The sequence below is a fragment of the Rhizorhabdus sp. GW822-FHT03C02 genome (genome assembly GCF_058801765.1).
In genome coordinates this window covers 224,847-281,418 of the sequence record NZ_JBXANN010000005.1, presented here as the reverse complement: position 1 = coordinate 281,418, position 56,572 = coordinate 224,847, and the positions used below count along the sequence as shown (strand labels likewise).

Below are 56,572 nucleotides of genomic sequence, written 5' to 3'. Positions count from 1 at the left end.
TACGAATTCCTGCGCTGGGGATCGAAGGCGCTCAACAATTTCAAGGTCGTCCCCCCGGGCACCGGCATCTGCCACCAGGTCAATCTCGAGAATCTCGCCCAGTCGGTGTGGAGCTCGGCCGACGGTTCGGGCACGCTGGTCGCCTATCCCGACACCTGCGTCGGCACCGACAGCCACACGACGATGGTCAACGGCCTGGGCGTGCTCGGCTGGGGCGTCGGCGGCATCGAGGCCGAGGCGGCGATGCTCGGCCAGCCGGTGTCGATGCTGATCCCCGAAGTGGTCGGCTTCAAGCTGTCGGGCACCCTCACCGAGGGCATCACCGCGACCGATCTGGTGCTGACCGTCACCCAGATGCTGCGCGCCAAGGGCGTGGTCGGCCGCTTCGTCGAGTTTTACGGCCCCGGCCTCGACGCGCTGTCGCTGGCCGACCGCGCGACGATCGCCAACATGGCGCCCGAATATGGCGCGACCTGCGGCTTCTTCCCGGTCGACGACGCCACCCTGGTCTATATGCGGCTGACCGGCCGCTCGGCCGAGACGATCGAGCTGGTCGAGGCCTATGCCAAGGAGCAGGGCTTCTGGCGCGACGCGACCGCGCCCGATCCGGTGTTCACCGACACGCTCCACCTCGACATGTCGACGGTCCAGCCGTCGCTCGCCGGGCCGAAGCGCCCGCAGGACCGCGTCCTGCTCAAGTCGGTCGACGAAGGCTTCAACAACGAGCTGGCGTCGGGCTACAAGAAGGGCGACGAAGGCGACAAGCGCGTCCCCGTCGAGGGCGAGGATTTCGACCTCGGCCATGGCGACGTCGTCATCGCCGCGATCACCAGCTGCACCAACACGTCGAACCCGTCGGTGATGGTCTCCGCCGGGCTGGTCGCGCGCAAGGCCAATGCCTTCGGGCTGAAGGCCAAGCCGTGGGTCAAGACCTCGCTCGCCCCGGGCAGCCAGGTGGTCACCGACTATCTCGCGCGCGCGGGCCTGAACAAGGATCTCGACGCGATCGGCTTCAACCTGGTCGGCTATGGCTGCACCACCTGCATCGGCAATTCGGGCCCGCTCGCCGACCCGATCAGCAAGGCGATCAACGGCAACGACCTCGTCGCCTCGGCGGTGCTGTCGGGCAACCGCAATTTCGAAGGCCGCGTCTCGCCCGACGTGCGCGCCAACTATCTGGCGTCGCCGCCGCTGGTGGTCGCCTATTCGATCTTCGGCACCACCGCCAAGGACATCACCGAGGAGCCGATCGGCACCTCGACCGACGGCAAGCCGGTCTATCTGAAGGACATCTGGCCGACCACCGCCGAGGTCGCCAACACGGTGGCCGCCGCGATCGACAGCGAGATGTTCGCGAGCCGCTACGCCAATGTCTTCCAGGGCGACAAGAACTGGCAGGCGATCGAGGTCGAGGGTTCGGACACCTACACCTGGCGCGCCGGGTCGACCTATGTCGCCAACCCGCCGTATTTCGAGGGCATGTCGATGACCCCGGCGCCGGTTGCCGACATCATCGAGGCGCGGCCGCTGGCGATCTTCGCCGACTCGATCACCACCGACCACATCTCGCCGGCCGGATCGATCAAGGTCGACAGCCCGGCGGGCCGCTACCTCAACGAGCATCAGGTGTCGAAGGCCGACTTCAACAGCTATGGCGCGCGCCGCGGCAACCATGAGGTGATGATGCGCGGCACCTTCGCCAATATCCGCATCAAGAACCAGATGATCCCCGGCATCGAAGGCGGCATGACCAAGCACATCCCCTCGGGCGAGGTGATGGCGATCTACGACGCCGCGGTGAAATATCGCGAGGAGGGCACCCCGCTCGTCGTGGTCGCCGGCAAGGAATATGGCACCGGATCGTCGCGCGACTGGGCGGCGAAGGGCACCAACCTGCTCGGCGTGCGCGCGGTGATCACCGAGAGCTTCGAACGCATCCATCGTTCGAACCTGGTCGGTATGGGCGTGCTGCCGCTGCAGTTCGCCGAGGGGATCGACCGTTCGACCCTCAAGCTCGACGGCACCGAGCTGTTCACGATCGAGAATGTCGCCGGGCTGCGCCCGCGCCAGACGGTCGAGGTCAAGCTGACCCGCGCCGACGGATCGACCGAGACCTTCGAGACCAAGTGCCGGATCGATACCGTCAACGAGCTCGAATATTTCCTCAACGGCGGCATCCTCCAATACGTGCTGCGCAAGCTCGCCGCCTGAGGATCACGCCTGACATGAAAGGGCCCGCCCGCAGCGATGCGTGGCGGGCCTTTTCTTTTAGGCATCGGTGATGACGCGGAAAAGCGGGCCGATCAGGCCTCTTCGGACGCCGACAGCGCCGGCGCCATCCAGTCGGGGATCAGCGCGTCGCCGATCCGGTCGACCCCGCGCCGCTCGACCCCGCCTTCTCGGGTCACCACCAGCCGGCGGTTGACCTTGGCGCGCCAGTTCATCCGCGCGGTATTCTCCTGGCCTACATAGCAGCCCTTGGTGAAGCTCACCCCGCCGAGCAGATCGGCATTGCATTCGAGCCAGAGATTCTTGTCACTGCCGAGTTCCTCGACCCCCTCGGCGACGCCGAGCGCAAGCCGATGCTCGCGCCAGCCGGTGGCGGGCGCGCCGGCAGGAGCAAGCCAGCGATAGCCGAGCGCGGGCAGCCGCGGATCGGGGACGCCCTGCTCCCCCTGCGGCGCCCAGTGCACCGCCAGACCGGGGTCGATCGCGATCGTGATCGGCCGGCGCAGCCGGTAGAGCGACAGCCGACGGACCAGCGCCTCGGCCTGGCTCGCCTCGCAGTCGATCAGCAGGTCGCCGTCGGCACTGCCGCCATGACCGGCGGGATCCGCCCAGACGATGAAGTCGAACAACGCCTTGCCCTGCGGCGTCAGCAACCCGGCCCAGACCGGCAGGTCGCCGAGCACGTCGTTGGTGACGAGCCCCTGCACGAAGCCGCGGACTTCGATGCCGGACAATCGGATGACCGCGCGGTCGGTGAGGGTGGTAGCTGCCATCATGCCGCGAAGGTAGGAAGCGGCACGGTAAAAGGAAAGCGTCAACGCGCCCGCTTCGCGAGGCGATTCGCCGATCATGGAGACGGCCGATGGCGGCTGCGGCACGCTTCGCCTGCAGCGGACCGACGGCATTTGCCGGCCTCGCCTGTGGATAAATCGGCATCCATCGTGCGATGAAAACAGTTCACCGCAACGCAGCATCTCATTAACTAATCGGTCTTCCCTCCTCCCGCATGTGATGCCTATCACAGGATCAAGGGATCGGGTGGGGACTACCAGATGACCAGAACGATGCGCGCGATTGTTGGTTCCATGCTGCTTGCCAGCATGGCTGTTGCGCCGGCTTCGGCCAATGCCGCCGGTCTCCAGTGCGCGCCCTTCGCCCGCATGTTCTCCGGCATCCAGCTGTTCGGCGCCGCCGCCTCGTGGTGGAATCAGGCGGTCGGCAAATATATCCGCGGATCGACCCCGGCGGTCGGATCGGTGCTGGTGTTCAAGGCGATCGGTTCGATGCGTTCGGGCCATGTCGCCACCGTCACCCAGGTGATCAGCGACCGCGTCATCAAGATCACTCACGCCAACTGGTCGATCATCGGCGGCCATCGCGGCCAGGTCGAACGCGACGTCACCGTCGTCGACGCCTCGGCCAATGGCGACTGGAGCTCGGTCAAGGTGTGGTTCGCACCGATCGGCAAGGTCGGCAACAAGGCCTATCCGGTCAACGGCTTCATCTACGGCGACAAGTCGGCCTCGATCGCGAGCAGCGACCAGCAGGGCTGAGGCCTTCTGCAGGCTGCACGGCCTGCCATTTTCAACGCTCTCCAGCCGTCATCCTGAACCTGTTTCGGGATCCATTCCTCCGCTTCCGCGCATTCCCCCGCGACACGGTGGATGCTGAAACAAGTTCGGCATGACAGGTGGGGGAAGACCTCCCACCTTCCCCCTCAGAACCCCCAGTCGAGGATCGGCCAGCCGCGCGCCAGCGCGAGCCGCTTGAGCTGCAGATGCGCGTTGACCGCGAACGGCTTGTCCGCCCAGGCGAGCACCGGCGCATCGGAGGCATGGTCCGAATAGAAACGGATCTGGCACTGGGCACGGTCGAGGCCTTCGGCCGCCATCCATGCCTCGATCATCCTGAGCTTGGCGGGGCCGTAGCAATTCTCGCCGTCGACCCGCGCGCTGACGACATCGTCGAGGCCCTTGATGCTGTTGGTGGCGATCACGTCGTCGAATCGCAGCCGGGCGGCGATCGGTTCGACCCAGAGCCGCGACGAGGCGGTGGCGAGCACCAGCCGGCGGCCGGCGGCGCGATCCTTTTCGATATTCTCGAGCGCGCCCTTGTGGACATTGTAGCGCAGGGTGCGATCGGCGAAGCTTTCGGCGATCGGGCGCAGCCGCGACATGCGATAGTTCCGGCCGAGCATCAGTGACTGGTTGATCTCCTTGAGCCGCTTGCGATCGAACAGCCGGGCCGCGTAGAGCAGCATCATCAGCAGGCATAACGGCACCAGCGCCAGCCGCCAGGGGGCGAGCTGGTGCGCGGCATGGATCATGAACGGGGTGAAGGTTCCCGTCCGGGTGATCGTGCGGTCCATGTCGTAAATCGCAAGCTCGGTCATCATTGTCCTTCGGATCGGGCCGGGAGGCAGCCGCGACGCGGGTTAGCCCAAGATTCGCGCATACGGAACATAAGCCGCCATGGAACATAAGGCCGAATGGGGATTTTCATTTCGGATGCTTGCCGATCGCATATTCCTGCTACAGTTCTGCCAGATATGAACGCACCCGCCGATTTTCAGTTCGATGATGGCAAGCTCCGCTTCACCGGCGATCTCACGCTGGCGAAGATCGGCGACCTGCCGTCACGGCTCGACGCGGTCGACGGAGCGCAGTCGATCGACCTCAGCGGGATCGAGCGAATCGACACGGTTGGCGCCTGGCTGGTCCACCGGATCGTCCGCGACCAGGGCGCGACCGTCGAGGGCGCCAACGAAGGCACCGCCAACCTGCTCGAGCAGGTCGCCGCCGCCGACCAGCCGATCAAGATTCGCCCCGACGCGACCCCGAGCTTCCTGCGCGTGCTCGACGAGATCGGCGTCGCGACGATCGCCGCCGGCCGCTCGCTGCTCGGCCTGGTCGGCTTCTTCGGCGCGACCGTGATCGGGCTGGCCGGGCTTGTCCGCCACCCGACCCGCTTCCGCTACAATGCGATGGCGCGCCAGTTCGAGGTGGTCGGCGTCCAGGCGCTGGCGATCATCGGACTGATGAGCTTCCTGATCGGCATCGTCATCGCCCAGCAGGGCGCGGTCCAGCTCCGCCAGTTCGGCGCCGAGGTGTTCGCGATCAACCTGATCGGCCGCATCACCATCCGCGAACTCGGCGTGCTGATGACCGCGATCATGGTCGCCGGGCGATCGGGATCGGCGTTCGCCGCCCAGCTCGGATCGATGAAGCTCGCCGAAGAGGTCGACGCGATGCGGATCATCGGCGTGTCGCCAATGGAGGCGCTGGTGCTGCCGCGGGTGATCTCGACGGTGACGCTGATGCCTTTGCTGGGCTTCTATGCGGCGATGGTCGCGATCGTCGGCGGCGGCATCTTCTGCTGGATCGACCTCGACATCCCGCCGATCACCTTCGTCCAGCGCATCCGCGAGGTGGTGCCGATCACCGACGTCTGGGTCGGGCTGATCAAGGCGCCGGTGTTCGGGCTGATCATCGCGATCTCGGGCTGTTTCCAGGGTATGCAGGTCAAGGGCAATGCCGAGGAAGTCGGCCTGCGCACCACCGCCTCGGTGGTCCAGGCGATCTTCCTGGTGATCGTGCTCGACGCGGTGTTCGCGGTCTTCTTCAGTTCGATCGGGTGGATATGAACGAAGAGCTGCTGATCAAGGTCCGCGGGCTGAAGAACAGCTTCGGCGAGCAGGTGATCCACGAGGATCTCGACCTCGATCTCCACCGCGGCGAGATATTGGGGGTGGTCGGCGGATCGGGCACCGGCAAGTCGGTGCTGATGCGGTCGATCATCGGCCTGCAGGTCCCCGATGCCGGATCGGTCGAAGTGTTCGGCGAATCGATGATCGACCGCGACGAGCATGAGGCGCTGCAGGTCCGCAAGCGCTGGGGGGTGCTGTTCCAGAATGGCGCATTGTTCTCGACGCTGACCGTCGCCGAGAACGTCGAAGTGCCGTTGCGCGAATATTATCCGCAACTCGGCGTCCAGCTGCTCGACGAGATCGCCGCCTACAAGGTGGCGATGACCGGGCTGCCGACCGAGGCGGGCCCCAAATATCCGTCCGAGCTGTCCGGCGGCATGCGCAAGCGTGCCGGGCTTGCCCGTGCGCTCGCGCTTGACCCGCAATTGCTGTTCCTCGACGAACCGACCGCCGGCCTCGATCCGATCGCGGCGGCCGCGTTCGACGAGCTGATCGCGTCGCTGCGCGGGACGCTGGGCCTCACCGTCTTCCTGATCACCCATGATCTCGATACGCTCCACGCGATCTGCGATCGCGTCGCGGTGCTTGCCGACCGCAAGGTGATCGCGGTCGGAACGATCCCGGAACTATTGGCGTTGGACCATCCGTGGATTCAGGAATATTTCAACGGGCCGCGCGGACGCGTCGCGGCCGAAGCGGCGGACCGGGCGCAGGCCCATGAGCAACAGGGCGTGAAGAGCTGATGGAAACCCGGTCCAACCATATCCTCGTCGGCGGCGTCGTGCTCGGACTGCTGCTTGCCTTGCTGGTGTTCCTGGTCTGGCTCGCGGGCTTCACCTCGACCACCGAGAAATCCTACGACATCTTCTTCAAGACCTCGGTCGACGGCCTCGCCAAGGGATCGGCGGTGACCTTCGCCGGCGTTCCGGTCGGCAAGGTCGAGCGCATCCAGCTCCAGCCCAACAGCCCCGAATTCGTCCGGGTGCGGATCAGCGTCCAGAACGAGACCCCGATCCTGCAGGGCACCACCGCGACGATCGCCGGGGTCGGCTTCACCGGGGTCAGCCAGATCAACCTCGATGGCGCGATCAAGGGCGCCCCGCCGATCACCGACGACGGGCCTTATGGTGTCCCCGTGATCCCGACCAAGCCCGGCGCGCTCGGCGAGCTGCTGAGTTCGGCCCCCGAACTGCTCCAGCATCTGTCCGAGCTTACCGAACGGCTGACGCTGCTGCTCAACGACAAGAACCAGACGTCGATCACCGGCATCCTCGCCAATGTCGACCGGCTGTCGGGCAGCCTCGCCGATCGCGGGCCCGAGATCGCCCAGGCGCTCGCCCAGACCAAGGCGACGCTGGTCCAGGTCGGCGCGGCGTCGGAGGAGATCGGCCGGCTCGCCGCCACCACCAACGGGGTGATGTCCGAGGATGTGAAACCGGCGATGGCGAACCTCAACAAGGCCACCCAGTCGGCGCAGCGGACGATGGCGACGCTCGACGGCGCGATCACCGATGCCCGGCCGGCGCTCAAATCCTTCTCGAGCCGCACCGTGCCCGAGATCAACCAGCTCGTCCGCAACCTCGGCGAGATGACCGAATCGCTGGGCGTGATCTCGAGCAAGCTCGACCGCGGCGGCGCCGGCGCCGTGCTCGGCGGATCGAAGCTTCCCGACTATAAACCGCGCAACTGAGGGTGATCATGAACCGCCATCTGCCCATCATCGCCGCGCTCGCGCTGGTTGCTCCGCTTTCGGGCTGCATCAGCTTCGGCGAGAAGCCGCCCGCCCAGCTGATGAGCCTGTCGTCCGACGCCAAACTGACCGGCGGCGATACCCATGTCGCCACCGACAAGCAGGCGATCAGCGTCGCGGTACCGGTATCGGTGTCGGCGCTGCGCAACCAGCGGATCGCGGTGCTCACCGGCGGCACCGCTTATGCCTATCTGCCCAAGGCGCTCTGGTCCGACGTGCCGGCCGCGCTACTGCGCAACGTGCTGGCCGAGACGATCGAGGCGAAGACCGGACGCTTCGTCCCCGACCAGCGCAACGCGAACATCACCCCCGACACCCGTCTCGGCGGAACGCTGGTCGCGTTCCAGCTGATCGGCGGCGAAGGCAAGGTGCAGGTGATCTATGACGCGACGCTCGCCAAGGCGGGCAGCGACGAGATCCGCACCCGCCGCTTCGAGGCGACGGCGCCCGCCGGGTCGGAAAAGCCCGATGCGGTCGCCGCCGCGCTGAACCGCGCCGCCAACCAGGTCGCGACCGACGTCGCCGGCTGGGTCGCCGGCTGAACGATCAGCGGGCGCAGCGCCGGGCGACCTGGCGCCCGACGAATATCGCCAGGCAGAGCGTGGTGACAGCGAGGCTAGAATAGAGTTCGCTCGCAAGCCCCGGGGTCACCGCCATCGCCAGGAGGATCACCCCGATCCCGGCAACGGTGGCGAAACTGAGCCAGGGGAACAGCCACATGCGCAGGGTGAGGCTCGCCGGATCCTCCGCCTCGAGCCGGCGGCGCAACCGGATCTGCGACGCGCCGATCAGCAGATAGACGATCAGCATCAGCGCACCCGACGCGTTGACGAGAAAGCTGAACACCAGCTCGGGCGACACCACCGAGGCGAACAGCGCGGCATAGCTGAACAGGCTGCCGAACAGGATCGCCCGTGCGGGCACCTTCCGGCTATTGACCTGGACCAGCGCCTTCGGCGCATCGCCGCGGGCGGCGAGCACGAACAGCACGCGCGAGGTCACATAGAGCCCCGAGTTGAGGCAGGAGAGCACCGCGACGAGGACGATGATCGTCATCGCGGTCGCAGCCCCGCCGATGCCGATCGCGCCGAGCGCCTGGGCGAAGGGCGACTTCCCGGGAACGACGAGGTTCCACGGCACGATCGCGACGATCAGCAGCATCGACAATATGTAGAAGGCGAGGATCCTGAGCGCGACGCTGCTGGTCAAGCGGGCGACGATCCGCGCCGGCTCGGCCGATTCGGCGGCGGCGATCGTCGCGATCTCGGCGCCGACCAGCGCAAAGACGGTGCTCGTCACCCCCGCGAGCACCGATCCCCAGCCGAACGGCATGAAGCCGCCATGCGCGGTGAGGTTGACGAGACCCGGGCCCGGCGCGGTGATGCCGCAGACATAGAAGCCGGCGACCAGGATGAAGACGAGGATCGCCGCGACCTTGACCGACGAGAACCAGAATTCGAACTCGCCATAAGCCCGCGCCGAGCTGAGATTGACGAGGGTCAGCACCGCCATCAGCGCGACCCCGATCTGCCAGACCGCGAACATCGGCAGCCAGGCCTGGATGATCGTCGCCCCGGCAATCGCCTCGATCGCGACCACCACCACCCAGAAATACCAATAGAGCCAGCCGCACAGGAAGCCCGCCCAGTCGCCGAGCGCGTGCCGCGCGAATTCGGGGAAGGAGCGGACGCCGGGGACCGCCACCGCCATCTCGCTGAGCATCCGCATCACCAGCATCACCAGGATGCCGGCGATCGCATAGCTGAGGATCACCGCGGGACCGACCGAGGCGATCGCGGCGCTGCTGCCGACGAACAGCCCGGCGCCGATGATGCCGCCGATCGCGATCATCGTCACATGGCGGGTGGCGAGCGCACTGGCGAGGCCGGGCGCCTCCCCCGCCGGGGGAACCGCCGCCGGGCTGGCGAGGCCGCTCAATCGATCGCCTTCAGGTTGCGGCCGATGGTCTCGGCGATCTGGCCGATCTGCGCCTCGGTGATCGGGAAGGGCGGCGACAGCACGATCATGTCGCCGGTCGCGCGGATCAGCACGCCCTGTTCGTAGCAGCGCTTGTAGAGATCGAAGGCGCGGACGGTGGGCTGGCCGGGGCGCGGGGCCAGCTCGATCGCGCCGAGCAGGCCGAGATTGCGGATATCGACGACGTGAGGATGATCGGCGAGCCCGTGCAGCGCCGCCTCCCACACCGGCGCCAGCGCCGCCACCCGATCGAACAGCCGGTCCTCGGCATAGACGTCGAGCGTCGCCAGCGCCGCCGCGCAGGCGAGCGGATGGCCCGAATAGGTATAGCCATGCGCGAACTCGACCATGCCGGCCGCCGCCGCCTCGACGATGGTTTCGTAGATTTCCGACCGGGTCAGCACCGCCCCCATCGGCACGGTACCGCTGGTAATGCCCTTGGCGGTGGTGATGATGTCGGGCACCAGATCGAAATATTGCGCGGCGAAATTGGTGCCGAGCCGGCCGAAACCGGTGATCACCTCGTCGAAGATCAGCAGCAGGCCATGCTTGTCGCAGATCGCCCGGATCCGTTCGAGATAGCCCTGCGGCGGCACCAGCACCCCGGCGGCGCCCGCGACCGGCTCGACGATCACCGCCGCGATCGTCGAGGCGTCGTGCAGCGCGACCAGCCGTTCGAGATCGTCCGCCAGTTCGGCGCCGTGGAGGGGCTGCCCGCGCGAGAAGGCGTTGCGCTCGGGATCATGGGTGTGGCGGATATGGTCGACCCCGCCGAGCATGGTGCCGAACATCTTGCGGTTGCCGACGATCCCGCCGACCGAGATGCCGCCGAAGCCGACGCCATGATAGCCGCGCTCGCGGCCGATGAAGCGGGTGCGGGCGCCTTCGCCGCGGGCGCGATGATAAGCGAGCGCCATCTTGAGCGCGGTGTCGACCGATTCGGATCCCGAATTGGTGTAGAAGACCTGACCGAAGCCCGGCGGCGCCAGATCGATCAGCCGCTGGCTGAGCTCGAACGCGGCCGGGTGGCCGATCTGGAAGCTCGGCGCGAAGTCGAGCACCCCGGCCTGGGCGCGGATCGCCTCGACGATGCGCGGGTCGTTATGGCCGGCATTGCAGCACCACAGGCCGGCGACCCCGTCGAGGATCTCACGCCCGTCGTCGGATTTATAATAGAGCCCGTCAGCGCCCACCAGGGTCCGCGGCGCCGCTTTGTACTGGCGGTTCGCGGTAAACGGCATCCAGTAGCTGGCCATGGTGTTGGCGATCGTCATACCGTTGGTTCCCTGTGCACGAGGCGGGCAGTGTGGCGGGCCGGAGCGGGGGCGGGAGGTGCCAACATTGCGCCGGTGGTGCGCGATCGGCACCACCGGCCTCGTCGCGGCGGGTGATCGCGGTCAAAACGAACTTTTCGCTCCGCCGACCGGAAGCAGAAGCAAGCAACCTGACCGTCAGACATTCTTTCCGCGGAAATCCTCGCTTAGGCCGGCCTTGTCCTGCGCACGTCATCGCGTGCGCAGGCGATGGGGGGTCGCAATGTTTCATCTGGGGTGGTTCGTCTACGAAGCGGTGCAGGGCTGGGGCACGCCCGAATATGACCAAGCCTATGGTTGGGCGAATCCGCGGCTGCATCAGGACATGGCGCAGCGGCTGGAGGCGGCAGGGTTCGACTTCATCCTGCTCGAAGATCTGAGCGCCATTCCCGATATCTATGGGGAAAGCCGCGAGGTCTATCTGCGCGAAGCCGTCCATGCCCCCAAATATGATCCGTCGATCGTCGCCACGCTGATGGCGGCGGCGACGTCGCGGATCGGCATCGTGCCGACCCTCACCACCAGCTTCTACCCGCCCTTCCTGCTGGCGCGACAGACCCAGACGCTCGACCTGATGACCGGCGGCCGCGTCGGATGGAACATCGTGACCTCTTCCAGCGATCGCGCGGCGCGCAATTTCGGCATGCCCGGCCTGCCCGAACATGACGAGCGCTACGCCATCGCCGACGAGTATCTCGACCTGTGCAAGCAGCTATGGTCATCGTGGGAGCCCGGTGCGGTCGTCGCCGATATCGCCAGCGGCACATTCGCCGACCATGCCAAGGTCCATGAGATCAATTTCAACGGGCCGAATTACGCGGTCCGCGGTCCGCTCAACGTCCCCGCCTCGCCGCAGGGACGGCCGGTGCTGGCACAGGCAGGCGCTTCGCCCCGGGGTCGGGAATTCGCCGCGAAACATGCCGATATCGTCCTGACCCCGGTCAACTACCCGCCTGCGATCAAGGCGTTTCGCGACGACATCCGGCGGCTGGCGACGGAGGCGGGGCGGGATCCCGACGATGTGAAGGTGATGGCGCTCGCCTTCCCGCAGATCTGCCGCGACGAGGCCGAGGTCGACGCGGTGCGGGCGACCATCGCCGACATGCCCGCCAACCGGCTGGAAGGGTGGATCGCCCAGATCAGCGCGATCACCGGCATCGATCTTGCACAATATGATCCGGACCAGCCATTGCCCGACGAGGTCGATACCGAAGGCAGCCGCGGCACGCTCGACTGGCTGCGCAGCGGCGGCGCGACGATCCGGCAGATGGGCCTGCGGATGGCGCGCCGCACCGCCGACACGCCGATGATCGGCACCGCGGCCCAGGTCGCCGATGAAATGGCCGCGGTGATGGACGAGGTCGGCGGCGACGGCTTCCTGATCGCCGGCCCGCTCACGCCGGCCAATGTCGGCCGCGTGACCGACGCCCTCGTGCCGGCGCTGCAGGCGCGTGGGCTGGTGCGATCCACCTATGCCGGCACCACGCTGCGCGACCATCTGGGGGAGTTTTGATGTCCGTCCGCCGCCTGATCGGCGCCGCGCTCGCCGTTCTCGTTGTAGCCGCCTCGCCATCGCCGGCGGCGGCCGCCAGCGACGACAGCGCCTTCATCATGGGACTGCCCAAGGCGGAACTCCATGTCCATCTCGAAGGCACGATGGAACCCGAACTCTATCTGGACATGGCGCGGCGCAACGGCATCGGCAGTCGCTACGCCTCGCCCGAGGATGTCCGCACCCGGCTGCGCGACGCGCATGATCTGGGCAGCTTCATCCAGATCTACGAGGAACTGGTCGGGGTCATGCGGACCGAGCGCGATTTTCACGACGTCGCGCTGGCCTATTTTCGCAAGGCGCATTCGCAGGGCGTGGTGCATGCGGAGGTCTATGTCGATCCGCAGCTGCATCTGGCGCGGGGCGTCCGCCTTGCGAGCCTCTATGCGGGGCTCGATCGGGCTCGCGCGGAAGCGAAGCGGACATGGGGGCTGGACGCGGCCTTCATCCTGTCCTTCCTGCGCGACCGGCCCGCGGATCAGGCCGCGCAGCTGCTCGAGGACAGCCGGCCATGGCTGGGCTCGCTGATCATCGGGGTCGGCCTCGACAATCCGGAGGTGAAGGATTTTCCCGCCAAGTTCGCGCCGGTCTATGCCCGTGCGCGGGCGCTCGGCCTGCATCTCACATCGCATTGCGACGTCGACCAGCCATATTCGGTCGCCCATCATTGGGGGGTGATCCGCGATCTGGGCGTCGAACGGATCGATCACGGCCTCAACGTGCTCGACGATCCCGCGCTCGTCGAAGAGGTGCGCCGGCGCAAGATCGGCCTGACCGCCGCCCCGACGCTGTTCTACGCCGACATTCCCGGCCGCATGGAGCGCCGCGCCGGCGCCATCGCGAAGCTGCTCGATCTGGGGCTGCTCGTCTCGGTCAATTCGGACGATCCGGGGATGAAGCGCAGCCTGTATGTCGGCGACCTGATGGCGCGGGTGCAACGGACCACGGGCATGGATCGCGCGAAGCTCGTCCTGCTCGCCCGCAACAGCTTCGAGATCGCGTGGATCAGCGCGGCGAAACGCCGGGCCTATCTCCGGGCGCTCGACCGCTATGCCCGGCGCGCCGATGGAGCAGGCGCCTGACGAAATCGCGAGGCGCCCTTCCCGCCCCGCACATTTTTGCGGCTCCGCTTTTGCCGATGGACAGATCGCCGCCACGTCCGCCATGCACGCAACATCCCTCCTCGTGCTCGGCAGGATGCGATATGGATCTGCTCACCCGGCAACATCGCTTCTCCTTTCACGAGGGATATAGCGAGGGGCGCCCCTATACCGCGTGCTACCGCGGCAGCCGGGCCGAGATATCGCTGATATCCGAAGGGTCGGTCGAATTCGTCGTCGACGGCCGGTCGCGCCGCGTCGAGGCGCCGGCGCTGACCTGCCAGAGCTATGATCGCCAGCTCGAGGTCATTCCGCAGGTGGGCCGGCGCACGCGGACGATGTGGTGCTATTTTGCCGCGGACCGGCTGGCCGATGCCGACCGGATATTCCTGCGCGCGCTTCCGCCCGCCATCCCGATCGTCGACAGTCTGGCCGCCATGTTTCGCGGCGCGGTGCCTCTGCTCCGACCGATCGCCGAGGCGGTGGCGGGCATGCCCGCGCCCGACCGCCCCGACGACATGCACATGGTCCGCCAGGCGCTGGGGGCGGCGATCTTCTCCGAATATATAAGATGTGCCTCGTCGGCGCGGGCGGCGAAATCCGACATGCCGCCCGCCGTCCAGCGGGTCAGGCTCGCAATCGACGAGGGCTATGGCGCCCCATGGAATCTCGAGAGCCTTGCCGATGTGGCCCAGCTCAATGCCAAATATCTGGTCACGCTGTTCAAGCGTCATCTCGGCGATACGCCGATGTCCTATCTCTGGCGGGTCCGCGCCGAGGCAGGCTTGGCGATGCTGCGGCAGAGTCGGTTGACAGTCGAGCAGATCGCCTTCGCATGCGGCTTTCAGAGCGCCGCCCATTTTTCGCGTTCGATCAAGCAAAGCTACGGGCGTTCCCCCCGCACCTTCCGAAACCATAGCTGAGAATGACCGGGCGCGGCGGGCTCGTTCTCACCCCGCGCAGGCGAGCGCCTGCGCCGGGGTCCGCTCGATCAGCCAGCGGCGGAAACGGGCGAGCCCGGCCGCGTTCCAGCGATCGCCGCGCGCCATCAGCCGATAGCTGCCGAGCTGGATCGGCGCGAAGGGCCGGTCGGCGGCGTCGAGCCTGACCAGCCGGCCCGCTTCGAGATCGTCGCGGAGCAGCAGTGGGTTGGCGAGCGCGATCCCCTGCCCCTGGCGGGCGGCGTTGAGGGTCAGGTGCGCATGCCACAGCCGCGTGCCCGGCAGGGTTTCGGGCGGCGTCACCGCCTGACCGAAGAACCAGTGGCGCCATTCGGCGTCGCTGTCCTCGTGCAGCAGACTGTGGCCGAGCAGGTCGGCGGCCGTCGCGAGCGGCCCGATCGCCCGCGCCACCGCGGGGGCGGCCACCGGAAAGACCAGCGGGCGCGCCAGTTCGAGGCTGTGGACATGCGCCGGGACGTCGGCCTCTTCCCACAGCCGGATATAGCGGATCGCGCCGTCTATATCCTTGGTGCGGAAATCGGGAATGTCGTCGGCCGGCCGGAAATCGAGATCGATGTCGGGATTGGCCTCGACGAAGGCCCCGAGCCGGTCGGACAGCCACAGGAAGGCAAAGCCCGGAATGCACCAGATCCGCAGCCGCATCCGCTCCTCGACCTGGGTGAGTGCGCCGGTCGCCGCGGCGATCGTCGCCAGCGCGCTTTCGATCTCGCGATGATAGGCACGGCCGGCATCGGTCAGCCGATAGCCGGCGCCCTCGCGCATCAGCAGCGCCTGGCCGACCCAGGCTTCGAGCGCGCGGACATGGCGGCTGACCACCGCATGATCGGTGCCGAGTTCCTTGCCGGCCTTGCGGATGCCGCCGAGGCGCCCGACCGCGTCGAAGGCCCGCAACGCGGCGAGAGGAGGAAACAGCTTGCCGTTGGCCATGGCGGCATCTTCGACGCGAAGCCGGCCGCCGTCCATAGCGCAGATGCGTGCAGCGCCCTCAGTGGCCGCGCTCATAGACGAGCTTGCCGCCGACGAAGGTCATGTCGACCCTGGTCTGGAGCAGCTGTTCGGCGGGAACCGTCAGCGGATCGCGATCGAGGACGATCATGTCGGCAAGCCGGCCGGGTTCGAGCGTCCCTTTGACCTTCTCCTCCCACGATAGAAAAGCGGTGTTGGCGGTGTACATGCGGATCGCCAGCGGGCGGGATATCGCCTCTTCGGCGCCATGGACCCTGCCGCTCGGCCCCTTGCGGGTCACCGCCGCGTATAGGCCGACCATCGGCCCGATCGGCAGATTGTCGCTGGAGAAGGCGATGAAGATGCCATGGGCGAGCGGGGTGGCGACCGAATTATTGTGCGCCAGCCGCTCGTCGTCGAGCCATGCCTCGTAACGGCCTTCGAGATTGTAGAGGAAATTGGGCTGCTGGGCGATCATGATGCCGTCTTCGGCCATCGTCTTCATCGTCGCCTCGGGCGGCATGATCGTGAAATGGTCGAGGAACCAGCGCCGGTCCTTGCCGGTGCGGCCGGGCCCCTGAATCGTGCGCAGCGCATGGCTATAGGCATCGACGGCATGGACGATCGCGGCATCGCCGATCGCGTGGAGCGCCATCTGCCAGCCGTTGCGCGCGCAATCGTCGACCATCGCCTGAAGTTCGGCATCGGTCATCCGCGGCTTGCCGCGGAACCCGGGCATGCCCTTGTAATCCACCAGCATCCACGCCGCCGGGCCGGTGAAGCCGCCGTCGACCGAGGATTCGCCGATGCCGCCGATCCGCACCCTTGTGTCGCCGTCGCCGCTGCGCATCGGAAAGGCGGCAAGCCGCTCGGGCCCCGGATAGGCGATATAGGTCGTCGCGCGCGGCAGATCGGCACCGATCTCGTCATAGATCGCGCGCAATCGCCGATAGGTGAGCCCCGAACCCGGTGCGGCGATGCCGCCTTTGCCGACCGGCTCGTCGTCGATCGTCGTCGTCGCCGAATGGAAGCTGGTGATGCCGAGCGCCAGCAGCCGCTTCATCGCCGCGATATAGGTCGGCCGCAGCGCCTCCCAGCTCTCGGGCGGCACCAGCCGGCTGTAGAGATCGATCCGCTCGCGGATGACGCCATTGGGTTCCCCCGCCGCGTCATGCTCGATCACCCCGCTGTCGGGATCGGGCATCGCCCGGTCGACGCCGGCCAGGCGCAGCGCCATGCTGTTGCCGGTCACGCTATGGCCGCCCGCGCGGACCAGCATCACCGGGTTGGCCGGCGCCGCCTTGTCGAGATCCTGGCGCAGCGGCACCCGCTTCTCGGCGAGTAGCGCCTCGTCCCAGGTGGCGCCGGTGATCCATTCACCCGGCCCCAGCTCGGCCGCCTTCGCCTTGATCCGCGCCTGGAGATCGGCGATCGAGGCGACCCCGGTCATGTCGATCTGGCGATGCGCCATCGGCTGGATATGGACATGGGTGTCGTTGAAGCCCGGCATCAGCACCCGGCCGCCGAGATCGACGGTGCGCGCCGCGCTGTAGCGCCGGGCGATGTCGTCGCCACCGACCGCGACGACCTTGCCGTCCTTCACCGCCACCGCCGACGCGATCGTGAAGGCCGGATCGACCGTCAATATCTTGCCATGGACGAGCAGCAGATCGACCGGCTCAGCCGCGATCGCCGGCGCCGCGACCGCCAGCATCAGCCCCAGAATCATCGCACCGCTCTTGCCGATCATCGCCCCGTCCCCCGCTATCCCCGGAGGGATGCGGAGCGTGAAGCCGGCCGGCAAGGTGTCAATTGAACCCTTCTGGTGCGCAACGCGCACCAGCCAGATCGGGCAAATCTAGCCGAGGCTCTTCGAGACCTGTTCGAACACGTCCTTCGACAGTCCGGGCGTGGCGACGATCCGTTCGAGTTCGGCGCGCATCAGCGAGGCGCGGTCCTCGGCGAAGCGGCGCCAACGGCCGAGCGGCGGCACCAGCTTGGCGGCGGTCTGCGGATTGAGCTTGTCGACCGCGAGCACCATGTCGGCGAGGAAGCGATAGCCGCGCCCCGACGCATCGTTGAACATCAGCTGGTTCGCCGAGAAGGCGCCGACCAGCGACCGCAGCCGGTTCGGGTTGTTCAGGGTGAAGTCGGGGTGGCGGGTGAGCCCCTCGACGAGGTCGAGCGTATCGCCGCGGATCGACAGCGCCTGCGCGGTGAACCATTTGTCGAGGACGAGGCCATTATCCTTGTAGCGCGCGTAGAAAGCCTCGAACGCCTGGTCGCGTTCGGCGGCATGGCTGTTCGACAATATGCCGAGCCCGCCCTGGCGGTCGGTCATGTTGTCGGCGGCATCGAACTGCGCCTTGGCGAGCGCGGGGCCGTCCTCGGCGCCGCTGGCGACGATGAAGCCGAGCGCGATCGAACGCAGCCGGCGCGCGCCCTTCGCCTGGGGGCCATGTTCGAAGCGGTTGGCGCGCGAGCGGTCATAGGCCTCGCGCCAGCTGTCCTCGAGCTCGGTGCCGAGATCGCGGCGCAGCGCCTCGCGCGCGGCGTTGATCGCCACCGGATCGACCACCAGCATCTGGTCGCCGATGAAGCCCTCGGACGGCAGCAGCACCGCCTCGCCGATGAACGCCGAATCGAGCGCGGGATTGGTGAGGGTCTGGCGCACCGCCTCGATCACCGGGCCATGATCGGCGCTGCCGGTCGAGACCGCCGACACCATCGTGTCGACCATCAGCTGCTGCATCGCCTCGTAACGGGCGAAGGGATCGTCGTCATGCGCCGACAGGAAGGCGAGGTCGGCCGCCGAACGGTCGGATTCGATCACCACCGGCGCCGAGAAGCCGCGGTTGATCGACAGCACCGGCCGTTCGCCGATCCCTTCGAAGGCGACGTCCATATGCGCGCTGTCGAGCATCACCAGCCGCTCGGACTCGAACGGCCGGCCGGTCTTCTCGCCGAACAGCGCGATCCGAAGCGGGATCGGCATCGGCGCCTTGTCGGGCTGGCCCGGGGTCGGCGGCACCGTCTGTTCGAGCACGAGATGGGCGCGGCCGGTCGCCGGCTCATGGGTCAGGCTCGCCTTGACCCGCGGGGTACCCGACTGCGCATACCAGAGCCGGAACTGGCCGAGATCGGCGCCGGTCGCGTCCTCCATTGCCAGCACGAAATCCTCGCAGGTCGCGGCGGTGCCGTCATGGCGTTGGAAATAGAGATCGGTGCCGGCGCGGAACTTGCGCGCGCCGAGCATCGTGTGGAGCATCCGGATCACCTCGGCGCCCTTGTTATAGACGGTCGCGGTGTAGAAGTTCGAGATCTCGATATAGGATTCGGGGCGGATCGGGTGGGCAAGCGGCCCGGCATCCTCGGGGAATTGCGCGGCGCGCAGCCCGCGGACATCCTCGATCCGCTTGACCGCGGGCGACCCCTGATCGGCCGAGAAGCTCTGGTCGCGGAAGACGGTGAAGCCTTCCTTGAGCGAAAGCTGGAACCAGTCGCGGCAGGTGACCCGGTTGCCCGACCAGTTGTGGAAATATTCATGCGCGACGACGCCCGCGACCGCGTCGAAATCCTGGTCGGTCGCGGTGTCGGGATCGGCGAGGATGTAGCGCGAGTTGAAGATGTTGAGGCTCTTGTTCTCCATCGCGCCGAAGTTGAAATCGGCGACCGCGACGATGTTGAATTCGCCGAGATCATATTCGCGGCCATAGACCTTTTCGTCCCAAGCCATCGACGCCTTGAGCGCGGCCATCGCATGGCCGGTCTTGGGCAGGTCGGCCTCGGCGACCCAGATCGCCAGCTTGACCTCGCGGCCGCTCATCGTCGTGAAGCTGTCGATATTGGCGACGAGGTCGGCGCCGACCAGCGCGAACAAATAGGTCGGCTTCAGGAAGGGGTCGTTCCAGCGCGCATAATGGCGGCCATCGGGCAGATCGCCGCTTTCGACCAGGTCGCCATTGCACAGCAGCACCGGGAAGCGCGCCTTGTCGCCTTCGAGCCGCACGCTGTAGCGGCTGAGCACGTCGGGGCGGTCGGGGAAGAAAGTGATCCGGCGAAACCCCTCGGGCTCGCACTGGGTGCACAACATCCCCGACGAGGCATAGAGCCCCATCAGCTGGGTGTTGGCCTCGGGGCTGATCACCACCTCGGTCTCGACGACATGCGCCGTGCCGGGCAGGTCGATCAGCAGGTCGGGCCCGGCCATCCGCCAGGCATCGGCGGCGGGCTCGCCGTCGATCCGCACCGAGACCGGGGTCAGGCCGTCGCCGTTGAGGCGGAGCGGGCGGCCATGGTCGCCGCCATTGCGGCGCACCTCGAGCCGGGCCTTCACTATGGTCGCGGCGGCATCGAGGGTGAAGTCGAGCGCAACGTCGGGGACGAGCCAGTCGGGCGCGCGATAATCTTCGCGGTGGATGACGGGCGGGGTGCTGGCGGCGGCCTGAATATCGAGCATGCGACGGGGTCTAACTCCGCCTTATCGAGGAAACAATGGTTAGCGGGGCTGCTCCGGGCTACACCCTAGGGTATGTCTTCGCTGCTGATCTTCGGTCCGGGCTACACCGCCTCGCGCATCGCCGCCGCGCTGGAAGCGCAGGGCTGGCGGGTCGCGCGGATCGATCGGACGACGATCGATGACGAAATGGCAGTTTCCCGCGCGATTGCCGCCGCGACCCATATCCTTTCCTCGGTGCCCCCCGCCGGCGAAGACGATCCGGTGCTCGTCCGCCATACGGCGATGCTCGCGCAGAGCGATGCACGCTGGATCGGCTATCTGTCGTCGACCGGGGTCTATGGCGACACCGGCGGCGCCTGGGTCGACGAGAGCGCGCCGGTCGGCCGCGGGCGCCGAAGCGGGCGCACCGCCGCCGACCTGGCATGGCAGGCGCTCCACCCCGAGTCGCGGATATTCAGGCTGCCCGGAATCTATGGTCCGGGGCGGTCGGCGATCGACCGGGTTCGCGAAGGCCGGGTCCACCGGGTCGACCTGCGCGACCAGGTGTTCAGCCGCGTCCATGTCGACGATATCGTCGGCGGCGTGCTGACGAGCATCGCCCGCGGCCCGGCGGGAATCTACAATCTTGCCGACGACCGACCCAGCAGCCAGAATCAGGTAATCGAGGCCGCCTGCGACCTGCTCGGCCGGCCATGGCCGCCCTTGCTCGATCTCGACGCCGCGGCGCTGTCGCCCGCCGCGCGCGCCTTCTATGCCGAAAATCGCCGGGTCGCGAACGGCAAGGCGCGGCGGCTGCTCGGCTGGACGCCGCGCTTTGCCGACTATCGCGCCGGTTTGCGCAGCCTGATCAGCGCGACCTGATCGCGACGAGCAGGCCGCCGAGCGCCAGCGCCGCGCCGGCAACCGCGCTCGTCGACCAGCGATAATCCTCGACGACGGTCGAGATCGCCATGGCAATGATCGGGATCAGCACCCCGCTATAGGCCGCTTTCGCAGGGCCGATCTGCCGGATCACGAAGAAATAGAGCGGATAGGTCACCGCCGATCCGAACAGCCCGAGATAGAGGGTGCCGAGCAGGAAGGTGGGGCGCGGGTCGATCGTAGGCGGTCCGGCGGTGACGAGCGCGAAGGCCGCGCTGCAGCTCGCGCCGATCAGCATCGCCCAGGCCATCGCCGGCACCGGCGGCAGCTGCCGGCCTCGGACGCTCGCCTGCATGACGTTGGATCCCGACGCCGCCAGCACCCCGAGCAGCGCAAGCCCGATTCCCGCCAGCACCTTCGCATCGCCGAGCGCTGCATCGGCCAGTTCGTGCGAGAAGAGCAGCGCCATCCCCATGATCGAGATCGCGGTGCCGACCAGGAACAGCCGCGAAACCCGGTGGCCCAGCAAGAGCCACGACAGCAGCATGTTGGGCACGATCAGCAGCGCATAGATCATCGCCACCACGCCCGAGGTCACGCTGCGTTCGGCCTGATAGACGCACAGGAAGTTGAGAAAGAACTGCAGCACGCCGACCCCGGCGGCGAAGACCATGCCCTCGCGTCCGATCCGCGCCGAGGCACCCGACCAGCGCGCGAAGGCGAACATCGCCGCCGCGGCAACGAGGAAGCGGTAGCAGACCGCCCAGCCGGTCGGCACGCTGGCGGCCTGGTCGCGCACGACGATCCAGGTCGATCCCCAGATCAGCGTGACGATGACGAAGGGCAGGACGACGCGCGGCGGCACCGCGGCGGGTGCGGTCATGCTTGGCCGGTCAGGGTCACAGCGCGGCGATCGCCGCGCCGAGCGCCACCACCTCCGCCTCGGGCTGGCTCCAGCTCAGCACCAGTCGGATCACCCCCGGGCTCCAGTCGTAGAAGTCGAAGCCCTGTGCCCGCAGGCTTGCCGCCTCGTCGGCGGTCATCCGCACGAAAAGCTCATTCGCCTCGACCGGATGGACCAGCCGATCGCCCGCGGCGGCAGCGATCCGGCGCGCGCCTCCATTGGCGGCACGCGCGTTGCGCCGCCAGACATCGTCGTCGAGCATCGCCAGAATCTGCGCGGCGGCGAAGCGCCCCTTCGACAGGAGATGGCCGGCACGCTTGCGGCGATAGCGGGTCGCCGCGGCCAGTTCGGGATCGAAGAAGATCAGTGCCTCGGCCGACAGCCCGCCATTTTTCACGAAGCCGAAGCTCAATGCGTCGATTCCGGCGCGCCAGGTCAGGTCGCCCGGATCGCAGCCGAGGTTCACCACCGCATTGGCGAAGCGGGCGCCATCCATATGGAAGCCGAGCCCGCGCGCCTTGGCGACCTCGCCCAGTGCTGCGACCTGATCGGGGGTGTAGACCAGCCCATATTCGGTGGCGTTGGTGATCGACAGCGCCGCCGGCTGCATATGATGGACGTCGCCGGTGCGGATCGTAGCAAGCCGCGCGGTCACCGCATCGGGCGTCAGCTTTGCGCCTTCGCCGCCGACCAGCAGCAGCTTGGCCCCGCCGGTGTAGAATTCGGGGGCGCCGCATTCGTCGACCTGGATATGCGCCTCGTCATGGCACAGCACCGCCTGGTGCGACTGCGCCAGCGCGGCGAGCGCGAGCGAATTGGCGGCGGTCCCGCTCGACACCCACAAGGCCGCGACCGGGGTTCCGAACAGATCCGAAAAGGCCCCGTCGAGCCGTTTGCTGAGGGCGTCGCCATCATAAGCGGTGTCGACCTGGTTGGCGGCGGCGATCGCCGTCATCACCTCGGGACAGACGGGGGCGGCGTTGTCGGAGAAGAAGCGCATGACGCTTCGATTGCGGGGCGCCGATGCGCAAGTCAACGGCCGCACCGTGCGCGGCAAGGAAAAAGGGCCGGCAATGCACGCATCGCCGGCCCCCAGATTTCAGACGACGCTATGCTTCGATCCGGATCAGAACTCGACCTGCGCGCGCATCGCGATCGAATTGAAATCATAGTCCTTGTCGAGCGCGAAACCCGGGCTCGGATCGATCGTGGTGGCACGCGGCCCACCGTTGACATGATGCCGGCTATATTCGGCCATCAGCCGGATATAGTCGATCGGGTTCCAGATCAGGCTCGCCTGATATTCGGTCTCGCGGCCGCCATTGACATAGTTGGGCGCCGCCAGCGCCGCACCGCTGCCGGTCGCGTCGTTGAGGTTCACATAGTCGATCCGGCCGTTGATCTGGAACGCGCCCCAGCCCCCCTGATCGACCGGGTGCAGCACCTTGGTGCGGTCCCAGCGACCGCCCTTGTAGCCACGGCTCTCCCCGGTCAGGTAGAAGCCGACCTCGCCATAAGCCGACCAGAAAGACGGGTCGCCGGTGTAGAAGGCGGCGCCGTTGACGCCATTGTTAGCGCCGAAGGTCTTGCCCGGTGCATAGCCGCGCACCCAGATCTTCTGCGCTTCGGCGACCGCATGGATCGGCCCGTGGATCGCCGCGAGCTCGGCCCCCAAAGTGGTGTCGCCGTCGGCGGCGATCAGGCCGGTGTCGACGAAGCGCTGATCGGTGATCTGGGTCGCGGGACGCGCGCGATACTGGACATTCTGGATATCGCGCTTCGCCTTGCGATATTGCGCGTTGACGCCGAGGTGGAGCTGGGTTTCGCCCCATTTCGGACTCCACACGGTGCGGCCCGCAAGCTGCCAGCCGGTGCGGTCGAAGGTTGCCGGATTTTCGTTGATCTCGGTGCTGAAGATACCGGCGGTGACCGACAGGTCGCCGGTCGGATTGACATAGCCGATGGTGGCGCCGAGCCGGCGGTTATAGACGAAGGCGTCGGTGAACTGCGACCGCTCCATCATCGAGCCGAGCCGCGAACTGGTCATCGATTCGAGGCTGGACAGCGGATACATGTTGCCGACGGTGACGATGATCGGCGACCCCGGCTTCTGCCAGCTCAGGGTGATGTCCTCATAATCGACGGCGCCCTGGGCGAGGTTGAACTCGACCTTGTAGGCGAAGCCGCCCGGCATCGTGCCCTCCGCCCCGAACACGAGGCGACGGGCGCGGGTGTTGAAGCCGAGATTATTATAGTTGAGACCACCGACGGTGCCGGCACGGGTCGGCCCCGGGATCGACACATAGCCCGCGTCGAACTGGACGAAGCCCTTCGGCTTGAACGACCAGCCGGCGCCGCTGTCGGCCCATTGCGGCGCGCCTTTCCACGACGGTGCGGCGCCCGCGACCTGTTTCTTGAGCGCTTCGATCTGCGCCTGGAGCGCTTCGACCTGCGCGGCGAGAAAGGCGGTCTGGGCGGCGATGTCCTCGGCGGTCGGCGCCGCCTCTTCGGTGGGCGCTTCGGCAGGTGCAGGCGTATCCTGCGCAAAAGCGGGCGCGGCGACGACGGTCAGCATGCTGGTGGCGAGCAGGCCCGCCACGATCTTGATGATCTTCATGGTTCCCCCTTTCGGGTCGATGTCGTGACTTCGGGCAACGGCCCGCCGGCTCGTACCGTGCGGGCCGTCAATCCCCTGCCGGCCCTATTTCAGGACTGCGAAATCGAGCGGCGTGAGCGTCGCGGCGATCTGGGCCGACTTGGCGCGGACCGCATCGGGCGAGGCGATCAGGCCGCGCTGGGCGAGATAGCCGGTCTTGCTCCAGGTCGCTTCCTTGGTGAATTCGGCCAGATAGGGCTTGATCGCCGGGATCGCGCGGACATGGGCGAGCTTCACATAAACATAGAGCGGACGCGCGCCCGGATATTTGAAGCTGGCGATGCTGTCATAGGTCGGGACGACGCCGTTGATGGCGATACCCTTGATCTGCGAGGCATTTTCTTCGAGATAGCTATAGCCGAACAGGCCGACCGTGCCCGGATTGGCCTCGAGCTTCGAGACGATCAGATTGTCGTTCTCGCCGGCTTCGACATAGCCGCCATCCTCGCGCACCGCGGTGCAGATCGCCTTGAACTTGGCTTCGTCGCTCTTCTTGAGCGCGGCCATCGCGGCATTCTTCTCGCAGGCCGCGGTCATGATCAGCTCGCCGAAGGCGTCGCGGGTGCCCGAGGTCGGCGGCGGCCCGTAGACCTGGATCTTGAGTGCAGGCAGCTTCGGATTGACGTCCTTCCAGGTGACCGCCTTGTTCGGCTTGCCATAAGGGGTCTTCGCGACCGCCTTGTAGATGTCAATGTCGGTCAGGCCCGACAGCGGCGAGGCCTTGGCGGTCGCGACGGCGATACCGTCGAGGCCGACCTGGACTTCGGCGACTTTCGACACCCCGTTCGACGCGCAGGTCTTGGCTTCCGATGCCTTCATCCGGCGCGAGGCATTCTCGATGTCGGGGAATTGCTCGCCGACGCCGGCGCAGAACAGCTTCATGCCACCGCCGGTCCCGGTCGATTCGATGATCGGCGCGCCGAATTTCGGGTTGGCACGGGCGAAGCGCTCGGCGACCGCGGTCGCGAACGGATAGACGGTCGACGATCCGACCGCGCGGATCTGGGTGCGCGCCATCGCCTGCACCGGCAGCATCGCCGCGCCCAGCGCCGCACCGGCGAGAATGAGATTTTGCAGCTTCATGGATTATTTCCCCTCGAGCGCCATTGTTGCTCTGAGGTTGCTGCTATGCCGGGCTGATGCCAAAATAGTGACGTTTATATTACAATTTTATGACATCCTCAGCGCGCACCGGTGCCAAACGCGGCCATTTCCAACACAGCCACCAGCATGAACGGCACCATCGCCCATAAAGCACCCACTTTCCCGGGCCTTGCCACGCAGGCCCGCCAATCGGCGAACGCCACCGCCAGACCGATCATCACCGCCAGCATCGTCCATAAATTATAGCGCAGGTCGCACGAGACGCTGATCGCGGCATAGCCGCCGCCATAGAGCAGCGCCGAAACCGCCATCGCGGTCACGAACCGGCGACTCGGCAGCCCGGGCGCGATCACCAGCAGCCCGATGGCGATCGCCAGCCAGCTGATCGGCCGGCCGAACGGCGACCATGCCATCCACCGCGCCGCCACGCCGACCGCCCTCGTCAGCCCGTTGGGTATGAAGCGGAGCCCCAGGTCATTGGATTCGCTCATGATATAGACCGCGTCGTTGGGGATATCGGCGACGAGGAAGCGCCAGTTCCAGTTGAGATGCGCCAGCCGGTGCGCGGCATAAGGCAGCGGCGCGGCGGTCACCGCCTTCAGCCAGATCGCGATCGCGCCGCGATGATGCCGGTCGGCATAATCCACCAGCGAATCTTCGGCCGGCGCGCAGCCATCGTCGTCGATCTGGCCGTAGAGTCTGGGATTGTAACAATAAGCGGTGAGCCGCGCCGCCTCGGCATTGCCGAGCGAGGGATAGGGATTGCCGCCGCCATGCGCGGCGATGCCGGCAAGATCGAAATTGACGAGCGAGAAGATCGGCCGCGATTTGGTCGGCGCCAGCATCGCATCGTTGATCAGCCAGCCGGTGAACGCCAGCAGTGCCGCCGCACCGATGCCGGCGATCAGCATCCGCGCCGGCGTGCGCACCCAGTGGGCAGGCAGCAGCATGACGATCAGCGGTGCCGCCGCGAACACCGCGTTGAAGCGGGTCGCACTGGCGACGACGATCAGCGGCAGGGCGAGGACAGCGAGCCACCAGCGCCGCGGGCGATCCTCGCGTCGCAGGATCAGCGCCGTCGCCATCACCAGCAGGCAGGCGAGCAGCGAATCCTTGAGGATCGATCCGATCTCACCGAAGCCGATCGGCAACGACGCGAAGACGATAATGGCGGCCGCCGCCGGCATTCCGGCCCGGCGTTGCAGGATCAGCGCGATCGACGCGATCCCGGTCCAGTAGAGCAGGACATCGAACAGCAGGAACGGCGCGCTGCCATGGTGGAGGTGAATCAGCTGGCGCCAGAACCAGGCGGTGACCGGCGGATGCCAGTCGTCATAATGTCCGGTGAGCGCCTGGCCATATTGGACGACGGTGTCGGGGGTGATCACCCCCCAGTGAAAGGCGTAGAGCTGAAGCGCGCACAGCGCCGCCGCGATGGCGGCAAGGATCAGTCGTTGCGCCGGCTCAGCTGTCCGCACCGACGCGGCCGCTGCGTTCGAGCTTGCCCCAGCCGACCTTCGGACCGCGCATCGCCTGGGTGATCGCCTTCAGCACGACATAATACATGATCTGGCGATAGCCGATCCGCTGCGGGATCAGCAACCACAGCAGCCGCCATTTCTCGCGCCGTTCGAGTGCGAAGGCGATGAACGCGGCGAGCAGATCGATCGCGGTGAACACCAGCCAATAGGTCAGCATCTTGTCGATGTCGGTCTGGGTCTGCTCCCAGCCATGCTGGCGCACCGACACCCAGGTCGCGAACAGGCTGATCAGCAGCGCGAGATCGATCACCGGCGAGATCGACGCGAGCAGGATCTGGAAGACGATCGCCTGTGGCAGGCCGATCCGCGCCAGCCCGCGCGGCCGGCCCTCGCGGATCACAGCGCCATGTTTCCACAGGCACTGGAGGGTGCCGTAAGCCCAGCGGAAACGCTGCTTGGCAAGGCCGCGGAAGCTTTCGGGGGCCTCGGTCCAGGCGACCGCATATTGGTCATAGGTGACCTTCCAGCCCTTGCGCTGGATCGCGATCGTCAGGTCCTGGTCCTCGGCGAGGGTGTCGGGCGGATAGCCGCCGACCGAGCGGATCGCCGCGAGCCGCCAGGCACCGACCGCGCCCGGCACCACCGTGATCGCATCGAGCCGCGCCAGCGCGCGCCGCTCGAGATTCTGCGCGGTGATATATTCGAGCGCCTGCCAGCGGGTGACGAGATTGACCCGGTTGCCGACCTTGGCGTTGCCCGCGACCGCGCCGAGCTTCTCGTCGACGAACCAGCGCGCCAGCCGGGCGATCGTCGCGGGTTCGAACTGGGTATCGGCGTCGAGCGCGATCACGATCTCGCCCTGCGCGCGTTCGAGCCCCTTGTTGAGCGCACGCGCCTTGCCGCCATTTTCGAGGGTCAGCAGCCGCACCCGGGGATCGTCGGCGAACAATTCGGTGACGATCGCGCTGGTACGGTCCTTCGATCCATCGTCGATGACGATCACTTCGATCCGCACGTCGCGGCTGTCGAGCACGCGCCGCACCGAGCGTTCGATCACCCTTTCCTCGTTGAAGGCGGGGATCAGCACGGTCACGAAGCGGTCGGGATCGATCGCCGGGAAGATCGTCAGGCTTTCGCGGCGCGCCTGCCACAGCGCGAGCGCCGACAGGGTGACCGCGCGCAAGATGCCGACGCTGATCGCCACCAGGAAAATCCATTTGAGCGCGACCACCATCCCGCCGAGCGAGCTGAACAGCGCCAGATCGGCCTCCGCCGCCAGGCGATCGCTGCTGGAAATCGGCGGATTGACCTGCTGGTGGCTCAGCCCGGCGAGGGTCGAGACCGGAACGAAGCGATAGCCGCGCGCGCGCAGTTCATGGATCAGGATCGGCAGCGCGGCGACCGTCTGCGAGCGGTCGCCGCCCGAATCGTGGAGCAGCACGACCTGCGCGCTGAAGGTCGGGCTGGCGCTTTCGACCCCGTCGATCGTGCGCTGGACGATCTCGTCGACCCCCGGCCGTTTCCAGTCGTCGGGATCGACATGGAGGCCGACCGACAGATAGCCGCGCGCCTGCGCCTCGGCGACCGGCACGATTTCGTCGGCGGTGGTCGGTTCGGCGTCGCCGAAATAGGGTGCGCGGAACAGGCGGAGCGATCGGCCGGTATAGGCCTGGAACAGCCGCTGGTTGGCGTTGAGTTCGAGCGCGGTCTCGCGCACCGTCGCCTCGGCGAGATTGGGATGGGTGTAGGTATGGCTGCCGACCTCATGCCCCTCGCGCACCAGCCGGTCGAGCAACGGGCGCTGGGTCAGCGCATTTTCGCCGACCATGAAGAAGGTCGCCGGCACCTTCTCGGCCTTGAGCACGTCGAGGATCTTCGGCGTCCACACCGGATCGGGACCATCGTCGAAGGTCAGCGCGATCAGCCCCGGGCGATAGCCGGTCCGCTGGATCTGATAGGGCGAGGGCAGCCGGTCGAAGCGGATATCGGTGATCGCCCCTTTGCGGTCGGTGACGACGTGGCGATGGCCGGGCACCGGCACCGCGCCGATCCGCAATATCTCGCCATTGCCTTCGATATCGACATTGGTGCCCGCCGGAATATCCTCGATCGCCGCAGCCGGCGGGATCGACCGGCCGCGGCCGAACATCGTCCAGATCGACGGATCTTCGGTGCCGAGCCGCCACAGCCCGACCGCGTTGAGCCCCATCGCCTTGAGCGCGGTCACCTGTGCGCGCATCGCCGCGGCATCGAGCAGCCAGATGTCGTGGCGCACCCCGCCCTCGCTATAGGCGAAGCGGCTGTTGGCGCTGGCCCGGTCGAAGATCGGGGTCACCCCCGAATCATGCGCGGTCAGCCAGACATCCTCGACCGAATGCGCGATCGTGTCGCCGCCCTTCTGCCAGTCATAGGCATAGGAACCGAGCGCGACGACGACCTGCGCGCGCGGGACCCCGCGGACCGATCGCGCGACCGACGCCGCGAACCAGTTGGTGCTGGCGATCGGGCCCGGATCGCCGGGTTCAGAATGCTCGTCATAGGCCATCAGGAACAGCCGGTCGGCCACCTTGGCATAGGCCGGCAGGTTCCAGTCGTCATTGCCGACCGGCACCGCGATCGCGACGATCAGCCCCTGCGGTGCGAACCGCGCCTTCGCCTCGGCGAGGAAGCGGCGATAATAAGGATGGGCGTCGGCGGGCAGTTCCTCGAAGTCGAAGAACACCCCGCTCGCCTGATTCTGGATCAGCAGCGCGTCCATCCGGTCGAGCACCAGCTTGCGCTGGACGGGGTCCTTGAGCAGCGCGGCGATCCCCTCGCCGTCCCAGCCGCCGTCGAGCGCGTTCTGGACCATCGGCATCAGCTTCGGCCGATGGCGCGCGCTGCTCAGGATCGCCTTGCCGCGCGGATCGGGGAAACTGGTCACCTTGTGATCGGGCCCGGTGATCGAGATCCAGCCCGGGATCACCCAGTCGACATCCTCGACATGCCGCGCGAGCGACGCCGACGAGGCATCGTCCCACGGCGCATGGAAGACATAGCTTTGCGGCACCGTGCCGGGCGCTGTGGGATAGCGGCCGAGCATCCGTTCGACGTTGCGGAAGATATGGCGGATCTGCCGGCCGCCATGGCGGACCAGCGTGTCGTCGGGGGCGGGCTTGAGCGCCGGCCGCTCGACATCGAACGGCAGCGGACTTTGCGGCACCACCGCGATGATCGAACCGACGAAAACCCCGATCGACAGCAGGATCAGCAGGATGAACGCGATCAGTGCCGCACCGAAACGCCGTCGCCTGCGCCCCGACGCATCGAAGAATATGGGCCTGTCGTCCATAACCTAGCGCGTCCACACCTAACTCGGGTCCCCATCATGGACCGCCGCAACTCCGCGGTTAGAGGCGCGTTCGACCATTTTTTCAAGGGGGTCGCACCGCACCGCCGGCCTGTGTAAGAGACGTAATAAAGTTTCAAAGATGGAGAAGGACCCGATGGCCCACGCGCTCGATTTCGCTCTCGGCGAGATGGCGGATGCGATCCGCGAGACCACCGAGCGGTTCGCGCTCGACAAGATCGTGCCGATCGCGGCCGAGATCGACGCAAGCAACGAATTTCCGCGCGCGCTGTGGCCGCAAATGGGTGCGCTCGGCCTGCACGGCATCACCGTCGAGGAGGAGTTTGGCGGCCTCGGCCTCGGCTATCTCGAACATGTCGTGGCGATGGAGGAGGTATCGCGCGCCTCGGCGTCGGTGGGCCTGAGCTATGGCGCGCATTCGAACCTGTGCGTCAACCAGCTCCGCCGCTGGGGTAATGACGAGCAGAAGCACCGCTATCTGCCGAAGCTCATCTCGGGCGAACATGTCGGCAGCCTCGCCATGTCCGAGGCCGGCGCCGGATCGGACGTCGTGTCGATGACGCTCAAGGCCGAGAAGCGCGGCGACCGCTACATCCTCAACGGCACCAAATTCTGGATCACCAACGCGCCGCATGCCGACACCCTGTTCGTCTATGCCCGGACCGGCGAAAAATCGCTGTCGACCTTCATCATCGAGAAGGGCTTCAAGGGTTTTTCGGTCTCCAAGAAGCTCGACAAGATGGGGATGCGTGGCTCCGACACCGCCGAACTGGTGTTCGACGATTGCGAGGTGCCCGAGGAGAATCTGGTTTCCACCGAGGGCCGCGGGGTCAATATCCTGATGTCGGGGCTCGATTATGAGCGCGCAGTGCTCGCCGCCGGGCCGATCGGGATCATGCAGGCCTGTCTCGACGTGGTGCTGCCCTATGTCAGCGAGCGCAAGCAGTTCGGCAAGCCGATCGGATCGTTCCAGCTGATGCAGGGCAAGATCGCCGACATGTATGTCGCGCTCAACTCGGCGCGCGCCTATGTCTACGCGGTCGCGCGCGCCTGCGACGCCGGCCGGACCACCCGGTTCGACGCGGCAGGCGCGATCCTGCTCGCCAGCGAAAATGCGGTGAAGGTCGCGCTCGAGGCGATCCAGGCGCTGGGCGGCGCGGGCTATACCAAGGAGTGGCCGGTCGAGCGGCTGCTGCGCGACGCCAAGCTCTACGACATCGGCGCCGGCACCAACGAGATCCGCCGCTTCCTGATCGGCCGCGAACTGATCGGCGCCGGATCGATGGGGGTATGAGCGATGCCGTCGTCACCGCGCTGCAATGGTATGGCGCGGTGGCAGGGGCGATCGCCGCGCTGATCGTCTCGCTCGATCTCGGCCGTCGCTGGACCGGGATCGGCTTCGTCATCTTCGTGACCTCGTCGATCGCGCTGATCGCCTGGGGTTTCCTGAGCAGCGAAGCCAAGGGGATCGGCACCCAGAACATCATCCTGCTCGTCATCAACCTGATCGGCGTCTATCGCTATCTGGTCCGCAAGAAGGCGCCCGCCTGAGCGCCCGATCGCGGCCGACCAAGGGGAGACGATCGATGGCGATGACGATCCTGCTGCCGTTGCTGGCCGCCGCCGCAGCGGTGCCTGCCGATGCCGCGGCCGAGCGCGCAGCGGTGATGCGCACGGTCGATGCGCTGTTCGCAGGAATCGCCGCGCGCGACGCCGCCGCGATCGCCAAGACCGAATATGCGCCGGGCGGCGGCGCCACCGTCGCGGTCGAGAAGGAGGACGGCAGCCGGACGATCACCCATCGCAGCTGGCCCGAGGTCAATGCGCGCTTCGCGCCCGGGCCCGAACGCTATGCGGAGACGATAACCGATCCGACCGTGCTGATCGACGGCGATATCGCGATGGTGTGGGGTCGCTACAGCTTCTCGATCGACGGTAAGCTCCACCATTGCGGGGTCGACCATTTCGACCTGGTCCGCGAGGCCGGCCAGTGGAAGATCGCCAATCTCAGCTGGACCCAGCGTACCACCGGCTGCGGCGCACGATGATCGGCTCGCGCGCCGATCGGATCATCGTGCACGGAACAGGGCGTTGAGATAGGCGGCAAGACGCAGGCCGCCCTTCGTCAGGCATTGTTCGAGGATCGCCTTGTTCGCAAAGGCATAATCCTTGCCGATGACCGGATCGGCCGGATAGATTTGCCGTCCGAGCGCCGCGCTTTCCGCGATCCACAGCCGGGGATCGGGGTTGCCCAGCCCCGCGACATCGTCTCGTCCCAGTCGCGCGACCAGCCAGGACGCCCATTCGCTGTACGCAAGCTGTTCATGGTCGATCAGGCCATAATCCCAGACCTGATGGAGATTCATCGGCGCACCGAAGATGGTCACCGCGATATCGCCGCCGCAATGATCCCGGCCATTGCAGGCGTGGAGCGGCTGCTGGAGATCGCCGACGATATGGATGACGAAGCGCAGCGCGCGTTGCCGCTCGCCGAGCGGCGCCCTGCTGTCGCGAAGGGTCGCGGCAAATCGGCCGAGGGCGACGAAAGCATCGCCCTCGGCCGGCACGTTCGCACCGTCATAATGGCCGCCTTCGTCCACGACCACCGCGTGGAAGGCGCCGGCGGTTCGCCAATAGGGATCGGGGCTCTGCCGCATGAAATCGGGCCAGGTCGACGCCTCCGCGAGGCTTTCCGGACCCAATATGGCCTTCACCGCCGACCGTGCGTCGCCGCCGAGATAATGTTCGGCGATGGCACCGACAATCCGGTGGCCGGTGTTGCCCCAGGCCAGCGCGGCCGTCGGCGACAAGGCCAGGATCGCCACGAGCGCGATCCCGGCAAAGGGCCCGAACATCCGATCACCCGATGTCATCGGCTCAGAACTTGGCCGTGGCGCCGAGGAAAAAGCCCATCCCCATAGCATCATAGGTGGTGGGATAGGTGTTGGCGCGCGGGTTCGACACGATCGGCGGCGCATGGTTCAGGACATTGTTGATCCCGCCGTTGATCTTGATGCCGGCCGTCGCCTGATAAGCGAAGGCGATGTCGAAATATTGCTGCGCCTTGATCCGCGGGTTGACCAGATCGGCCAGCGCCGGCGCATTGGCGGCGCCCGCGCGCTTCGGCAGCAAATAGGTGTCGATCATGACCGAATCGATGAAGCGGCCGCGGATGCTCAGATCGAGCGGGCCGGTCCGCCATGTCACGCGGGTCACGCCGCGAAATTCGGGGATCGGCTCGCCGCAGGTAGTGCCGAACGCCCCGACGCAGCGATTCTTGATGTTCGGCAGGGCCGCGACCGGGGTCGAGGTGAATGCCCGTGTCCATGTCCAGTTGGTGCTGAAGTCGATCCGGCTGGTCTCTCCCAGGCCCGGAAATCCGAAGTCGAGATCGACGCCGTAACGCGCCGCGACGTCGATGCCGGAGGTCTTGAGCGATCCCGTATTCGCCTGGAGGATCTTGGCGGTGTAGGGATTGCTGATCTCGCCCGTGACCGGGTTTCGCGCGATCGCCTTGCAGAACGGGCTGTCTGCGTCCTGGATGACATTGTAGCAGAGGTTCAGCGTGTTGTTCAGACCGCCGCCGAGCGGCGCGATCGCCCCGTCGAGGGTGATGTCGAAATAATCGACGCTCAGCGACAGTCTCGGGATCGCCTTGGGGGTCAGCACCACGCCCAGCGTGTAGGTGTCGGAACTCTCCACCCCCAGCTGCGGGTTGCCGCCATAAGTGGCGGTGACGAGATTGTTGGGCTGAACCGTCTGGGTGAAGACGAGATTCGCGGGCACTCCGCCCGCGACGCACAGCGCACGCGTCGCCGCAGTCTGCGATGCCAGCGGCTGCCGGCTGGAACAGGGATCGACCGCCGCTTCGCTGCTCTGCCGCAGGCCACCGAACAATTCGCCGACATTGGGCGCCCGCACCGCACGCTGATACTGGCCGCGCAGGGCGATCCCGTCGTCGACGCGCCATTCGACGCCGCCGAGATAGGTCCAGACGCCACCGACGCCCTTCAGATCATAGTCCGAATAACGGAATGCGCCGTTCACCCCGAGCCTGCGGATCAACGGCAGATCCGCGAGCAGCGGCACCTTCACCTCGCCATAGAGTTCGCGGGCGGTGATGCTGCCGCTGGTCGGCAGGCTAGCCGGAAAACCCACGGCGTCGCCCGACGCCAGGAAACTGTCGGGATCGTAGCGGGCCGACGATCTGCGCCATTCGGCGCCGAGCGAGAAGGCCACCGGCCCGGCGGGCATCGCGAAGAGCTGGCCCGAGAGATTGGCCGCCGCGACCTGCTGGCGCGCCCGTGCGCGGTTGGTCGCGTCGCCGATGATCGAATCGACGCCGGCCTGCGACATGTTCTGCCCGAAGATGTTGAGCAGCGGCTGTGCGCCGCCCACCGACAGCAGTCCCGCCTGAAAGCGGGTCCGCGAGATATTGCCGTCCTGCCGGTCGGTCTGGCGGGTCTGGGCGAAGCTGTAATAGATATCGTAGGACAGATCGCTGAGGATATCCGGCGAAACGCTGCCGATATTGCCCCGTAAACCGGCCACGCCCCGCACGACATTGCGCTCGCTGCGGTTGAAACGCGGCCCGACCTCGACCAGGCGGCGGGCGAGCGTCAGTGCCGCCAGGCCGTCCCCCGGCCGGTTGGTCGCGCTGGATGTCCGCTCGGCGAGATCGAGCTGGTTGAGCAGCTGCTGCATCGGCGCGCTGAGATAGGGGTTGTTGGTGTTGACCAGAAAGGTCCCGCTGATGCTGGCGGGCGCCAGCTGCTGGTCGACCTTGTTCCGGCTATAATGGAATTCGCCATAAGCGGTCGCCCGATCGCTGAATTCGAAATGGGTGAAGCCGTTCACCATCCAGCGCTGCTGCGGAACGATCAGATAATTGTCGGGCTGGAGATTGTAATTATCCTCGGGGTCGAGCGCCGGCCGTGCGGTGGTGCCCGCATCGTTGAAGGTGAAACCACGCGCGCCGAGGCCGCCCAGCCCCGCCGCGACCAGCGCCGCGTCGAGCGCGGGGTTCGAGGTCGACGAGCCGACCGTCGGCACGCCGGTGAAGCGACCGTTGGGAATGTCGCCGCTGCCGCTGGCGATCAGCCCCGGTACGCCGCCGGCGGCACGGCAGGTCGATCCGGTCGGCACCTTGAACGGGGTCCCCGCGCCGCGGGGATCGAACGAATCGGGGGTGGCGCAGCCGTCGACCAGCCATTTCGGGGCGAAGCTGCCGCGATCCCGCCGGGTGACGGCGCCGCGATCGAGATAGTTTCCCGACACGGTGATATTGCCGCGGCCATCGGCGAAATTATGGCCGAGCGTAAGGTCCAGGCTGTAGGTCGGCGTGGTGGTGGGGCTGTCGAGATTGAGCTGGCCGCCCAGTTCGATGCCTTGGAAATCGTCGCGCAGGATGAAGTTGATGACGCCGGTGATCGCATCGGATCCGTAGACCGCGGAGGAGCCGCCGGTGACGATTTCGGTCCGCTTGATCAGCGCCGAAGGGATGGTGTTGAGGTCAGTGACCTGTTCGGGACCCGAAATCGTGAAGCGGCGTCCATTGACCAGCACCAGGTTGCGGGTCGCGCCGAAACCACGGAGATTCACGTCGGCGGTACCGCCGGGGACGACATTGCCATAGGCGCCGCCGTTGGTGGACGGCACGAACTGCGTCGAATCGTTGAAGATGTCCTCGACGTTGATCACGCCCGACAGCCGGATGTCCTCGGCGCTGACGACCGCCACCGGCGTCGCGCTATCGCGGATATTCTGCGCGATATGCGACCCGGTGACGACGATGTCGTCGCCCTCCTGCGTTTCCACCGCCCTGGTGTCGGCGATCGGCCGGGCCAGGTCCGCGCCCAGGCTGATCGTCGTCGCGCTGCGGGCGACGGGGCGCAATCCGGTGCCGACGAGCAGGCGCTCGAGCGCAGCGTCGACCGTCATCATGCCCTTGACCGCCATCGTCCGCTTGCCGGCAAGCCCTGCCGCCGGTGCGACGATCTGCACGCCGGCCTGGCGCCCGAACGCCGGAATGCCCTTGACCGCATCCTGTGCGCGCAGGTCGAACGTACGGATCTGCGCGAGCGCCGGATGAGAGCCGCACGCCATCGCCGCGACAATCGCCGCGCCACATCCCGTCATCAATCGCATCTGAAGCCCCTGTAGGTTGCCGGCCCTCGCCGGCCTCGCGGGGTAGATGCGGGCCGCGGCCGCTTCCGCCACCGGCCGCAAAAATTATTGTGCGGCGCGCACCGGCGACAGCCTGACCAGGTCGCCATCGATCTCGGCGCGCGCATTGAGGCTGGGCGCGATCGCCCGCGCGAAACCCTTGGGGTCGTTGGCGGCGAAGAGTCCGGCGATCTTCTCCCGGGCGAGGGCCGGATCGGCGATCTCGAATCGCACCGGCCCATAGCGGTCGAACTGCGCGACCGCGGCGGACAGGGTGATGCCTTCGAAGGAGAGCATGCCGTCGCGCCAGGCCAGCGCGCGTTCGAGCATATCGGGTTCGAGGGTCACCACCCTGACCGCGCCCGGCCCGGCAGACCCGGCCACGTCCAGCCGCATGTTCGCGTCGAGGACCGTCGCGGCCGCCGCCAGGCCCGATACCTGCAGGCGACCATGGCTGACGAGGACCGAGACCGGATCGCCCGCCAGCATGCGAACGCCGAACGCCGTGGCGGCGGCGCGCAGCACCAGGCCTTTCACAAGGACGACGAAGGGCCGCGACGGATCATGCGCGACCTCGAAAAAGGCTTCGCCCGCAAGCACCTCGATCAACCGCTCGCTGGCGCTGAAGGCGCGCCGGATCCGGCTGTCCGCCCCCAGCGTCACCGTCGAGCCGTCCTCCAGCGCGATCCGGCGAACCTCGCCGACGTCGCTCGATACGATCTGCGCGCGCTGGTGCAGCAGCGGGATCAGCGCCACCGAGACCGCGGCCGCGATGCCGCCGGCGATCAGGCGCCGCCGCGTGAAGACCGATGCCGAGCCAGCCGGCGAAGTCTCCGGCGGCATCGCGGCCGGCCGCGGGGGGTGATCGCCCGCGAGCCCATATTCGGCGTGCGACCATATTGCGCGTGCGCGCGCGAGCGCGCCCACCCGGCGGACATCGCCGGACAGCCAATGGTCGAGGTCATCCTGTTCGGGATCGCTGAGGCCGCGATCGAGCTTCGCCGCCCAGTCGGCCGCCGCGTCATCGATGATATTGGCGGTCTCGCGGTCGTTCATCTGGGCCGGCACTTTCCTGCGCGTCTTCCACACCCCCGATCGGGCCGGTATCGAGGGGAGATGCATGGCGTACGCTTTTTCCGCCACGCCCGAACTGCTCCATCAATATCCTTATGCCGCGCGCGATATGTTTTTCCACGGTATTTTCGGAAAGCGCGATGGTCTGGGCGACTTCCCGCTGCGACAGCCCTTCCACCCGGCGCAGCCAGAACACCCGACGCGTCTGGGGCGGCATGTTGCGGATCGCGGCCTCGACCCGCTGGAGATCGTCACGTCCGGCGGCATGCTGATAAGGAGATGGCGCATCCTCGGGGATGTCCAGGTCGGCAAGGTCGGCGGCGGTACTGATCGACACGATCTTCGACCGGCGGACATTCTGCAGGAACAGCGATTTGGCGACCTGGAACGCATAGGCCCGGGGATCGGCGATGCCGTCGACCGAGTCGCGCATCGCCAGCACCGCGTAGGTCTCCTGGACCAGATCGTCGATATCGGGCTCGTCGAGCGCGCTGAATCCGCGCAGCCATCCGCGCATGCTGCTTTCGTGCGGCAGGACGTAGGTCGCCAGCCACCGGCTTCGATCGTTAGGAGAAATCGCCATAGCCAGCGGCCCGTCGCACGAATGTGTGACAGCTTGGCTACCGCTCGCGCCGGGGCGCGGCGCTGTCCGCCGGGGCAAGGCTGCGCATGAAAAGGCCCGCCCGGCGGCTGCCGGACGGGCCCAGTCTCAACCGAAAGCGTCGATCAGACCGCGTGCGCCAGCGCCGCGAGCAGCAGCAGCGCGACGATGTTGGTGATCTTGATCATCGGGTTCACCGCGGGACCCGCGGTGTCCTTGTAGGGATCGCCGACGGTATCGCCGGTCACCGCCGCCTTATGGGCTTCGGATCCCTTGCCGCCATGATTGCCGTCCTCGATATATTTCTTGGCATTGTCCCAGGCGCCGCCACCCGAGGTCATCGACAGCGCGACGAACAGCCCCGAGACGATCACGCCGAGCAGCAGCGCGCCGAGCGCGGCGAAGCCGTTGGCTTGCCCCGCGACCTGGGTGATCAGGAAATAGACGATGATCGGCGCCAGCACCGGCAACAGGCTGGGGATGATCATCTCCTTGATCGCCGCCTTGGTGACCAGATCGACGGTGCGGGCATAGTTCGGGCGGCTGGTGCCGGCCATGATGCCCGGATTTTCGCGGAACTGCGCACGCACCTCCTCGACCACCGCACCCGCCGCCCGGCCGACCGCGGTCATGCCGAACGCCCCGAAGATATAGGGCAGCAGCGCGCCGAGCAGCAGGCCGACGATGACGTACGGATTGCTCAGCGAGAAGTTGACCGCGAGATCAGGGAAATAATGGGTGAGGTCGGTGGTGTAGGCGCCGAACAGCACCAGCGCGGCGAGACCCGCCGATCCGATCGCATAGCCCTTGGTCACCGCCTTGGTGGTGTTGCCGACCGCGTCGAGCGCATCGGTCTTGACCCGAACGCTCTCGTCGAGCCCCGCCATTTCGGCGATGCCGCCGGCATTGTCGGTGACCGGACCATAAGCGTCGAGCGCGACGACCATGCCGGCGAGCGCCAGCATCGCGGTCGCAGCAAAGGCGATGCCGATCAGCCCGGCGAGCTGATAGGCGACGACGATGCCGACGCAGATCACCAGGGTCGGCAGCGCGGTCGCCTCGAGGCTGATCGCGAGGCCCTGGATGACGTTGGTGCCATGGCCGGTTTCGGAGGCCTTGGCGATCGACCGGACCGGGCGATAATTGGTGCCGGTATAATATTCGGTGATCCACACCAGCAACCCGGTCACCGCGAGCCCGACCAGCGCCGCATAGAAGAGGTGCATCGCCGGGAAGCTGATGTCGCCGACGGTGATCGGCGTAGTCATGTCGCCGAGCGTCCAGACGGTGACGCCGTAGATCGCCGGGACCGAGAGGATCGCGGTGGTCCAGAAGCCCTTGTAGAGCGCGCCCATGATCGACTGGTTCGAGCCGAGGCGGACCATATAGGTGCCGATGATCGAGGTGATGATGCAGACCCCGCCGATGATCAGCGGCAGCGACATCAGCTTGCCGATCGACACCACGTCGCCCGCGACGAGCAAAGCGGTCAGCACCATCGTCGCACCGACGGTGACGACATAGGTTTCGAACAGGTCGGCCGCCATGCCGGCGCAGTCGCCGACATTATCGCCGACATTGTCGGCGATCGTCGCCGGGTTGCGGGGATCGTCCTCAGGAATGCCCGCCTCGACCTTGCCGACCAGATCGGCACCGACGTCGGCGGCCTTGGTGAAGATGCCGCCGCCGAGCCGCGCGAAGATCGAGATCAGCGACGCACCGAACGCGAGCGCGACCAGCGCGTCGATGACGGTCCGGTCATTGGGGGCGAGCCCGCGGACATGGGTTAGATAGAGGTAGAAGACCGCGATCGCGAGCAGCGCGAGACCCGCCACCAGCATGCCGGTGACCGCGCCCGCGCGGAAGGCGACGGTCAGGCCGTTCTGCAGCCCGACCCGCGATGCCTCTGCGGTGCGGACATTGGCCCGCACCGAGATGTTCATGCCGATGAAGCCGGTGACACCCGACAGCACCGCACCGATCAGGAAGCCGATCGCCGAAGTAGCGCCAAGGAAATAGAAGACGAGCGCGGCGACGACCACGCCGACGATCGCAATAGTGCGATATTGTCGCCCAAGATAGGCGCTGGCGCCCTCCTGAATCGCTGCGGCGATGTCCTGCATCGTCTGATTGCCGGCCGAAGCGGCGAGCACCTGTCGACTGGTTATGATTCCATATAATATCGCGAGCAGGCCACAACCGATGGCCACTTCCAAGATGAGCATCCTGTCTCCCTTCCTTTTCAGGCGATCGCGCGGCCCCCATTTCGGGGATCTCGTCGTGATGGGAAAGTTATGTCCGGGATGGGACCAGTCTGCAAGCTGTGTTTAGCTACGCAGAATCGCGGAAATCAGCCGCTTTTTCCATGCTCATAGCCGAGACTGGCCGGAAGCGGGACGGCGCCCACGCCATCGTTGAGGTCCAGCCCCTCGCCCGGACCGAAACGCCCGACCGCCGCGATCGTCCGGCGATGGCCGCGTGCAATGGCTTCGATCGCCGCGGCGGCATCGGGCGACGCGGCGAACAGCAGTTGATAATCGTCGCCGGCGGTCGCCGCCGCCAGCCGCGCCGCGCGATCGGTGCCGAAGGCCGCCGCCTCGTCCGACAGCGGCACCGCGTCGAGATCGATCGTCACCGCGAGACCCGAAGCCGCCGCCATCCGCGCGGCGTCGATCAGCAGCCCATCCGAGATATCGGCCATCGCATGGGCGAGCGAGGCGAGCGCCCGCCCCTCGGCGAGCCGCGGCATCGGCAGCCGATAGGCCTTGAGCAACCGGCGCGGCCCCTCGATCTCGCCGCGCGCGATCCTGAGGCCGATCCCGGCATCGCCGATCGGCCCGGTCGCATAGAGGATGTCGCCCGCCTGCGCGCCGCGCCGGTCGGGCGCGCCGCCCGGCGCCACCTGGCCGATCGCGGTGAGCCCGAGCACCCGTGCGTCGCCCGCGGGCTGCGCGACGCTGTCGCCGCCGAGCAGCGCCACCCCGAAATGGTCGAGCGCGCGTCCCAGCCCGTCGACGAAGGCACCATCCCAGTCGGGATCGCCGCTCATGCCATAGCCCATCAGCACCCCGAGCGGATCGGCGCCCTTGGCGGCGAGATCGGACAGGTTGACCGCGAGCAGCTTCCACGCGACGTCCCCGGCGGGATCGGCGGCGAGATAATGAACCCCCTCGACCAGCATGTCGTGGGTGAACACCAGGTCGCGACCGAGCGGTGCCGCCAGCACCGCGGCATCGTCCATCAGCCCACGCGCGCCCGGATGCGGCGCCAGCGCCCGCAGACGGGCGATCAGATCGGACTCGCGGCTCATCGCCCAGCCGTCGCGTCTGGCTCGACCGACGTCAACCGACGATCTGGTGCCAGGCGTCCCACAGCAGCTTGGTGCCGACCAGCACGGTCAGGACATAGATGATCGTGTAGAAGCGCTCGGCGGGCACCCGCCGCACCAGCCAGACCCCGGCGAAGGTCGACGCGGTCGCGACCGGCAGCAGCGCGGCGGCGGCGATCAGATTCGCGCGATCGAACTCGCCGAGCGCGGCATAGGCCGGCACCTTCGCCCAGTTGGTGACCGCGAAGAAGATCGTCGTCGTGCCGACCATGACGTCGCGCGGCAACCGGCGGGGAAGGACGTAGAGCTGGAAAGGCGGGCCGCCGGCATGGGCGATCTGGCTCGACAGGCCCGAACCCGCACCGCACAGAAATCCGGCCCAGTCGGGCAGAAGCTGCGGCGCGACGGCGCGGCCGCCGCGTTCCATCCACAGCCGCTGCAGCCCGAAGCCGACCGAGATCGCGCCGAGCATCGCCAGCACCCAATGCTGCGGCAACGCCGCGGCGAACAGATAGCCGATCGCGATACCGAGCAGCGATCCGGGCAGCATCAGCTTGAGGATGCGCGCGTCCCAGCTCGCACGGAACGACCAGACCCCGACCGCATCCTGGACGATCAGCAGCGGCAGCAGGATCGCCGCCGCCTGAACCGGCGGGACCGCCAGCGCGAGCAGCGGCGTCGCCAGCGTGCCGAAGCCGATGAAGCCGCCCTTGCCGAGGCCCAGCATCACCACCGAGGCGATGCCGAAGACCCAGAACAAGGGCGTGTGGAGCAGACCGTCGGCGGCGCCGATCAACCGCGAACGGCTTTCGCGACTCCGTCGAGCAGGCCGTTGACGAAGCCCTTTTCGCGCTTGTCGTAAAAGGCGTCGGCGACATCGACATATTCGCTGATCACGGTCGCGGTCGGCACGTCGATCCGCGCGATCAGCTCATAGGCGCCGGCCCGCAGGATCTGGCGCATCGGCTTGTCGAGCCGCTCCAGGCTCCAGCCCTCGGCGAGCTTGGCGACGATCGCCGCGTCGATCTCGGCGCGGCGGGCGTCGACGCCCTTGACGAGATCGTCGAAGAAATCGACCTCGGCCTCGGCATATTCGACATCCTCGATCGTCGCACCGAGCCGGTGGCGATGGAATTCGTCGAGCAGCTTGGGCAGCATCGTGCCCTCCATCTCCTGCTGGTACAGCGCCTGGACGGCGGCGAGGCGGGCGGTGCTGCGCGCACGCGAGCGTTCATTGGTCTTCTTGGTCATGATGCGAGTCTCTTGGCGACCGAGGCGGCGTGCGCGGGCAGCCCCTCGGCATGGGCGAGCGCGACAGCCGCCGGACCGATCCGGGCGATCGCGCCCTGATCGAGTGCGATGAAGCTGGTGCGCTTGATGAAATCGAGCACCGACAGGCCCGACGAGAAGCGGGCGCGGCGGCCGGTGGGCAGGACATGGTTGGGGCCCGCGACATAGTCGCCGACCGCCTCGGGGGTGTAGCGGCCGAGGAACACCGAACCGGCATGGCGGATGCGGTCGAAAAGCGCCTGCGGATCGGCGACCGCGAGTTCGAGATGCTCGGGGGCGAGCCGGTCGCTGAGCGCGGGCACCTCGTCGAGCGAGCCGACGACGATGATCGCGCCATTGTCGGTCCAGCTGGTCCGCGCGGTCGCCTCGGTCTGGAGCCGCCCGAGCTGCGCCTCGATCTCGGCGGCGACGGCGTCGCCGAACGCGGCATCGTCGGTCAGCAGGATCGACTGACTGGTCGGATCATGTTCGGCCTGGCTGAGCAGATCGGCGGCGATCCAGGCGGGATCGTTGGCGGCGTCGGCGACGACGACGATCTCCGACGGCCCCGCGACCATGTCGATGCCGACGACGCCGTAGAGCTGGCGCTTGGCTTCGGCGACCCAGGCATTGCCGGGTCCGACGATCACGTCGACCGGGCGGATCCGGGCGGTGCCGTAGGCGAGCGCGGCGATCGCCTGCGCACCGCCGATCCGCCACAGTTCGTCGACCCCGGCCACCGCGGCGGCAGCGAGGACGAGCGGGTTGATCGCACCGCCGGGGGTCGGCGTCACCATCACCAGCCGATCGACCCCGGCGACCTTGGCGGGAATCGCGTTCATCAGCACCGACGACGGATAGGCCGCACGGCCGCCGGGGACATAGAGCCCCGCCGCCTCGACCGCGGTCCAGCGCGCGCCCATGCGCACGCCGGCGGCGTCGACGTTCTCGCTGTCAGCCGGGCGCTGCGCGGCGTGATAAGCGCGGATGCGGGTCGCGGCGAGTATGAGCGCGTCGCGCAGCTCGGGATCGAGCGCCGCCAGCGCGGCATCGCATTCGGCGCGGTCGATCCGCCAGCCCGAGCGCTCGAGATCATGGCCGTCGAAGCGACCGGTATAATCGATCAGCGCGGCATCGCCGCGACGACGGACGTCGGAGACTATCGCGGCGACGTCACGCGACACGTCGCTATCGGCCTCGCGCCGGGCATCGACGAGGTCGGCGAAGGCCGCGGCGAAACCCGGCGCGCGGCTATCAAGCCGAAACGGCATCGGCGTGTTCCCTCGCTCCATGGGCGACAGCCGCACGAAACGCCTCGACCAGCGGGGCGATCTCACCCGCGCGCGTCTTGAACGCGGCGCGGTTGACGATCAGCCGGGACGAGACCTGCGCGATCACTTCGACCTCGGCGAGGCCGTTATCCTTGAGCGTGCGGCCCGACGAGACGAGGTCGACGATCCGGCTCGACAGGCCGAGCACCGGCGCGATCTCCATCGCCCCGTTGAGCTTGACGCATTCGGCCTGGACCCCGCGCGCCTCGAAGAAGGCGCGGGTGATGTTGGGATATTTGGTGGCGACGCGGACATGGCTCCACTCGCGCGGGTCGTCGCCCTCGGCCATCGCCACCGGCTCGGCGACCGAGATGCGGCAATGGCCGATGTCGAGATCGACCGGCGCGTAGAGCTCCGAATAGTCGAACTCCATCAGCACGTCCGATCCGACGATCCCGATCTGCGCGGCGCCATGCGCGACGAAGGTCGCGACGTCGAACGCGCGCACGCGGATCAGGCCGATATGGTCGTGGTTGGTCTTGAAGCGCAGCAGCCGGCTGTCCTCGTCGGAGAAGGCCGCCTCGGGAACGATGCCGACGCGCGCCAGCAATGGCAGCACCTCGACGAGGATGCGCCCCTTCGGAATCGCTATGATGATCGGTTCTGGCATGACGCGGGGGCCATAGAGCGGATTTCGCCGTCGCGAAACCCGCCCCGTCCTTTAGAGCAGCAAGTCAGCCGATCAGATCGCGAATCGCGAGCCCGCCAAGTGCGAGGAAGATGATGGCTGCCGCGATCCGCATATATTTGAGCGGAACATAGCGGGTGATACGATCGCCAAGGAACACCGCAGGGACGTTCGCGATCATCATGCCGATCGTCGTGCCGATCGCGACCAGTTCGACCGCATGATAGCGCGCGCCGAGCGCGACCGTCGCGATCTGGGTCTTGTCGCCCATCTCGGCCATGAAGAAGGCAACGACGGTGGTGATGAACACGCCGTAGCGGGCGAGCTTCGAATCGCCTTCGTCCTCGTCGATCTTGTCGGGCACCAGCGTCCAGATCGCCATCGCGATGAAGCCGATCGCCACCGCGAGCCGGAACCAGAAACTGTCGAGCAGGCCGGCCACTTCGGCGCCGACCCAGGCGGCGAGCGCATGGTTGACGATGGTGGCGGCGAAGATGCCGGCGATGATCGGCAGCGGCTTCTTGAAGCGGGCTGCAAGGATGATCGCGAGCAACATGGTCTTGTCGCCGATCTCGGCGAGCGCGACCAGCAGGGTCGAGGCGAGGATGATGTGCATCGGAAATTCCAGCGCCGGGCGGGTGGTAGACGGACGACACCGACACCCCCGCCCGGCAGGCTGGAGGTCGGTGTCATCGGTCTCGCCGCAGATGCTGCTGTGATCGCACCATGGGGTCTCCCCCAAATATGTTGATGCGATCTCCCGTCCGAAAACGGGCCGGCTACTCCCCGGATGACGGGAGCGGCTTAGGCAGGATGGCGGACGGCGTCAAGTTCGCCGCCTTCCCCGAATCAGACGTTGCGCGACGCTTCGAACAGGAACCAGGCGCGCTCCTCGGCCAAGTCGGTCCATTCGTCGAGGATGCCGCTGGTGGCATTGTCCTTGGCTTCGTCGACGATGTCCTTGGCTTCGCGCAGCTTGGCGACCAGCGCGAGATTGTCGTCGCGCAGTTCGCTGAGCATGTCGGCGGCCGAGACGAATTCGGCGTCATTGTCCTTGATCGACTGGCGGCGACCGATGTCGCCGATAGAGCGCAGCGTGGTGTTGCCGGTCTTGCGGACGCGCTCGGCGATCGCATCGGTGGTGCCGAGGATCTGGGTCGCCTGGTCGTCGAGCATCAGATGATAGTCGCGGAAATGCGGCCCCGACACATGCCAGTGGAAGTTCTTGGTCTTGAAATAGATTGCGTAGGAATCGGCGAGGATGCCGTTGAGCGCGTCGGCGACGGTCATCGCGCTGTTGCTGCCCAGATCGGTCGGGGTCGCGAGCGGGGCTTTGGGCTTCTTGGCCATGGACGTGGATCTCCCTTAAGGGTTTCGATTCGTATGCTTAACGAGCGGTGTGCCAAATGGTGGCGCTGCGGTCGCGCAAAAAACATCGGCCTGAGAGATCGACCGGATCGATCAGTCCTTCTATAACGAAACGATCGCGCCGCGCTTATCGCCTGTCGTGGCTGCTTACTTGACTCTCGCCCCTTTCCGGCGCTAGAGGCCCCTCCGATCAGCGGCGGCAACGCCGCTTTATTTTTTCGCGGGCGACCGCATTCAACAGCTACACAAGGGTTTCGGGTCATGGCCAAGCCGACCACCGTCAAGATCAAGCTCGTCAGCACGGCGGATACGGGCTTCTTCTATGTCACCAAGAAGAATCCGCGCACCCAGACCGAGAAGCTGAGCTTCCGCAAGTACGACCCGGTCGTGCGCAAGCATGTCGCGTTCAAGGAAGCGAAGATCAAGTAAGCCGTTCCGCGCTTCGGCGCGGACCCGCTGAAAGGCCAGGCGCCCGCCATCCGGCGGGCGTTTTCGTGTGTCCGCGACAGGTCGACGCAGACGTTGCTGTCGGGGTTGTCAGGCGATCGCGCGCGGCGCGGCGACGCCCAGCGGACCGATCAGCGCTTCGACCGCCGCGACGAAGCGCATGACGGTGATCGGCTTGGACACATAAGCGTCGGCGCCGGCATCGCGCACCCGCTCCTCGTCGCCCTTGCCGGCATAGGCGGTCACCGCCATCACCGGGATCGTCTTGAGCGCCGGATCGATTCGCATGCCGCGAATCAGGTCGGTGCCGCTGACATGCGGCAGCTGGATGTCCATGATCACCAGATCGGGCAGATAGGCGCGGATCTTGTCGAGCGCGAGGCGCGCGTCCCGCACGCCTTCGGTCTGTGCGCCATGCGCGCGCAACAGATCCTGAAAGAGCCGAAGGTTCAGCTCATTATCCTCGACAATCAGGACTTTCTTCGCCACCGCTGCAATAGCCCTTTTCTACAGACCGACCCTAATCGATGTCTCCGCGCCATACAAACCTTCAAAATCACGGACTTGACAGCGATGGCGCCGCCGCGCTCGCGCTCGGGGCGCTGGGATGGATATTGTCGGACTCCGGCCGGACCGATCGCCTGATCGGATTGACCGGATTGACCCCCGAAGGCCTGCGCGGCGGACTCGGCGATCCGGCGATCCTCGCCGCGGTATTGGGCTTCCTCGAGGCGTATGAACCCGACCTCGTCGCCTGCGCCGAATCGATCGGCGTCGATCCCGCCGCGCTGATCACCGCCAGGAGCCTGCTCGACGCATGAACCGCCCGCTGCTCATCACCGATTGCGACGAAGTGCTGCTGCACATGGTCAGTCCGTTCCGCGCCTGGCTCGACGAGGCGCATGCGATCGACTTCGATCTCGACCGCGAGGATTTCGGCGGCGCGCTGACCCGCCGCAAGACCGGCGAGATCGTCGCCTCCGAACAGGTCTGGCCGCTGCTCGATGGCTTCTTCACCACCGAGATGCACCGGCAGACGCTGGTGCCGCACGCCGCCGAGGCGCTGGCGACGATCGCCGAGGTCGCCGACATCGTCGTGCTCACCAACCTGATCGACGATTTCCAGCAGGGCCGGGTCCGCCAGCTCGAGGCGCATGGCATCCGCCACCGGGTGCAATGCAACCAGGGCGGCAAGGGCACGCCGGTGGCGGCGCTGGTTGCGGAATATCAACCGTCGGTGACCGTGTTCGTCGACGATCTCGGCCAGCATCATGCCTCGGTCGCCAAATATGCGCCCGAGGTCTGGCGGCTCCATATGATCGCCGAACCGAAGGTGGCCGGCCGCCGTCCGGCCCACCCCGACGCGCATGTCCGGATCGACGACTGGGCCGAGGCGCTGCCCTGGATCATCGCGCGCTTCGCCGAGACCGCTTGACGCTCCGCCTGTCGCGGCACAAGAAGCGTCCATGGGTATCGAACAGCGTCTCACCGAACTCGGGATCGAACTGCCGCAGCCGGCGGCGCCGGTCGCGGCCTATGTTCCCGCGGTCGAAGTGAACGGCCTGCTCCATATTTCGGGCCAGTTGCCCTTCCGCGAGGACGGCGTGCTGGTCACCGGGAAGCTCGGCGACACCGTCAGCCTCGAAGAGGGCAATGCCGCGGCCAAGCGCTGCGGCATCATGCTGATCGCGCAGATGAAGGCGGCGCTGGGCGGCGATCTCGACCGGGTGGTGCAGATCGTCAAGCTCGGCGCGTTCGTCGCCTCGACCGGCGATTTCACCGATCAGCCCAAGGTCGCCAACGGCGCCTCCGAATTGATGCAGGCGGTGTTCGGCGATGCCGGCCGCCATGCGCGCAGCGCGGTGAGCGTGCCCGTCCTGCCGCTGGGCGCCGCGGTGGAGATCGACGCGATTGTCGCCGTTCGGCCTGCTTGACGGCTTTCGCTTCGTAAAGCCCAATCCCCGCCGGGTGGGTTTCCTCGCCCGTACGCCTTACGCCCATCGCGGCCTCCACGGCACCCGCCTGGTCGAGAACAGCCGCGCGGCGGTCGAGGCGGCGGTCGAGGCCGGCTATGGGGTCGAGGTCGACGCGCATCTCAGCCTCGACGGCGCCGCCTTCGTGATCCACGACCCGACCCTCGAACGGCTGACCGAGAGCCAGGGCGAGATCCGCCGTTTCGCCAGCCGCGACCTGTCGGCAGTCAGGCTGAAGCGCTGCGACGAGACGCTGCCGCGGCTCGAGGAGATATTGGCGATCGTCAATGGGCGGGTGCCGATCCTGATCGAGCTGAAACCGGTCAAGAATCACGTCCTCCAGCTCTGCGTCGCGGTACGCCACGCGCTGGCGAGCTATCGCGGCCAGGCCGCGGTGATGTCGTTCAACGGCGACGTCTCGCGCTGGTTCGAACATTATGGCGAGCATATTCCGCGCGGGCTGATCATGTCGGGCCAGAAGGATGTCGACGATCCGCGCACCAACGCCTGGCGCGCGCGCGCCGAATTCCTGGCGATCGACATACGCGACCTTCCGCGCGGGACCGCTACCCGCCAGCGCCGGCGGGGCGTTCCGGTGTTGAGCTGGACGGTCCGCAACCCCGAGCAACAGGCGATCGCCGACAAACATGCCGACCAGGTGATCTTCGAGGCGCCCGGATGGTGAGCGAACCCACCGCCCGAATGGCGGAGGGAGTCACCAGCTTCGACCGCGCCGACTGGGATCGGTGCGCCGGCGACGCCAATCCGTTCGTCTCGCATGATTTCCTGTCGGCGCTCGAGCAATCGGGCAGTGCGACCGCCCGCACCGGCTGGCAGCCGCTGCCGATCGCCGTCGACGGCGACGACGGCCGCCCGATCGCGATCCTGCCGGCCTATGGCAAGAGCCACAGCCAGGGCGAATATGTGTTCGACGGCGGCTGGGCCAATGCCTGGGAGCGCGCCGGCGGCGACTATTATCCCAAGCTGCAGATCGCGGTGCCGTTCAGCCCGGTGCCCGGCCCGCGGCTGCTGACCCAGGACGACGCGCTGGCGCCGCTGCTGATCGCCGCGGCCGAGACCGTCGTCCGGCAGCACGGCCTGTCCTCGGCCCACGCGACCTTCGTCGAGCAGGCGCAATTGCCCCTGTTCGAGGAGGCGGGCTGGCTGGTCCGCACCGACCGGCAATTCCACTGGACCAATCGCGGCTATGCCGGCTTCGACGATTTCCTCGCCGAACTCGCCTCGCGCAAGCGCAAGGCGATCCGCAAGGAGCGCGCGGCGGCGGTGGAGGGTCTCGACATCGTCCATCTGAGCGGTGCGGCGATCGAGGAGCGGCACTGGGATGCGTTCTGGCGCTTCTACCAGGACACCGGCGCCCGCAAATGGGGGCGCCCCTATCTCACCCGCGCCTTCTTCACGATGCTCGGCGAACGAATGGCCGACAAGGTGCTGCTGATCCTCGCCTATCGCGGCGACAAGGCGATCGCCGGGGCGCTCAACATGATCGGTGCCGACACCCTCTATGGCCGCTATTGGGGCGCGGTCGAGGAGGTGCCCTTCCTCCATTTCGAACTGTGCTATTATCAGGCGATCGACGCCGCGATCGCGCGCGGCCTGCAGCGGGTCGAGGCCGGGGCACAGGGCGAGCACAAGCTCGCGCGCGGCTATGAGCCGGTGCCGACCTTCTCGGCCCATTATATTCCAGACCCGAATTTCCGCCGCGCCGTCGCGGACTATCTGGCCGCCGAGCGCCATGCGATCGCCGAGAATATCGAGATGCTCGCCGAAATGACGCCGTTTAAGAGAGTGTAGAACCTCTCGAATCCCTGACCCGACTGACATCGAGGTCGGGGTCGGAGCCTGCAAGGCTCCGCAAGGACGCCAAAAGGTCCCAGGCGTCCGCCGCGCCTTATTGGCGCGAAGCCCAGGGACGCGGATGCGTCCCGCCCGGCGTCTGAGGGCGCCCGAGTGAAACTCGGGCAAACAAACTACGCCGCGTGACGGACGTTCATCTGGAGCAGCGCGCGGGCCTGGCGCTGGGCCTCGATGATCTCGCGCGCGGTCATGTCCTCGGCGATCTCGGCCCGACATTCCATCGCGCGGGTATTGCCGCCGAGCGCCGCGATGTTGAACCATTTATGCGCCTCGACCAGATCGAGGTCGCAGCCGTCGGTGCCGGCCGAGAAGGATACGCCGAGCGCGAAGCACGCATCGGCATCGCCGCGCATCGCGTCGCGCAGTCGAGACTCGGTGAAAAGCTGCTGGGTCTGAAAACTATGGGCCATGATGGTCGCTCCGCCTGTCCAGGGAGCGGTCGATCGGGTGAAGTAGAGGTGATCGCCGGTCCCGCAATTGGTTAACGGCGGTAGCGCCCTAAGCTTTAGTTACTTTCGCCATTAACTTTAGCCCAAAGTCTAGGATCGGCGGGCGATATGGCCGCTTGCCCGCTGTTGGCGGCACCGACTCGGGCCCGATTCAGACCGGGGCGATGTCGACCGGCAGATTGTCGATCAGCCGGGTGCGCCCGAGTCTCGCGGCGGCGAGCAGCCGGGCGGGACGGTCGAGCCGATCGATCGGCTCGAGGGTGGCGGCATCGACCAGCGCGACATAATCGATCGGCCCGAAGCCGGCATCGCCGAGCTTGCGGATCGCGGTCTCCAGGCTGGCGGCGACATCGGCGCCGCGCTCGATCGCGCCGACCGCCTCGCCGAGCGCGCGCGGCAGGATGCGCGCGGTCTGACGCTCCTCGGTGCTGAGATAGGCGTTGCGCGACGACAACGCGAGCCCGTCATCCTCGCGCTGGGTGGGCACGCCGACGATCTCGATCCCCTGGTCGAGGTCGATCACCATCCGCCGGATCACCGCGAGCTGCTGATAATCCTTCTCGCCGAAACAGGCGAAGTCGGGGCGGACCTGCTGGAACAGCTTGGTGACCACCGTCGCCACCCCGGCGAAATGGCCGGGGCGCGCCGCACCGTCCCAATGCGCACTCACCCCGCCCACGCCGATGCTGGTGGCGAAGCCGTCGGGATACATCGCCGCGACGTCGGGCGCCCACAGGATCGCCACCCCGGCCGCCTCGAGCAGCGCGGCATCGGCGGCCTCGCGCCGCGGATAGGCGGCGAGATCCTCGTTCGGCCCGAACTGGGTCGGGTTGACGAAGATCGACACCACCACCTGCGCGCCGCGCCGGCGCGCGGCGTCGACCAGAGCGATATGGCCGGCGTGGAGCGCGCCCATCGTCGGCACCAGCCCGATCTCCGCGCGTTCTGCGCGCAACGCCGCCACGGCGGTACGGAGTTCTGCGACGGTACGAATGATTTGCACGGACCTGGAGCCTCGGATAATCGCGGGAACCGTCTTCTTGTGAGACCGGCCGTCATGAATCAAGCGGCCCCGAAGGAAGGATCATAGCGTCTTGGCGAACGGCCATCTGATTGTTTTTGCCAATGAGAAGGGCGGATCGGGCAAGTCGACCACCTCGGTCCATGTCGCGGTCGCGCTCGCGACCGCCGGGAAACAGGTGGGTGCGATCGATCTCGACACCCGCCAGCGGACCTTCGCGCGCTATCTCGAAAATCGCGAGGCGACCGCACGGCGCACCGGCATCACCCTGGCGACGCCCTATTTCGAGACATTCGATCCCGCGCGCGAGCCCGATTTCAACGGCCGACTGACGACACTGCTCGCGCATAACGAGATCGTGATCATCGATACGCCGGGCCGCGACGATGCCTATGCCCGCGCCGCGATCGAACGCGCCGACACGCTGGTCACCCCGATCAACGACAGCTTCGTCGACCTCGACCTGATCGGCCAGGTCGATCCCGAGACGTTCAAGATCCGCCGGCCGAGCTTCTATTCGGAACTGGTGTGGGATGCGCGCAAGGTCCGCGCCCGCACCGATGGCGGTACCGTCGACTGGGTGGTGCTGCGCAACCGGCTCCAGCATCTCGAGGCGCGCAACATGCGCCGCGTCGCCGATGCGCTCACCGACCTGTCGAAGCGGGTCGGCTTCCGCGTGATCTCCGGCCTGTCCGAGCGCGTCATCTACCGCGAGCTCTTCCCCAAGGGCCTGACCCTGCTCGATCTCCACGCGCTGGGCAGCGAGGCCGGACTGTCGCACGTCGCCGCCCGACAGGAGCTGCGCGAGATGATCGCCGGGCTGTCGCTGTCGCAATGGCCCCAGCATCAGGCCGTGGTGCGGTGATCCTGCTGCTGCTCGCCGCGCTCGCGGCAAGCTATTGGGCCTGGCGCAAGGGCCTTCTCGAAGCCAATATCAACACTGCGCTGGGTGCGCTCGCCGGGCTGACAGGGCTGTGGAGCCTCGCCCGCGGCGAATGGCTGGGCGGCGCCATCATGATCGGCGTCGCCGCGAGCTGGACGGTCTTCCGCAAGGCCAGGACGACGCAGGACAGGTCCGGCGGGTCGTCACGCGGCGCCAGACCGCCTTCGGCTTCGACGATGCGGCTCGACGAGGCCTATCGCGTGCTCGACCTGCCCGACGATGCCGATGCCAAGGCGGTCAAGCTGGCGCATCGCCGGCTGGTGCAGAAGGTCCATCCCGACCAGGGCGGAACCGCCGATCTCGCCGCCCGGGTCAACACCGCCCGCGATACGCTGCTCGCCGAACTCGGGAGGCGGCGCTGAGCCATCGCTTCAATCCGACCTCGCTGCGCGAATATGATATTCGCGGGGTGATCGGCCGGACGCTGGGGGTCGAGGATGCCTATGCGATCGGCCGCAGCTTCGCGACCGCGATGCGCCGGTCGGGCGGGACCCGGGTGGCGCTCGGCTGGGACGGCCGGCTGTCGTCGGAAGCCCTGCGCGACGAGCTGATCCGCGGGCTCACCGCCAGCGGCATCGACGTGGTGCGGATCGGCCTCGGGCCGACGCCGATGCTGTATTTCGCCGAAGCGGTGCTCGAGGTCGATGGCGGCATCCAGATCACCGGCAGCCATAATCCGGCCGATTATAACGGTTTCAAGATGGTGCTCCACCACAAGCCCTTCTTCGGCGCCGATATCCAGGCGCTCGGGGCGATGGCGGCAGCCGGCGACTGGGAGGAAGGCGCGGGCGTCGTCAGCGATGTCGATATCGAGGACCGCTATGTCGACCGGATGGTCGAGGATCATCGCGGTGGCGCCTTCCGGATCGGCTGGGACAACGGCAACGGCGCAGGTGGCCGCATCCTCGAAAAGCTGGTCGCGAAGCTGCCCGGCGAACATCATTGCCTCTACACCGAGATCGACGGGCGCTTTCCCCACCACCATCCCGATCCCACCGTCGAGGCGAATCTCGCCGATCTGAAGCGGCTGGTCGCCGACCGCGGGCTCGATTTCGGCATCGCCTTCGACGGCGACGCCGACCGGATCGGCGCGATCGACGGGCTCGGCCGGGTGGTGTGGGGCGACCAGCTGCTGGCGATCCTCGCCGAGCCGGTGCTGCGCGACTGCCCGGGCGCGACGATCGTCGGCGACATCAAGGCGAGCCAGAGCTTGTTCGACCGGATCGCCGAACTGGGCGGCAAGCCGGTGATGTGGAAGAGCGGGCACAGCCTGATGAAGGTCAAGATGGCCGAGACCGACAGCCCGCTCGCCGGCGAGATGTCGGGCCATATCTTCTTCGGGCATCGTTGGTACGGGGTCGACGACGCGCTCTACGCCGCGGTCCGGCTGATCGAGGCGGTGACGCAGCTCGGTGGATCGCTGACCGCGCTCAAGGATGCGATGCCCGCGCCGGTCAACACCCCCGAACTCCGCTTCCAGGTCGACGAGGCCCGCAAGTTCGCGGTCGTCGACGAGGTGCTGGCACGGCTCGAAGACGCCGGCGCCGAGATCGATCGCACCGACGGCGCGCGGGTCAACACGCCCGACGGCTGGTGGCTGCTGCGCGCATCGAACACCCAGGACGTGCTGGTCGCGCGCGCCGAATCGGCCGACCAGGCCGGGCTCGACCGGCTGATGGCGCAGATCGACGGGCAGCTCGCTTTATCGGGGATCGTCCGCGGCCCCCAGGCCGCGCACTGACGCTTCTACGCCCCCACCATCATTTCGGGCGGAAGCCATATCTGGCGAAGATCGCCCTGCCTTCGCGCGACAGCAGATATTTGCGGAACGGCTCGGCTTCGGGGCTGGTCGATGCGGCGAGGGTCGCCACCGGATAGGTGATCGGGGGATGGCTCGATTCGGGGAAATAGCCGACGATCCGCACATTCGGGCTCGACCGCGCGTCGGTCTCATAGACGATCCCGAACGGTGCCGCGCCGCGATCGACCAGCAGCAGCGCCGCGCGGACATTCTCGGCGCGGGCGACGCTCGCCTCGACCGAGGGCCAGACGCCGAGCGCGACGAGCGACGCCTTGCCATATTTTCCGGCCGGCACCGCCTCCGTATCGGCCATGGCGAGCTTGCCGCCCGCGAGCGCCGCGGCGAGCTTCATGTTCCGGCCGACCGTCAGCTTCGCGGTCGAAGTGCGCGGCGCGATCAGCACGAGCCGGTTGGCGAGGAAGGAGACCCGGCTTCCCGCCCGCGTCAGCCCCTTTTTCTCGACATCGTCCATCCACGGCTCGTCGGCCGAGACGAAGAGATCGGCGGGCGCCCCGGCGCCGATCTGCCGCGCGAGCGCGGACGACGCCGCGAAGGACAGGATCGGCTTGGCATGGCCCTTGGCGGCCCAGGCGTTCGCCGCGTCGGTCAGCGATTCCTGGAGGCTGGCCGCGGCGAATATCAGCGGCGCCTTGACCTGGGCCAGCGCGGGCGTGACGACCGCGAACAACAGGCCCAGCATCAGGACAAGGCGGCGGATCATGGTCATCGTCGGCGCTCCGTGGATATATCCGCCCTGATATATCCCGATGGGGATCGCCGTCCATCGTGCCGGCACGTTCATGGTCAGTGCGACAGCGATCCTCAGGCCGGTTCCGGTGCCACCCTGAACAGGCAGAAGGCGACACGATAGGTCGCACATCCACCCAACGCGTCGAATCGCGCCATCACCCGCCGCAGCGTGGGTACCGCGAGCGGGCGATGGCCCGCCGCGGGCACCCCCGCGCCGATCGCCTTCAGGCCATGAAGGAAGGACCGCGCGCCCGCGACCGGCGGGCGATAATCGCCGAGCTCGACCAAGGCCTTCATCGTCGGGGGTGCCAGAGCGAGCAGTTCCGACGCATCTAGATAAGGAGGCGTTCCGGCCGCAACGCCCTCGAACTCATGCGCCAGCCGCCATTCCGCAAAGCTGCCGGCCGCCATCGTCGAAAAGGCGAGCAGGCCGCCCGGCCTGAGATGGCTCGACAGCCGTGCGATCGCCGCGGCAGGGTTGCCGAACCATTGGAAGGCGAGGCTCGAGCAGATCAGGTCGAACCGCGCGCCCCGCAATGCGGGGGCCAGGTCGGGCCGCTCGCCATCCACGACGTGATAGGCGCCAGGCACGCCCCCGGCCCGCGCCCGTGCGACCATCTCCGGCGCGATATCGGTCACCGTCCGGTCGGCGGCACCGATCCGCGCCGCGAGCGCACGGGTGAGGAAGCCGGTTCCGCAACCGATTTCCAGAATCGCCGGTAGCGCGGGCAGCGGCGAATCGGCGATGCGATTCGCGAGCGCCTCAGCCACCTCACGCTGCACATCGGCGTTCGAATCATAGGATGCGGCGCGGCCAAAGGCGCGGGCAACGTCCCGCTTATGCGCGCTATCGACCATCCGCGCGCGCTTAAGCGGTGCCACCGGGGGTCGGCAACTCGATTCGTCGCATCGCTCACAAAGACTATTGATAGTCAGTCGCAATAGCCGTAGATCGAGAATCGCAAGGAGAGGCACCGATGGTCGTTTGCGTTTGTAATGCGATTCGTGAGTCCGATGTCCGTACCGCCGTCCGTAACGGCGCGACCTGTCCCCGTTCGGCTTATGCCAGCCTCGGCCGCCGGCCGCGTTGCGGCCAATGCCTGCCTTTCGCCCGCCAGATCGTCGACAACGAGGGCGTCCCGGCCTGAGGCGCGGCGAATGCGAATGCCTATCGACTGAAACCGACGCTGTTGAGAATGCA

The 56,572-nt window shown here is 67.1% G+C and carries 53 protein-coding genes and 1 riboswitch (1 of these 54 running past the window's edge); of the genes, 23 read left to right on the top strand and 30 right to left on the bottom strand.

The window, feature by feature from the left end:
• Positions 1-2,211, top strand: the 3' portion of a protein-coding gene (acnA, locus tag AC1RM6_RS15605) for an aconitate hydratase AcnA (RefSeq protein ID WP_493102755.1). The gene continues 474 nt to the left of window position 1, outside the view; only the last 2,211 of its 2,685 coding nucleotides appear in the window; its start codon lies beyond the left edge, outside the window; the stop codon is at positions 2,209-2,211.
• A 92-nt stretch (positions 2,212-2,303) separates the two neighbouring features.
• Here the strand turns inward: acnA and ygfZ are convergent, their stop codons facing one another.
• The gene (gene ygfZ, locus AC1RM6_RS15600; protein ID WP_493102753.1) at positions 2,304-3,002 is read right to left on the bottom strand and encodes a CAF17-like 4Fe-4S cluster assembly/insertion protein YgfZ; all 699 of its coding nucleotides are present in this window, start codon (positions 3,000-3,002) and stop codon (positions 2,304-2,306) included.
• A 327-nt stretch (positions 3,003-3,329) separates the two neighbouring features.
• Here ygfZ and AC1RM6_RS15595 point away from each other — a divergent pair, with 327 nt between their 5' ends.
• Positions 3,330-3,782: a CHAP domain-containing protein gene (locus AC1RM6_RS15595; RefSeq protein WP_493102751.1), complete on the top strand. Its 453-nt coding sequence runs from the start codon at positions 3,330-3,332 to the stop codon at positions 3,780-3,782.
• 164 nt (positions 3,783-3,946) lie between these two features.
• Here AC1RM6_RS15595 and AC1RM6_RS15590 read toward each other — a convergent pair whose 3' ends face one another.
• Positions 3,947-4,624, bottom strand: a complete 678-nt coding sequence (locus tag AC1RM6_RS15590) for an HAD family hydrolase (protein WP_493102749.1) — start codon at positions 4,622-4,624, stop codon at positions 3,947-3,949.
• Between the two features lie 153 nt (positions 4,625-4,777).
• Between AC1RM6_RS15590 and AC1RM6_RS15585 the strand changes: the two genes are divergently transcribed.
• From AC1RM6_RS15585 to AC1RM6_RS15570, 4 genes are read left to right on the top strand one after another with little or no spacing between them, the layout of a single operon-like run.
• On the top strand, positions 4,778-5,872 hold the full coding sequence (locus tag AC1RM6_RS15585; protein ID WP_493102748.1) for an ABC transporter permease: 1,095 nt from the start codon (positions 4,778-4,780) through the stop codon (positions 5,870-5,872).
• Positions 5,869-6,678, top strand: a complete 810-nt coding sequence (locus AC1RM6_RS15580) for an ABC transporter ATP-binding protein (protein ID WP_493102747.1) — start codon at positions 5,869-5,871, stop codon at positions 6,676-6,678. The genes AC1RM6_RS15585 and AC1RM6_RS15580 overlap by 4 nt, the downstream gene beginning before the upstream one ends.
• On the top strand, positions 6,678-7,625 hold the full coding sequence (locus tag AC1RM6_RS15575) for an MlaD family protein (protein WP_493102745.1): 948 nt from the start codon (positions 6,678-6,680) through the stop codon (positions 7,623-7,625). The genes AC1RM6_RS15580 and AC1RM6_RS15575 overlap by 1 nt, the downstream gene beginning before the upstream one ends.
• Before the next feature lie 8 nt (positions 7,626-7,633).
• Positions 7,634-8,227, top strand: a complete 594-nt coding sequence (locus AC1RM6_RS15570) for an ABC-type transport auxiliary lipoprotein family protein (protein WP_493102744.1) — start codon at positions 7,634-7,636, stop codon at positions 8,225-8,227.
• 4 nt (positions 8,228-8,231) lie between these two features.
• Here the strand turns inward: AC1RM6_RS15570 and AC1RM6_RS15565 are convergent, their stop codons facing one another.
• Both AC1RM6_RS15565 and aptA read right to left on the bottom strand, forming a co-directional pair.
• Positions 8,232-9,623: an amino acid permease gene (locus AC1RM6_RS15565; RefSeq protein ID WP_493102743.1), complete on the bottom strand. Its 1,392-nt coding sequence runs from the start codon at positions 9,621-9,623 to the stop codon at positions 8,232-8,234.
• Positions 9,620-10,936 (bottom strand): omega-aminotransferase AptA, encoded by a 1,317-nt coding sequence (aptA, locus tag AC1RM6_RS15560; protein WP_493102741.1) that lies wholly within the window; start codon positions 10,934-10,936, stop codon positions 9,620-9,622. The genes AC1RM6_RS15565 and aptA overlap by 4 nt, the downstream gene beginning before the upstream one ends.
• Positions 10,937-11,198: 262 nt before the next feature.
• Between aptA and AC1RM6_RS15555 the strand changes: the two genes are divergently transcribed.
• From AC1RM6_RS15555 to AC1RM6_RS15545, 3 genes are all read left to right on the top strand, one after another.
• Positions 11,199-12,488, top strand: a complete 1,290-nt coding sequence (locus tag AC1RM6_RS15555; protein WP_493102739.1) for an NtaA/DmoA family FMN-dependent monooxygenase — start codon at positions 11,199-11,201, stop codon at positions 12,486-12,488.
• Entirely contained in the window at positions 12,488-13,609 is a 1,122-nt protein-coding gene (gene add, locus AC1RM6_RS15550; protein WP_493102737.1) for an adenosine deaminase, read from the top strand. The genes AC1RM6_RS15555 and add overlap by 1 nt, the downstream gene beginning before the upstream one ends.
• A gap of 122 nt (positions 13,610-13,731) precedes the next feature.
• Complete coding sequence (locus AC1RM6_RS15545) at positions 13,732-14,550, top strand: helix-turn-helix transcriptional regulator (RefSeq protein ID WP_493102735.1); 819 nt, start codon at positions 13,732-13,734, stop codon at positions 14,548-14,550.
• A gap of 27 nt (positions 14,551-14,577) precedes the next feature.
• Here AC1RM6_RS15545 and AC1RM6_RS15540 read toward each other — a convergent pair whose 3' ends face one another.
• The 3 genes from AC1RM6_RS15540 to pepN form a co-directional block, all read right to left on the bottom strand.
• Complete coding sequence (locus tag AC1RM6_RS15540; RefSeq protein ID WP_493102733.1) at positions 14,578-15,516, bottom strand: LysR substrate-binding domain-containing protein; 939 nt, start codon at positions 15,514-15,516, stop codon at positions 14,578-14,580.
• A gap of 58 nt (positions 15,517-15,574) precedes the next feature.
• On the bottom strand, positions 15,575-17,284 hold the full coding sequence (locus tag AC1RM6_RS15535) for an amidohydrolase (protein ID WP_493102731.1): 1,710 nt from the start codon (positions 17,282-17,284) through the stop codon (positions 15,575-15,577).
• A 108-nt stretch (positions 17,285-17,392) separates the two neighbouring features.
• Positions 17,393-19,993: an aminopeptidase N gene (gene pepN / locus AC1RM6_RS15530; protein WP_493102729.1), complete on the bottom strand. Its 2,601-nt coding sequence runs from the start codon at positions 19,991-19,993 to the stop codon at positions 17,393-17,395.
• Between the two features lie 72 nt (positions 19,994-20,065).
• On the opposite strand from pepN, the gene AC1RM6_RS15525 reads away from it, so the two are divergent.
• Positions 20,066-20,854 (top strand): Rossmann-fold NAD(P)-binding domain-containing protein, encoded by a 789-nt coding sequence (locus tag AC1RM6_RS15525; RefSeq protein ID WP_493102727.1) that lies wholly within the window; start codon positions 20,066-20,068, stop codon positions 20,852-20,854.
• Here the strand turns inward: AC1RM6_RS15525 and AC1RM6_RS15520 are convergent.
• The 6 genes from AC1RM6_RS15520 to AC1RM6_RS15495 form a co-directional block, all read right to left on the bottom strand.
• Positions 20,841-21,737 carry a DMT family transporter gene (locus tag AC1RM6_RS15520; protein ID WP_493102725.1) on the bottom strand — a complete coding sequence of 299 codons (897 nt, stop codon included), beginning with the start codon at positions 21,735-21,737 and terminating at the stop codon, positions 20,841-20,843. The genes AC1RM6_RS15525 and AC1RM6_RS15520 overlap by 14 nt on opposite strands.
• A 16-nt stretch (positions 21,738-21,753) precedes the next feature.
• A complete protein-coding gene (locus AC1RM6_RS15515) occupies positions 21,754-22,758 on the bottom strand; it encodes a threonine aldolase family protein (RefSeq protein ID WP_493102723.1) in 1,005 nt (334 codons plus the stop codon).
• Positions 22,759-22,884: 126 nt separating this feature from the next.
• Positions 22,885-24,375 (bottom strand): porin, encoded by a 1,491-nt coding sequence (locus tag AC1RM6_RS15510; RefSeq protein WP_493102721.1) that lies wholly within the window; start codon positions 24,373-24,375, stop codon positions 22,885-22,887.
• Between the two features lie 84 nt (positions 24,376-24,459).
• Entirely contained in the window at positions 24,460-25,497 is a 1,038-nt protein-coding gene (locus tag AC1RM6_RS15505; RefSeq protein WP_493102720.1) for a substrate-binding domain-containing protein, read from the bottom strand.
• Positions 25,498-25,595: 98 nt separating this feature from the next.
• Complete coding sequence (locus AC1RM6_RS15500) at positions 25,596-26,996, bottom strand: glycosyltransferase family 39 protein (RefSeq protein WP_493102718.1); 1,401 nt, start codon at positions 26,994-26,996, stop codon at positions 25,596-25,598.
• Positions 26,983-30,330 (bottom strand): glycosyltransferase, encoded by a 3,348-nt coding sequence (locus AC1RM6_RS15495; protein ID WP_493102716.1) that lies wholly within the window; start codon positions 30,328-30,330, stop codon positions 26,983-26,985. The genes AC1RM6_RS15500 and AC1RM6_RS15495 overlap by 14 nt, the downstream gene beginning before the upstream one ends.
• A 154-nt stretch (positions 30,331-30,484) precedes the next feature.
• Between AC1RM6_RS15495 and AC1RM6_RS15490 the strand changes: the two genes are divergently transcribed.
• Genes AC1RM6_RS15490 through AC1RM6_RS15480 form a run of 3 tightly spaced genes read left to right on the top strand, consistent with a single transcriptional unit; the run spans position 30,485 to position 32,396 of the window.
• The gene (locus AC1RM6_RS15490; protein ID WP_493102714.1) at positions 30,485-31,642 is read left to right on the top strand and encodes an isovaleryl-CoA dehydrogenase; all 1,158 of its coding nucleotides are present in this window, start codon (positions 30,485-30,487) and stop codon (positions 31,640-31,642) included.
• Positions 31,639-31,899: a hypothetical protein gene (locus tag AC1RM6_RS15485; RefSeq protein WP_493102713.1), complete on the top strand. Its 261-nt coding sequence runs from the start codon at positions 31,639-31,641 to the stop codon at positions 31,897-31,899. The genes AC1RM6_RS15490 and AC1RM6_RS15485 overlap by 4 nt, the downstream gene beginning before the upstream one ends.
• Positions 31,900-31,934: 35 nt before the next feature.
• Complete coding sequence (locus AC1RM6_RS15480) at positions 31,935-32,396, top strand: nuclear transport factor 2 family protein (RefSeq protein ID WP_493102711.1); 462 nt, start codon at positions 31,935-31,937, stop codon at positions 32,394-32,396.
• A gap of 21 nt (positions 32,397-32,417) precedes the next feature.
• Here the strand turns inward: AC1RM6_RS15480 and AC1RM6_RS15475 are convergent, their stop codons facing one another.
• The 12 genes from AC1RM6_RS15475 to AC1RM6_RS15420 all read right to left on the bottom strand — a co-directional run bounded on the left by AC1RM6_RS15475 (position 32,418) and on the right by AC1RM6_RS15420 (position 46,094).
• Positions 32,418-33,203, bottom strand: coding sequence for a S1/P1 nuclease (locus tag AC1RM6_RS15475; protein WP_493102709.1), 786 nt, complete (start codon positions 33,201-33,203; stop codon positions 32,418-32,420).
• 22 nt (positions 33,204-33,225) lie between these two features.
• Positions 33,226-36,495: a TonB-dependent receptor domain-containing protein gene (locus AC1RM6_RS15470; RefSeq protein ID WP_493102707.1), complete on the bottom strand. Its 3,270-nt coding sequence runs from the start codon at positions 36,493-36,495 to the stop codon at positions 33,226-33,228.
• An 84-nt stretch (positions 36,496-36,579) separates the two neighbouring features.
• Positions 36,580-37,569, bottom strand: coding sequence for a FecR family protein (locus AC1RM6_RS15465; protein WP_493102705.1), 990 nt, complete (start codon positions 37,567-37,569; stop codon positions 36,580-36,582).
• Positions 37,535-38,248 carry an RNA polymerase sigma factor gene (locus AC1RM6_RS15460; RefSeq protein WP_493102703.1) on the bottom strand — a complete coding sequence of 238 codons (714 nt, stop codon included), beginning with the start codon at positions 38,246-38,248 and terminating at the stop codon, positions 37,535-37,537. The genes AC1RM6_RS15465 and AC1RM6_RS15460 overlap by 35 nt, the downstream gene beginning before the upstream one ends.
• 65 nt (positions 38,249-38,313) lie before the next feature.
• Positions 38,314-40,413 carry a sodium-translocating pyrophosphatase gene (locus AC1RM6_RS15455; protein WP_493102701.1) on the bottom strand — a complete coding sequence of 700 codons (2,100 nt, stop codon included), beginning with the start codon at positions 40,411-40,413 and terminating at the stop codon, positions 38,314-38,316.
• A 125-nt stretch (positions 40,414-40,538) separates the two neighbouring features.
• Complete coding sequence (thiL, locus tag AC1RM6_RS15450; RefSeq protein WP_493102699.1) at positions 40,539-41,498, bottom strand: thiamine-phosphate kinase; 960 nt, start codon at positions 41,496-41,498, stop codon at positions 40,539-40,541.
• 31 nt (positions 41,499-41,529) lie between these two features.
• Positions 41,530-42,243, bottom strand: coding sequence for a sulfite exporter TauE/SafE family protein (locus AC1RM6_RS15445; protein WP_493102947.1), 714 nt, complete (start codon positions 42,241-42,243; stop codon positions 41,530-41,532).
• Positions 42,244-42,308: 65 nt separating this feature from the next.
• Positions 42,309-42,767, bottom strand: coding sequence for a transcription antitermination factor NusB (gene nusB, locus AC1RM6_RS15440; protein WP_493102697.1), 459 nt, complete (start codon positions 42,765-42,767; stop codon positions 42,309-42,311).
• The gene (hisD, locus tag AC1RM6_RS15435) at positions 42,764-44,056 is read right to left on the bottom strand and encodes a histidinol dehydrogenase (protein ID WP_493102695.1); all 1,293 of its coding nucleotides are present in this window, start codon (positions 44,054-44,056) and stop codon (positions 42,764-42,766) included. Before hisD ends, nusB begins: the two co-directional genes overlap by 4 nt.
• Complete coding sequence (gene hisG, locus AC1RM6_RS15430; RefSeq protein WP_493102693.1) at positions 44,040-44,726, bottom strand: ATP phosphoribosyltransferase; 687 nt, start codon at positions 44,724-44,726, stop codon at positions 44,040-44,042. Before hisG ends, hisD begins: the two co-directional genes overlap by 17 nt.
• Before the next feature lie 64 nt (positions 44,727-44,790).
• Entirely contained in the window at positions 44,791-45,360 is a 570-nt protein-coding gene (locus AC1RM6_RS15425; protein WP_493102691.1) for a TMEM165/GDT1 family protein, read from the bottom strand.
• A 9-nt stretch (positions 45,361-45,369) separates the two neighbouring features.
• A riboswitch (yybP-ykoY riboswitch) is annotated at positions 45,370-45,545 on the bottom strand.
• A gap of 48 nt (positions 45,546-45,593) precedes the next feature.
• Complete coding sequence (locus AC1RM6_RS15420) at positions 45,594-46,094, bottom strand: Dps family protein (protein ID WP_493102689.1); 501 nt, start codon at positions 46,092-46,094, stop codon at positions 45,594-45,596.
• A gap of 279 nt (positions 46,095-46,373) precedes the next feature.
• On the opposite strand from AC1RM6_RS15420, the gene rpmG reads away from it, so the two are divergent.
• Positions 46,374-46,541 (top strand): 50S ribosomal protein L33, encoded by a 168-nt coding sequence (gene rpmG / locus AC1RM6_RS15415; RefSeq protein ID WP_493102687.1) that lies wholly within the window; start codon positions 46,374-46,376, stop codon positions 46,539-46,541.
• A gap of 108 nt (positions 46,542-46,649) precedes the next feature.
• Here the strand turns inward: rpmG and AC1RM6_RS15410 are convergent, their stop codons facing one another.
• Positions 46,650-47,048, bottom strand: coding sequence for a response regulator (locus AC1RM6_RS15410; protein WP_493102686.1), 399 nt, complete (start codon positions 47,046-47,048; stop codon positions 46,650-46,652).
• A gap of 38 nt (positions 47,049-47,086) precedes the next feature.
• On the opposite strand from AC1RM6_RS15410, the gene AC1RM6_RS15405 reads away from it, so the two are divergent.
• From AC1RM6_RS15405 to AC1RM6_RS15385, 5 genes are read left to right on the top strand one after another with little or no spacing between them, the layout of a single operon-like run.
• A complete protein-coding gene (locus tag AC1RM6_RS15405; protein ID WP_493102684.1) occupies positions 47,087-47,380 on the top strand; it encodes a DUF3572 family protein in 294 nt (97 codons plus the stop codon).
• Entirely contained in the window at positions 47,377-47,994 is a 618-nt protein-coding gene (locus AC1RM6_RS15400) for an HAD family hydrolase (RefSeq protein WP_493102682.1), read from the top strand. Before AC1RM6_RS15405 ends, AC1RM6_RS15400 begins: the two co-directional genes overlap by 4 nt.
• Before the next feature lie 31 nt (positions 47,995-48,025).
• On the top strand, positions 48,026-48,493 hold the full coding sequence (locus tag AC1RM6_RS15395; RefSeq protein ID WP_493102680.1) for a RidA family protein: 468 nt from the start codon (positions 48,026-48,028) through the stop codon (positions 48,491-48,493).
• Positions 48,471-49,217: a glycerophosphodiester phosphodiesterase family protein gene (locus AC1RM6_RS15390; RefSeq protein ID WP_493102679.1), complete on the top strand. Its 747-nt coding sequence runs from the start codon at positions 48,471-48,473 to the stop codon at positions 49,215-49,217. Before AC1RM6_RS15395 ends, AC1RM6_RS15390 begins: the two co-directional genes overlap by 23 nt.
• Positions 49,211-50,344 (top strand): GNAT family N-acetyltransferase, encoded by a 1,134-nt coding sequence (locus AC1RM6_RS15385; protein ID WP_493102677.1) that lies wholly within the window; start codon positions 49,211-49,213, stop codon positions 50,342-50,344. Before AC1RM6_RS15390 ends, AC1RM6_RS15385 begins: the two co-directional genes overlap by 7 nt.
• A gap of 176 nt (positions 50,345-50,520) precedes the next feature.
• Here AC1RM6_RS15385 and AC1RM6_RS15380 read toward each other — a convergent pair whose 3' ends face one another.
• Together AC1RM6_RS15380 and panC are read right to left on the bottom strand one after the other, a co-directional pair.
• Positions 50,521-50,817: a hypothetical protein gene (locus AC1RM6_RS15380; RefSeq protein WP_493102675.1), complete on the bottom strand. Its 297-nt coding sequence runs from the start codon at positions 50,815-50,817 to the stop codon at positions 50,521-50,523.
• Positions 50,818-51,007: 190 nt separating this feature from the next.
• Positions 51,008-51,859 carry a pantoate--beta-alanine ligase gene (panC, locus tag AC1RM6_RS15375; protein ID WP_493102673.1) on the bottom strand — a complete coding sequence of 284 codons (852 nt, stop codon included), beginning with the start codon at positions 51,857-51,859 and terminating at the stop codon, positions 51,008-51,010.
• A gap of 91 nt (positions 51,860-51,950) precedes the next feature.
• On the opposite strand from panC, the gene AC1RM6_RS15370 reads away from it, so the two are divergent.
• The 3 genes from AC1RM6_RS15370 to pgmG are packed head-to-tail and all read left to right on the top strand — an operon-like array spanning position 51,951 to position 54,561.
• Complete coding sequence (locus tag AC1RM6_RS15370) at positions 51,951-52,742, top strand: division plane positioning ATPase MipZ (RefSeq protein WP_493102671.1); 792 nt, start codon at positions 51,951-51,953, stop codon at positions 52,740-52,742.
• On the top strand, positions 52,739-53,182 hold the full coding sequence (locus AC1RM6_RS15365) for a J domain-containing protein (protein WP_493102945.1): 444 nt from the start codon (positions 52,739-52,741) through the stop codon (positions 53,180-53,182). The genes AC1RM6_RS15370 and AC1RM6_RS15365 overlap by 4 nt, the downstream gene beginning before the upstream one ends.
• Entirely contained in the window at positions 53,179-54,561 is a 1,383-nt protein-coding gene (gene pgmG / locus AC1RM6_RS15360) for a phosphoglucomutase/phosphomannomutase PgmG (RefSeq protein ID WP_493102944.1), read from the top strand. The genes AC1RM6_RS15365 and pgmG overlap by 4 nt, the downstream gene beginning before the upstream one ends.
• A 19-nt stretch (positions 54,562-54,580) precedes the next feature.
• On the opposite strand, the gene modA is transcribed toward pgmG, so the two are convergent.
• Together modA and AC1RM6_RS15350 are read right to left on the bottom strand one after the other, a co-directional pair.
• The gene (modA, locus tag AC1RM6_RS15355; RefSeq protein ID WP_493102942.1) at positions 54,581-55,342 is read right to left on the bottom strand and encodes a molybdate ABC transporter substrate-binding protein; all 762 of its coding nucleotides are present in this window, start codon (positions 55,340-55,342) and stop codon (positions 54,581-54,583) included.
• 101 nt (positions 55,343-55,443) lie between these two features.
• Positions 55,444-56,253 (bottom strand): methyltransferase, encoded by an 810-nt coding sequence (locus AC1RM6_RS15350; protein ID WP_493102669.1) that lies wholly within the window; start codon positions 56,251-56,253, stop codon positions 55,444-55,446.
• A gap of 95 nt (positions 56,254-56,348) precedes the next feature.
• On the opposite strand from AC1RM6_RS15350, the gene AC1RM6_RS15345 reads away from it, so the two are divergent.
• Entirely contained in the window at positions 56,349-56,519 is a 171-nt protein-coding gene (locus AC1RM6_RS15345) for a (2Fe-2S)-binding protein (protein WP_493102668.1), read from the top strand.
• The last annotated feature ends 53 nt before the right edge of the window (positions 56,520-56,572 follow it).

Excerpts from the sequence above, each read along its gene's own strand:
- ygfZ (WP_493102753.1), bottom strand. The coding sequence starts at position 3,002 with ATGGCAGCTACCACCCTCACCGACCGCGCGGTCATCCGATTGTCCGGC.
- AC1RM6_RS15540 (WP_493102733.1), bottom strand. The coding sequence starts at position 15,516 with ATGGCCAACGGCAAGCTGTTTCCTCCTCTCGCCGCGTTGCGGGCCTTC.
- hisD (WP_493102695.1), bottom strand. The coding sequence starts at position 44,056 with ATGCCGTTTCGGCTTGATAGCCGCGCGCCGGGTTTCGCCGCGGCCTTC.
- AC1RM6_RS15400 (WP_493102682.1), top strand. The coding sequence starts at position 47,377 with ATGAACCGCCCGCTGCTCATCACCGATTGCGACGAAGTGCTGCTGCAC.
- AC1RM6_RS15480 (WP_493102711.1), top strand. The coding sequence starts at position 31,935 with ATGGCGATGACGATCCTGCTGCCGTTGCTGGCCGCCGCCGCAGCGGTG.
- AC1RM6_RS15520 (WP_493102725.1), bottom strand. The coding sequence starts at position 21,737 with ATGACCGCACCCGCCGCGGTGCCGCCGCGCGTCGTCCTGCCCTTCGTC.
- rpmG (WP_493102687.1), top strand. The coding sequence starts at position 46,374 with ATGGCCAAGCCGACCACCGTCAAGATCAAGCTCGTCAGCACGGCGGAT.
- AC1RM6_RS15405 (WP_493102684.1), top strand. The coding sequence starts at position 47,087 with ATGTCTCCGCGCCATACAAACCTTCAAAATCACGGACTTGACAGCGAT.
- nusB (WP_493102697.1), bottom strand. The coding sequence starts at position 42,767 with ATGACCAAGAAGACCAATGAACGCTCGCGTGCGCGCAGCACCGCCCGC.
- AC1RM6_RS15495 (WP_493102716.1), bottom strand. The coding sequence starts at position 30,330 with ATGGACGACAGGCCCATATTCTTCGATGCGTCGGGGCGCAGGCGACGG.
- AC1RM6_RS15545 (WP_493102735.1), top strand. The coding sequence starts at position 13,732 with ATGGATCTGCTCACCCGGCAACATCGCTTCTCCTTTCACGAGGGATAT.
- pepN (WP_493102729.1), bottom strand. The coding sequence starts at position 19,993 with ATGCTCGATATTCAGGCCGCCGCCAGCACCCCGCCCGTCATCCACCGC.
- aptA (WP_493102741.1), bottom strand. The coding sequence starts at position 10,936 with ATGACGATCGCCAACACCATGGCCAGCTACTGGATGCCGTTTACCGCG.
- AC1RM6_RS15580 (WP_493102747.1), top strand. The coding sequence starts at position 5,869 with ATGAACGAAGAGCTGCTGATCAAGGTCCGCGGGCTGAAGAACAGCTTC.
- AC1RM6_RS15570 (WP_493102744.1), top strand. The coding sequence starts at position 7,634 with ATGAACCGCCATCTGCCCATCATCGCCGCGCTCGCGCTGGTTGCTCCG.
- AC1RM6_RS15470 (WP_493102707.1), bottom strand. The coding sequence starts at position 36,495 with ATGCGATTGATGACGGGATGTGGCGCGGCGATTGTCGCGGCGATGGCG.
- AC1RM6_RS15420 (WP_493102689.1), bottom strand. The coding sequence starts at position 46,094 with ATGGCCAAGAAGCCCAAAGCCCCGCTCGCGACCCCGACCGATCTGGGC.
- AC1RM6_RS15585 (WP_493102748.1), top strand. The coding sequence starts at position 4,778 with ATGAACGCACCCGCCGATTTTCAGTTCGATGATGGCAAGCTCCGCTTC.
- AC1RM6_RS15510 (WP_493102721.1), bottom strand. The coding sequence starts at position 24,375 with ATGAAGATCATCAAGATCGTGGCGGGCCTGCTCGCCACCAGCATGCTG.
- AC1RM6_RS15345 (WP_493102668.1), top strand. The coding sequence starts at position 56,349 with ATGGTCGTTTGCGTTTGTAATGCGATTCGTGAGTCCGATGTCCGTACC.
- AC1RM6_RS15590 (WP_493102749.1), bottom strand. The coding sequence starts at position 4,624 with ATGATGACCGAGCTTGCGATTTACGACATGGACCGCACGATCACCCGG.
- add (WP_493102737.1), top strand. The coding sequence starts at position 12,488 with ATGTCCGTCCGCCGCCTGATCGGCGCCGCGCTCGCCGTTCTCGTTGTA.
- AC1RM6_RS15485 (WP_493102713.1), top strand. The coding sequence starts at position 31,639 with ATGAGCGATGCCGTCGTCACCGCGCTGCAATGGTATGGCGCGGTGGCA.
- AC1RM6_RS15505 (WP_493102720.1), bottom strand. The coding sequence starts at position 25,497 with ATGAAGCTGCAAAATCTCATTCTCGCCGGTGCGGCGCTGGGCGCGGCG.
- AC1RM6_RS15445 (WP_493102947.1), bottom strand. The coding sequence starts at position 42,243 with ATGCTGGGCCTCGGCAAGGGCGGCTTCATCGGCTTCGGCACGCTGGCG.
- AC1RM6_RS15515 (WP_493102723.1), bottom strand. The coding sequence starts at position 22,758 with ATGCGCTTCTTCTCCGACAACGCCGCCCCCGTCTGTCCCGAGGTGATG.
- AC1RM6_RS15425 (WP_493102691.1), bottom strand. The coding sequence starts at position 45,360 with ATGCACATCATCCTCGCCTCGACCCTGCTGGTCGCGCTCGCCGAGATC.
- AC1RM6_RS15385 (WP_493102677.1), top strand. The coding sequence starts at position 49,211 with ATGGTGAGCGAACCCACCGCCCGAATGGCGGAGGGAGTCACCAGCTTC.
- AC1RM6_RS15455 (WP_493102701.1), bottom strand. The coding sequence starts at position 40,413 with ATGCTCATCTTGGAAGTGGCCATCGGTTGTGGCCTGCTCGCGATATTA.
- AC1RM6_RS15380 (WP_493102675.1), bottom strand. The coding sequence starts at position 50,817 with ATGGCCCATAGTTTTCAGACCCAGCAGCTTTTCACCGAGTCTCGACTG.
- AC1RM6_RS15575 (WP_493102745.1), top strand. The coding sequence starts at position 6,678 with ATGGAAACCCGGTCCAACCATATCCTCGTCGGCGGCGTCGTGCTCGGA.
- AC1RM6_RS15595 (WP_493102751.1), top strand. The coding sequence starts at position 3,330 with ATGGCTGTTGCGCCGGCTTCGGCCAATGCCGCCGGTCTCCAGTGCGCG.
- AC1RM6_RS15490 (WP_493102714.1), top strand. The coding sequence starts at position 30,485 with ATGGCCCACGCGCTCGATTTCGCTCTCGGCGAGATGGCGGATGCGATC.
- AC1RM6_RS15395 (WP_493102680.1), top strand. The coding sequence starts at position 48,026 with ATGGGTATCGAACAGCGTCTCACCGAACTCGGGATCGAACTGCCGCAG.
- thiL (WP_493102699.1), bottom strand. The coding sequence starts at position 41,498 with ATGAGCCGCGAGTCCGATCTGATCGCCCGTCTGCGGGCGCTGGCGCCG.
- AC1RM6_RS15535 (WP_493102731.1), bottom strand. The coding sequence starts at position 17,284 with ATGATCGGCAAGAGCGGTGCGATGATTCTGGGGCTGATGCTGGCGGTC.
- AC1RM6_RS15555 (WP_493102739.1), top strand. The coding sequence starts at position 11,199 with ATGTTTCATCTGGGGTGGTTCGTCTACGAAGCGGTGCAGGGCTGGGGC.
- AC1RM6_RS15465 (WP_493102705.1), bottom strand. The coding sequence starts at position 37,569 with ATGAACGACCGCGAGACCGCCAATATCATCGATGACGCGGCGGCCGAC.
- hisG (WP_493102693.1), bottom strand. The coding sequence starts at position 44,726 with ATGCCAGAACCGATCATCATAGCGATTCCGAAGGGGCGCATCCTCGTC.
- modA (WP_493102942.1), bottom strand. The coding sequence starts at position 55,342 with ATGATCCGCCGCCTTGTCCTGATGCTGGGCCTGTTGTTCGCGGTCGTC.
- AC1RM6_RS15475 (WP_493102709.1), bottom strand. The coding sequence starts at position 33,203 with ATGTTCGGGCCCTTTGCCGGGATCGCGCTCGTGGCGATCCTGGCCTTG.
- AC1RM6_RS15525 (WP_493102727.1), top strand. The coding sequence starts at position 20,066 with ATGTCTTCGCTGCTGATCTTCGGTCCGGGCTACACCGCCTCGCGCATC.